Annotated in this window: 51 protein-coding genes, 1 tRNA gene and 1 pseudogene (1 of these 53 only partly in view); 30 read left to right on the top strand and 23 right to left on the bottom strand. The window is 69.0% G+C overall.

The annotated features are described in order from the left end of the window. Positions 1-60, bottom strand: partial view of an alanine racemase gene (locus ACI3KT_RS14230; RefSeq protein WP_404905003.1) — the start only. The gene continues 1,155 nt to the left of window position 1, outside the view; 60 of the gene's 1,215 nt are visible here — the first part of the coding sequence; the start codon lies at positions 58-60; the stop codon falls past the left edge of the window. A 108-nt stretch (positions 61-168) separates the two neighbouring features. Here ACI3KT_RS14230 and ACI3KT_RS14225 point away from each other — a divergent pair. Then, positions 169-241 (top strand) — tRNA-Leu (locus tag ACI3KT_RS14225). Positions 242-336: 95 nt separating this feature from the next. Here the strand turns inward: ACI3KT_RS14225 and ACI3KT_RS14220 are convergent. The 9 genes from ACI3KT_RS14220 to ACI3KT_RS14180 all read right to left on the bottom strand — a co-directional run bounded on the left by ACI3KT_RS14220 (position 337) and on the right by ACI3KT_RS14180 (position 8,656). Further along, positions 337-1,743 (bottom strand): NAD(P)/FAD-dependent oxidoreductase, encoded by a 1,407-nt coding sequence (locus ACI3KT_RS14220; protein ID WP_307295555.1) that lies wholly within the window; start codon positions 1,741-1,743, stop codon positions 337-339. A 38-nt stretch (positions 1,744-1,781) separates the two neighbouring features. After that, entirely contained in the window at positions 1,782-3,074 is a 1,293-nt protein-coding gene (locus tag ACI3KT_RS14215) for a S8 family serine peptidase (RefSeq protein ID WP_404905000.1), read from the bottom strand. Further along, on the bottom strand, positions 3,071-3,607 hold the full coding sequence (locus tag ACI3KT_RS14210) for a DUF501 domain-containing protein (RefSeq protein ID WP_292904327.1): 537 nt from the start codon (positions 3,605-3,607) through the stop codon (positions 3,071-3,073). The genes ACI3KT_RS14215 and ACI3KT_RS14210 overlap by 4 nt, the downstream gene beginning before the upstream one ends. Before the next feature lie 58 nt (positions 3,608-3,665). Further along, positions 3,666-4,190 (bottom strand): septum formation initiator family protein, encoded by a 525-nt coding sequence (locus ACI3KT_RS14205; RefSeq protein ID WP_404904997.1) that lies wholly within the window; start codon positions 4,188-4,190, stop codon positions 3,666-3,668. Positions 4,191-4,262: 72 nt separating this feature from the next. Further along, on the bottom strand, positions 4,263-5,543 hold the full coding sequence (eno, locus tag ACI3KT_RS14200) for a phosphopyruvate hydratase (protein ID WP_292904331.1): 1,281 nt from the start codon (positions 5,541-5,543) through the stop codon (positions 4,263-4,265). A 98-nt stretch (positions 5,544-5,641) separates the two neighbouring features. Continuing rightward, positions 5,642-6,301, bottom strand: a complete 660-nt coding sequence (locus tag ACI3KT_RS14195) for an O-methyltransferase (RefSeq protein WP_404904995.1) — start codon at positions 6,299-6,301, stop codon at positions 5,642-5,644. 32 nt (positions 6,302-6,333) lie between these two features. Continuing rightward, positions 6,334-7,272, bottom strand: coding sequence for a CPBP family intramembrane glutamic endopeptidase (locus ACI3KT_RS14190; RefSeq protein WP_404904992.1), 939 nt, complete (start codon positions 7,270-7,272; stop codon positions 6,334-6,336). Continuing rightward, positions 7,269-8,309 (bottom strand): DUF1648 domain-containing protein, encoded by a 1,041-nt coding sequence (locus tag ACI3KT_RS14185; RefSeq protein ID WP_404904990.1) that lies wholly within the window; start codon positions 8,307-8,309, stop codon positions 7,269-7,271. Before ACI3KT_RS14185 ends, ACI3KT_RS14190 begins: the two co-directional genes overlap by 4 nt. Then, positions 8,306-8,656, bottom strand: a complete 351-nt coding sequence (locus ACI3KT_RS14180) for a GntR family transcriptional regulator (protein ID WP_292904339.1) — start codon at positions 8,654-8,656, stop codon at positions 8,306-8,308. The genes ACI3KT_RS14185 and ACI3KT_RS14180 overlap by 4 nt, the downstream gene beginning before the upstream one ends. Before the next feature lie 91 nt (positions 8,657-8,747). Here ACI3KT_RS14180 and ACI3KT_RS14175 point away from each other — a divergent pair, with 91 nt between their 5' ends. Beyond that, positions 8,748-9,218: a PaaI family thioesterase gene (locus ACI3KT_RS14175; protein ID WP_404904987.1), complete on the top strand. Its 471-nt coding sequence runs from the start codon at positions 8,748-8,750 to the stop codon at positions 9,216-9,218. Between the two features lie 4 nt (positions 9,219-9,222). Here ACI3KT_RS14175 and ACI3KT_RS14170 read toward each other — a convergent pair whose 3' ends face one another. After that, positions 9,223-10,221, bottom strand: a complete 999-nt coding sequence (locus ACI3KT_RS14170) for a LacI family DNA-binding transcriptional regulator (RefSeq protein ID WP_404904986.1) — start codon at positions 10,219-10,221, stop codon at positions 9,223-9,225. A gap of 74 nt (positions 10,222-10,295) precedes the next feature. Between ACI3KT_RS14170 and ACI3KT_RS14165 the strand changes: the two genes are divergently transcribed. From ACI3KT_RS14165 to ACI3KT_RS14145, 5 genes are read left to right on the top strand one after another with little or no spacing between them, the layout of a single operon-like run. Then, entirely contained in the window at positions 10,296-11,303 is a 1,008-nt protein-coding gene (locus ACI3KT_RS14165; protein ID WP_404904983.1) for an alpha/beta hydrolase, read from the top strand. Further along, positions 11,300-12,295, top strand: a complete 996-nt coding sequence (locus tag ACI3KT_RS14160; protein WP_404904982.1) for an alpha/beta hydrolase fold domain-containing protein — start codon at positions 11,300-11,302, stop codon at positions 12,293-12,295. Before ACI3KT_RS14165 ends, ACI3KT_RS14160 begins: the two co-directional genes overlap by 4 nt. Then, a complete protein-coding gene (locus tag ACI3KT_RS14155; protein ID WP_404904980.1) occupies positions 12,292-13,593 on the top strand; it encodes an MFS transporter in 1,302 nt (433 codons plus the stop codon). The genes ACI3KT_RS14160 and ACI3KT_RS14155 overlap by 4 nt, the downstream gene beginning before the upstream one ends. Continuing rightward, complete coding sequence (locus tag ACI3KT_RS14150; RefSeq protein ID WP_404904977.1) at positions 13,590-15,218, top strand: CocE/NonD family hydrolase; 1,629 nt, start codon at positions 13,590-13,592, stop codon at positions 15,216-15,218. Before ACI3KT_RS14155 ends, ACI3KT_RS14150 begins: the two co-directional genes overlap by 4 nt. Before the next feature lie 39 nt (positions 15,219-15,257). After that, entirely contained in the window at positions 15,258-16,487 is a 1,230-nt protein-coding gene (locus ACI3KT_RS14145; protein ID WP_404904975.1) for an APC family permease, read from the top strand. A 91-nt stretch (positions 16,488-16,578) separates the two neighbouring features. Here the strand turns inward: ACI3KT_RS14145 and ACI3KT_RS14140 are convergent, their stop codons facing one another. Beyond that, positions 16,579-17,358, bottom strand: a complete 780-nt coding sequence (locus ACI3KT_RS14140; RefSeq protein WP_307295535.1) for a helix-turn-helix domain-containing protein — start codon at positions 17,356-17,358, stop codon at positions 16,579-16,581. Between the two features lie 93 nt (positions 17,359-17,451). On the opposite strand from ACI3KT_RS14140, the gene ACI3KT_RS14135 reads away from it, so the two are divergent. Further along, positions 17,452-17,961, top strand: coding sequence for a VOC family protein (locus ACI3KT_RS14135; RefSeq protein ID WP_404904973.1), 510 nt, complete (start codon positions 17,452-17,454; stop codon positions 17,959-17,961). Here the strand turns inward: ACI3KT_RS14135 and ACI3KT_RS14130 are convergent. The 4 genes from ACI3KT_RS14130 to nhaA form a co-directional block, all read right to left on the bottom strand. Then, on the bottom strand, positions 17,945-18,733 hold the full coding sequence (locus ACI3KT_RS14130; protein ID WP_404904972.1) for an SGNH/GDSL hydrolase family protein: 789 nt from the start codon (positions 18,731-18,733) through the stop codon (positions 17,945-17,947). The two genes, ACI3KT_RS14135 and ACI3KT_RS14130, sit on opposite strands and share 17 nt — an antisense overlap. Positions 18,734-18,865: 132 nt before the next feature. Further along, on the bottom strand, positions 18,866-20,137 hold the full coding sequence (hisS, locus tag ACI3KT_RS14125) for a histidine--tRNA ligase (RefSeq protein WP_404905172.1): 1,272 nt from the start codon (positions 20,135-20,137) through the stop codon (positions 18,866-18,868). A gap of 51 nt (positions 20,138-20,188) precedes the next feature. Next, entirely contained in the window at positions 20,189-20,851 is a 663-nt protein-coding gene (locus ACI3KT_RS14120; RefSeq protein WP_404904971.1) for a MazG family protein, read from the bottom strand. Further along, on the bottom strand, positions 20,848-22,026 hold the full coding sequence (gene nhaA / locus ACI3KT_RS14115; protein ID WP_404904969.1) for a Na+/H+ antiporter NhaA: 1,179 nt from the start codon (positions 22,024-22,026) through the stop codon (positions 20,848-20,850). The genes ACI3KT_RS14120 and nhaA overlap by 4 nt, the downstream gene beginning before the upstream one ends. 83 nt (positions 22,027-22,109) lie before the next feature. Between nhaA and ACI3KT_RS14110 the strand changes: the two genes are divergently transcribed. Both ACI3KT_RS14110 and gdhA read left to right on the top strand, forming a co-directional pair. After that, positions 22,110-24,797, top strand: coding sequence for a phosphoenolpyruvate carboxylase (locus ACI3KT_RS14110; RefSeq protein WP_404904967.1), 2,688 nt, complete (start codon positions 22,110-22,112; stop codon positions 24,795-24,797). A gap of 131 nt (positions 24,798-24,928) precedes the next feature. Next, the gene (gene gdhA / locus ACI3KT_RS14105) at positions 24,929-26,299 is read left to right on the top strand and encodes an NADP-specific glutamate dehydrogenase (RefSeq protein ID WP_404904965.1); all 1,371 of its coding nucleotides are present in this window, start codon (positions 24,929-24,931) and stop codon (positions 26,297-26,299) included. A gap of 78 nt (positions 26,300-26,377) precedes the next feature. Here gdhA and ACI3KT_RS14100 read toward each other — a convergent pair whose 3' ends face one another. Then, the gene (locus ACI3KT_RS14100; protein ID WP_404904963.1) at positions 26,378-26,980 is read right to left on the bottom strand and encodes a gamma carbonic anhydrase family protein; all 603 of its coding nucleotides are present in this window, start codon (positions 26,978-26,980) and stop codon (positions 26,378-26,380) included. Positions 26,981-27,215: 235 nt separating this feature from the next. On the opposite strand from ACI3KT_RS14100, the gene ACI3KT_RS14095 reads away from it, so the two are divergent. Then, positions 27,216-28,100, top strand: a complete 885-nt coding sequence (locus ACI3KT_RS14095; protein WP_404904961.1) for an SDR family oxidoreductase — start codon at positions 27,216-27,218, stop codon at positions 28,098-28,100. Further along, positions 28,097-28,927, top strand: coding sequence for an alpha/beta hydrolase (locus tag ACI3KT_RS14090; protein WP_404904958.1), 831 nt, complete (start codon positions 28,097-28,099; stop codon positions 28,925-28,927). The genes ACI3KT_RS14095 and ACI3KT_RS14090 overlap by 4 nt, the downstream gene beginning before the upstream one ends. Before the next feature lie 66 nt (positions 28,928-28,993). Here the strand turns inward: ACI3KT_RS14090 and ACI3KT_RS14085 are convergent, their stop codons facing one another. Together ACI3KT_RS14085 and mfd are read right to left on the bottom strand one after the other, a co-directional pair. Then, complete coding sequence (locus tag ACI3KT_RS14085) at positions 28,994-29,377, bottom strand: hypothetical protein (RefSeq protein ID WP_404904957.1); 384 nt, start codon at positions 29,375-29,377, stop codon at positions 28,994-28,996. Position 29,378: 1 nt separating this feature from the next. Further along, entirely contained in the window at positions 29,379-32,942 is a 3,564-nt protein-coding gene (gene mfd, locus ACI3KT_RS14080; RefSeq protein ID WP_404904955.1) for a transcription-repair coupling factor, read from the bottom strand. Positions 32,943-33,006: 64 nt separating this feature from the next. Here mfd and ACI3KT_RS14075 point away from each other — a divergent pair, with 64 nt between their 5' ends. From ACI3KT_RS14075 to ACI3KT_RS14040, 8 genes are all read left to right on the top strand, one after another. Further along, positions 33,007-33,570, top strand: coding sequence for a GNAT family N-acetyltransferase (locus tag ACI3KT_RS14075; protein ID WP_404904953.1), 564 nt, complete (start codon positions 33,007-33,009; stop codon positions 33,568-33,570). A 43-nt stretch (positions 33,571-33,613) separates the two neighbouring features. Further along, complete coding sequence (locus ACI3KT_RS14070) at positions 33,614-33,940, top strand: hypothetical protein (protein WP_404904951.1); 327 nt, start codon at positions 33,614-33,616, stop codon at positions 33,938-33,940. Positions 33,941-34,029: 89 nt separating this feature from the next. Further along, positions 34,030-34,893: an Fpg/Nei family DNA glycosylase gene (locus ACI3KT_RS14065; protein ID WP_404904949.1), complete on the top strand. Its 864-nt coding sequence runs from the start codon at positions 34,030-34,032 to the stop codon at positions 34,891-34,893. 344 nt (positions 34,894-35,237) lie between these two features. Then, on the top strand, positions 35,238-36,275 hold the full coding sequence (ribD, locus tag ACI3KT_RS14060; protein WP_404904947.1) for a bifunctional diaminohydroxyphosphoribosylaminopyrimidine deaminase/5-amino-6-(5-phosphoribosylamino)uracil reductase RibD: 1,038 nt from the start codon (positions 35,238-35,240) through the stop codon (positions 36,273-36,275). Next, on the top strand, positions 36,275-36,907 hold the full coding sequence (locus tag ACI3KT_RS14055; RefSeq protein ID WP_292906571.1) for a riboflavin synthase: 633 nt from the start codon (positions 36,275-36,277) through the stop codon (positions 36,905-36,907). Before ribD ends, ACI3KT_RS14055 begins: the two co-directional genes overlap by 1 nt. Then, positions 36,904-38,166, top strand: a complete 1,263-nt coding sequence (gene ribA, locus ACI3KT_RS14050; RefSeq protein ID WP_404904945.1) for a GTP cyclohydrolase II — start codon at positions 36,904-36,906, stop codon at positions 38,164-38,166. Before ACI3KT_RS14055 ends, ribA begins: the two co-directional genes overlap by 4 nt. After that, positions 38,163-38,636 carry a 6,7-dimethyl-8-ribityllumazine synthase gene (ribH, locus tag ACI3KT_RS14045; RefSeq protein ID WP_292906567.1) on the top strand — a complete coding sequence of 158 codons (474 nt, stop codon included), beginning with the start codon at positions 38,163-38,165 and terminating at the stop codon, positions 38,634-38,636. Before ribA ends, ribH begins: the two co-directional genes overlap by 4 nt. Positions 38,637-38,797: 161 nt before the next feature. After that, complete coding sequence (locus ACI3KT_RS14040) at positions 38,798-39,154, top strand: Fe-S protein (RefSeq protein ID WP_292906566.1); 357 nt, start codon at positions 38,798-38,800, stop codon at positions 39,152-39,154. Positions 39,155-39,251: 97 nt separating this feature from the next. Here the strand turns inward: ACI3KT_RS14040 and ACI3KT_RS14035 are convergent, their stop codons facing one another. Continuing rightward, complete coding sequence (locus ACI3KT_RS14035; protein ID WP_307299376.1) at positions 39,252-40,238, bottom strand: LacI family DNA-binding transcriptional regulator; 987 nt, start codon at positions 40,236-40,238, stop codon at positions 39,252-39,254. A 167-nt stretch (positions 40,239-40,405) separates the two neighbouring features. Between ACI3KT_RS14035 and ACI3KT_RS14030 the strand changes: the two genes are divergently transcribed. The 5 genes from ACI3KT_RS14030 (at position 40,406) to ACI3KT_RS14010 (ending at position 46,966) form a co-directional block, all read left to right on the top strand. After that, on the top strand, positions 40,406-41,320 hold the full coding sequence (locus ACI3KT_RS14030; protein WP_292906565.1) for a carbohydrate ABC transporter permease: 915 nt from the start codon (positions 40,406-40,408) through the stop codon (positions 41,318-41,320). Between the two features lies 1 nt (position 41,321). Next, entirely contained in the window at positions 41,322-42,212 is an 891-nt protein-coding gene (locus ACI3KT_RS14025; protein WP_292906564.1) for a carbohydrate ABC transporter permease, read from the top strand. 61 nt (positions 42,213-42,273) lie between these two features. Then, positions 42,274-43,635, top strand: a complete 1,362-nt coding sequence (locus ACI3KT_RS14020; RefSeq protein ID WP_404904943.1) for an ABC transporter substrate-binding protein — start codon at positions 42,274-42,276, stop codon at positions 43,633-43,635. Between the two features lie 60 nt (positions 43,636-43,695). Further along, positions 43,696-45,420 (top strand): glycoside hydrolase family 35 protein, encoded by a 1,725-nt coding sequence (locus ACI3KT_RS14015; RefSeq protein ID WP_404904941.1) that lies wholly within the window; start codon positions 43,696-43,698, stop codon positions 45,418-45,420. An 85-nt stretch (positions 45,421-45,505) separates the two neighbouring features. After that, complete coding sequence (locus ACI3KT_RS14010) at positions 45,506-46,966, top strand: MFS transporter (RefSeq protein WP_292906561.1); 1,461 nt, start codon at positions 45,506-45,508, stop codon at positions 46,964-46,966. Positions 46,967-47,015: 49 nt separating this feature from the next. On the opposite strand, the gene ACI3KT_RS14005 is transcribed toward ACI3KT_RS14010, so the two are convergent. Continuing rightward, on the bottom strand, positions 47,016-48,047 hold the full coding sequence (locus ACI3KT_RS14005; protein WP_404904940.1) for a S66 peptidase family protein: 1,032 nt from the start codon (positions 48,045-48,047) through the stop codon (positions 47,016-47,018). 111 nt (positions 48,048-48,158) lie between these two features. On the opposite strand from ACI3KT_RS14005, the gene ACI3KT_RS14000 reads away from it, so the two are divergent. The 4 genes from ACI3KT_RS14000 (at position 48,159) to ACI3KT_RS13985 (ending at position 52,462) form a co-directional block, all read left to right on the top strand. Further along, complete coding sequence (locus tag ACI3KT_RS14000) at positions 48,159-48,362, top strand: AsnC family protein (RefSeq protein WP_292906559.1); 204 nt, start codon at positions 48,159-48,161, stop codon at positions 48,360-48,362. Between the two features lie 158 nt (positions 48,363-48,520). Then, on the top strand, positions 48,521-50,128 hold the full coding sequence (locus tag ACI3KT_RS13995; protein ID WP_404904938.1) for an FAD-dependent oxidoreductase: 1,608 nt from the start codon (positions 48,521-48,523) through the stop codon (positions 50,126-50,128). 14 nt (positions 50,129-50,142) lie between these two features. Further along, a complete protein-coding gene (locus ACI3KT_RS13990) occupies positions 50,143-50,487 on the top strand; it encodes a UBP-type zinc finger domain-containing protein (RefSeq protein WP_292906557.1) in 345 nt (114 codons plus the stop codon). A 91-nt stretch (positions 50,488-50,578) separates the two neighbouring features. Further along, complete coding sequence (locus tag ACI3KT_RS13985; RefSeq protein ID WP_404904937.1) at positions 50,579-52,462, top strand: ABC transporter ATP-binding protein; 1,884 nt, start codon at positions 50,579-50,581, stop codon at positions 52,460-52,462. A gap of 124 nt (positions 52,463-52,586) precedes the next feature. On the opposite strand, the gene ACI3KT_RS13980 is transcribed toward ACI3KT_RS13985, so the two are convergent. Further along, on the bottom strand, positions 52,587-54,449 hold the full coding sequence (locus ACI3KT_RS13980; protein ID WP_404904935.1) for a phosphoenolpyruvate carboxykinase (GTP): 1,863 nt from the start codon (positions 54,447-54,449) through the stop codon (positions 52,587-52,589). Positions 54,450-54,561: 112 nt separating this feature from the next. On the opposite strand from ACI3KT_RS13980, the gene ACI3KT_RS13975 reads away from it, so the two are divergent. After that, the gene (locus ACI3KT_RS13975) at positions 54,562-56,004 is read left to right on the top strand and encodes an XRE family transcriptional regulator (RefSeq protein WP_292906554.1); all 1,443 of its coding nucleotides are present in this window, start codon (positions 54,562-54,564) and stop codon (positions 56,002-56,004) included. A gap of 18 nt (positions 56,005-56,022) precedes the next feature. Here ACI3KT_RS13975 and ACI3KT_RS13970 read toward each other — a convergent pair. Continuing rightward, positions 56,023-56,241 (bottom strand): annotated as a pseudogene (locus tag ACI3KT_RS13970) (winged helix DNA-binding domain-containing protein); the annotation flags it as partial.

The following is a 56,241-nucleotide window of genomic DNA, read 5'->3' as shown; positions in this document are numbered from 1 at the left end:
GAGACGCGGCCAGTAGCGGGCGGGATCCTCCCACTCGGGTGCGACTGGAGTGGGGCTCATTTCATCAGTGAGGTCGAGCACTCCCCCACCCTATGACCTTCGGGTATCCGGTGTCGCCTCGCCTGGAACCGCGTCGCATCCGGCATCCGCTTGTAGGCTTGCGAGCGCGCCCCCGTAGCCCAATGGCAGAGGCAGGCGACTTAAAATCGCTTCAGTGTCGGTTCGAGTCCGACCGGGGGTACAGCGTCGTTCCGTCACCGCGGATCGGTGAGCCGGCGGGCGGGACGACGAACGCCCCGCTTCCTCTCGGAAACGGGGCGTTCGAGCGACAGCGGACTACTTCGCGGCTGCGGGCTCGGGCTTCTTCTCCTCGGCCTTCGCCGGTGCGTCTGCCTTGGGCGCCGCGGGAGCGGCATCCGCCGCCGGGCGCGGACGTGCGGCGAACTCCTCGAAGACGTAGCGCGGGTTCTGCACCGTCTGCAGGTTCACAAGGTCGCGGCCGAGCCACAGGTTGTTCCACCAGCCCCAGATGACGCGGAACTTGCGCTCCCAGGTCGGCATCGCGAGGCCGTGGTAACCCCGGTGGGCCACCCAGGCGACGAAGCCCTTGAGAGCGATCTTGCCCGACTGGAAGACGCCGTTGTAGAGACCGAGACCGGCCACCGCGCCCATGTTCTTGTGGAAGTACTCCTTGGGCTCCTCACCGCGCAGCACGGCGACGAGGTTCTTCGCGAGGAGCTTCGCCTGGCGAACGGCATGCTGCGCGTTCGGCACGCACATTCCACCGACGCCGCCGCCCGACAGGTCGGGAACGGCCGAGACATCGCCTGCGGCCCAGGCGCCCTCGACGAACTCGTCGGCCGTGCCGACGCGGAGGTCGGCGCGGGTCTGGATGCGACCGCGCTCCTCGACGGGGAGGTCTCCGCCGCGGACGACGGTCGGGTTCGCCATGACGCCGGCCGTCCAGACGATGAGGTCGGTCGGGATGACCTCGCCCGTGGAGAGTTCGACGTTGCCGTCGATCGCACCGGTGAGCTGCGTGTCGAGATGCACGTTGGCGCCGCGCTTGGCGAGATCCTTGAGGACCCACTCGCTGGTCTTCAGCGACACCTCGGGCATGATGCGGCCCATGGCCTCGATGAGGTGGAAGTGCGTGTCCTCGAAGGTCAGCTGCGGGTACTTCGACAGGAGCGAGGAGGCGAGAGAGCGCAGCTCGGCGAAGACCTCGATGCCGGCGAAGCCGCCGCCGACGACGATGACGGTCAGAAGACGGTCGCGCTCGGGCCCGGCGGGCACGGAGGCCGCCTTGTCGAAGTTCGACATCAGGCGGTCGCGGATCGCGACGGCCTCTTCGATCGTCTTGAGCCCGATCGCGTTGTCGGCGATGCCGGGGATCGGGAAGGTGCGCGACACCGCGCCGGCCGTGACGACGATGTGGTCGTACGCGAACTCGTACGACTCGCCGATCGGAGGCGTGATCGTGGCGACCTTGTTCGCGTGATCGATGCCCGTCACCTTCGCGGTGAGAACGTTGGTGCGCTTGAGGTGGCGACGGTGCGCCACCACCGAATGACGCGCCTCGATCGAGCCTGCGGCGACCTCGGGGAGGAACGGCTGGTACGTCATGTACGGCAGCGGGTCGACCATGGTCACTTCGGCTTCACCCTTGCGAAGGTGCTTCTCCAGCTTCCACGCGGTGTAGAAGCCTGCGTAGCCTCCACCGACGATCAGAATCTTGGGCACAGTGCTGTTCTGAGGCACAGGGGGACAACTCCTCGGAGTCAGGAATGTGGCGTGCGAGCGCGCGCCGATCGGATGCGCCGGGCAGCTGCGGTGACGCCAAGCGCTACCAGGATACCAGGGACTGTGAGCGCGATGAGCGGAAGGGTACCGTAACGCAGTGAATCGGCGCTGGGAAGGAGGGGCGAGGTGGCCTCGGCGGGGGCATCAGCAGCCGGGAGCGGCGGTATCGCGATCGGGGTCGCCGTGGGCTCGGGAAGCGGTTCGGTCTGCGCACGGCGGAACAGCCGAACCCATTCGGCGAGGTCGCCCATCGGATTCTTGTCGACCGAGGGCACGTCGGCGGTCACGGCGGCCTGGGCGTTCAGCAGACCGTAGCCGTACAGCGCGTCGGGCACCGCGGTCATGCCCGCCGCGGGCGTGGCCGTCTTGATGATGCGGTTGATGACGTTGGCCGCGGTCATGTCCGGGTGCGCGGAGCGGACGAGCGCCGCGACGCCTGCCACGATGGGCGCGGCGCCGCTGGTCCCGTTCCACGACGCAAGGGTGCCGTCGGCCGACATTCCGATGAGTCCCTCGCTGGGTGCGGACACGCCGATCGTGATCCCCTGCGTGGAGGCTTCAAGGCTCGCGACGCCGGTCTGATCGACTCCGCCGACCGTGAGGACGCCGGGGATCGTGGCGGGTGCGCCGATGATGTTGGTGCCGCTCCCCCGGTTGCCTGCAGCCACGACGACCACCACGTCGTGCTCGAAGGCGTAGAGGAACGCGTCGTCCCAGCTCTGATCCCAGTCCAGCGTGTTCGTCGTGAACGAGAGATTGATCACATCGGCGCCGTGGTCGACCGCCCAGCGCATGCCCTTGGCGATCTGCTCGGAGAACGGAACGGATGCTGCCGCGCCGAAGCCGACCGAGATCGACAGCAGCTTCGCCTCCGGCGCGACGCCGATCATCCCGGTTCCTTCCGCGGATCCCCGCGCGGCGGCGAGCGACGCCACCCACGAGCCGTGATTGCCGTCGATCGCGCCCAGCGGTGTCCGTCCATCGGAAGTACCGCTGCCCGACACGTCGGTGCCGTCGGCGACGGCGCCGTCGAAGGCCCCCGGGACCTTGGCGATGCCCGTGTCGATGACCGCGATCGTCGCGCCCTCGCCGCGCGTCGTCTGCCAGGCCTCGCGGATGTGCGCCGCGTCGAGCCAGTACTCGCTGGCCCGCACGGGATCAGTGAGGTCGTCGGGGACCGGGCCGGGTGTCGCCGCAGCGCCGGTGATCAGGACGGATGCCGCCACCGCCGCCACAGCGACGGCGGCGCGCAGCATCCGCCGCACGGTCATGCGTCCGGTGCCTCACGCAGCGCCGCACCCGGCTCCTCGCAGCGGCAGACAGCCGGCGACCAGGCCGAGCGAGCGAGCGCCGCGTCGCCGATCGGGTTCACACCCGGCCCTGCCGCCAGCGCATGACCGGCGAGGGCGTGCAGGCACTTCACGCGCGAGGGCATGCCGCCGGCCGAGATGCCGTCGATCTCGGGAACCTCGCCGAACTCGGCGCGGTCGCCGAGATAGGCGTGATGCGCGGCGAGATAGGCCGCGGCGATGTCCTCGTCGTCGGCGAGGAGCGCCGCCAGCTCCGGCATCACCTGAGTCGCCTCGAGAGTCGACATCGCTGCGGTCGCAGCCGGGTGCGTGAGGTAGTAGAACGTCGGGAACGGCGTGCCGTCGGGCAGACGAGGGGTGGTCGCGACCACGGTGGGGTTGCCGCACGCACAGCGCGCCGCGATGCCGACGACGCCGCGCGCGGGGCGCCCGAGCTGCGCGGAGACGACGGCGAGCTCGGCGGGAGTGGGGGCGGCGAAGGGCGGCGTGGTCACGGCTCCAGCGTACGGGAGGCTGCCGAGAGGATGCCCAGAGCGTTCCCGCTCGGGCGCGTCACTGCGCGGGGACGGCCGTCTGGCTGAGACCCGCGGCGGTGAGCGTTCGCAGCAACTGCGGCATCCAGTCGGCCGGCTTCTCTTCGAGGGTGTCGCTCACCGGCTCCTGCTCGCGTGGCAGAGCGGCAGGATCGAGGTCGTTGTCGACGAGGTACACGACCTCGCCGGGCTTGACGTAGTACAGCCGCTCGCGCGCTTGGGTCGTGATGTACGCAGGATCGTCCCACCGCTCGCGCTCCTTCTCGAGCGCCGCGATCTCGTCGTGCGAGACCAGGATCGACGCTTCGAGGGCGGCGATCTTCTGCCTCTGGTCGATGAACGTCCCCATCGTGGGCACGAGCACCCAGGCGCCGAGCACGACCAGCGACAGCATGATCACCGAGAAGGCGGACAGACGGATGCCCGAGGCCCACTCGCGCACATCGACGCTGCGCGTGGCCTGCCGGTCCCTGCGAGCGGCGGGCTTCGACGCGGGGGCCGGTGCACGGGGAGACGGAGAAGGGGGAGCCGGACGTCTCGCCATGGCTCCCCCTTCTTTCGTGCCGCTGGGTCAGCGGCCCTCGACGTGTTCAGTCAGCGCGTGCGCGTCAGCCGATCAGGCGCTGAAACGCGGGAAGGCTGAACGACCGGCGAAGACTGCCGCGTCGCCGAGCTCCTCCTCGATGCGCAGAAGCTGATTGTACTTCGCGACGCGCTCGGAGCGAGCAGGCGCACCCGTCTTGATCTGGCCCGCGTTCGTGGCGACGGCGAGGTCGGCGATCGTGGTGTCCTCGGTCTCGCCCGAACGGTGCGACAGCATCGCCGTGTAGCCCGAGCGCTGCGCGAGGCTGACGGCGTCGAACGTCTCGGTCAGGGTGCCGATCTGGTTGACCTTGACCAGCAGCGAGTTGGCGACACCGCGCTTGATGCCATCGGCCAGGCGCTGCGGGTTGGTGACGAACAGGTCGTCGCCGACGAGCTGCACCTTCGAACCGAGAGCCTCGGTGAGGAGCTTCCAGTTGTCCCAGTCGTCCTCGGCCAGCGCGTCCTCGATCGTGACGATCGGGAAGTCGTTGACCAGACCCTGGTAATACTCGATCAGCTCGGGGCCGGTCCAGTCCTTGTCGTCGAGACGGTAGACGCCGTCGTTGAAGAACTCGGTGGCGGCGACGTCGAGGCCGAGCGCGATGTCCTTGCCAGGCGTGAAGCCCGCCTTCTCGATCGCCTTGATGAGGAACTCGAGGCCCTCGCGGTTGCTGGGCAGGTCGGGGGCGAAGCCGCCCTCGTCGCCGAGGCCCGTGGCGTAGCCGGCGGCCTTCAGTTCGCTGCGCAGAACGTGGTAGGTCTCGACGCCCCAGCGCAGCGACTCGGAGTAGGACTCTGCGCCGATCGGCGCGAGGAAGAACTCCTGCATGTCGATGCCGTTGTCGGCGTGCTCGCCGCCGTTGATGACGTTGAACAGCGGCACGGGCAGCAGGTGTGCGTTGGGGCCGCCCAGGTAGCGGAACAGCGGCAGATCGGCCGAGTCGGCGGCGGCCTTGGCGACCGCGAGGCTGACGCCGAGGATCGCGTTCGCGCCGGTGCGCTGCTTGTTCTCGGTGCCGTCGGTCTCGTTGAGGATCTCGTCGACGATGCGCTGCTCGCTCGCCTCGACGCCCTCGATGGCCGGGCCGAGCTCGTCGATCACCGCGGAGACGGCCTTGAGGACGCCCTTGCCGCCGTAGCGGCTCTTGTCGCCGTCACGCAGTTCGTACGCCTCGAACGCGCCGGTGGATGCTCCGGAGGGGACGGCTGCTCGCTGGACGACGCCGTCGTCGAGGAGCACCTCCACCTCGACGGTCGGGTTACCGCGCGAGTCGAGAATCTCGCGTGCGCCTACAGCCTCGATCAGTGCCACAGAAGTGCTCCTTGTTCGGAAAAGTGTTGTGGTGGAGCGACGTCGATCCGTGGTCAGTCTAGCCCGTCGCGTCGGCGCGATTTCAGACGTGAACCGGCTCAGACGACGAGTGCGATGGCGACGCCGTCCCAGCCTTTGACGCCGACCGTCTGCAGCGCGGTGGCATCGAAGCGCGGGTCCTCTCCCAGCATCCGCAATCCGTCCCTGGTGCCGATCACCTTCGGGTCCGTCGAGTCCTCGCGCACGATCTCTCCCTCGCGGCCGATGTTGTCGAGCACGATCACGGTGCCCTGTCGACCGAGCCTGGCGGCCCAGTCCAGGTAGATCGTGTTCGACTCCTTGTCTGCGTCGATGAACACCAGGTCGAACGGCCCGTCCAGCGTCGGCAGCACGTCTGCACCGCGTCCGACGCGGATGTCGACGCGGTCGCCGACTCCTGCCGCGTCGATGCTCGCGCGAGCCACGGCCGCGTTGCCAGCCTCGGCCTCGACCGTGACGACACTCCCCTCCGGCCCCACGGCACGAGCGAGCCAGATGGTCGAATACCCGCCGAGCGTCCCGATCTCGAGCACCCGCCGAGCACCGCTCATCCGGGCGAGCACGCTCAGCAGCTTGCCGCCGACGGGCGCGACCTCGATCTCCGGCAGACCGGCCGCGCGCTGCGCATCCAGTGCCGCCTCGAGTCCTGGGTCATGGCCGACCAGCGTGTCGGCGAGGAAGACGTCGGCTGCGGCCCAGGCCGCGGGGGTGGAATCCATGTCCTCAGCCAACCCCGCGTCGCGGGTCGCGGTCAAGGGGCGGCGGGAGCCGGATGCGTGGGAGGGACTGCCGAGCCGGCGAGGTCCGGCTGTCGCCGGAGCTGACCCGTGAGGACGAGCACGACGACGACCACCGCGACCACGATCCACCCTGCGACACCGAGCGGGCCCGCGAGGGCGAGATCGGGCTGCGCAGCCGCGAACAGCACGATGAGCCCGCCCGCGGCATTCAGCGCACCGTGCGCGAGCACGGCCGGCCAGATCGACGCGGATCGCAGGCGCAGCCAGCCGAGCAGGATGCCCCACGCGACGCACCCTCCGATCATGAGCAGGACCCCGGTGACGTCGGTCCGTCCGAAGTTGTATCCGAGCAGGATCACCGGGCTGTGCCACACGCCCCAGATCGCACCGCTCAGAACGAGTGCGGGCCACGTTCCCATCGGCCGCAGCGCCGGAACGAGCCAGCCTCGCCATCCCAGCTCCTCACCGAAAGCGAGGATGCCGTTGAACAGGGCGCCGAGCGGAATCGTCGCCACCTGCGCGGCGACGACGATGCCGACGGGAGGCAGCGGCGTGCCAGGAGGCAGAGCTTTCTCGAGCTCTCGGGCGAAGCCGGAGAACGCGAAGTCGAGCTGCACGAATCCCAGAGCCGCTGCGAGCAGGATGCTGAGCGCGACGAGCAGTGGCGGCACGAGCCAGCCGATGACAAGCATCCATATGACGCGCTTCGCAGGGCGCAGCGGCCAGATGCCGAGGAAGCGCAACCGCTCTCCCCGGGGCACGGGGCGCAGCACGGCCATCACCAGCACGACCGCGACCGCCGGGGTGAACATCATAGCGGGGAGCAGAACACCCGCCAGCGGATTCCCCAGACCGCCATCCAGCCAGAGAGGCAGGGCGACGAGCCAGGCCAGTCCGAGGGCGAGGACGACGAAGGAGATGGTGGCGATCGGACGGATGCGGATGTTCATGAATCACCTCGGGTAGGGCCGTCGACGGCTCGGATGCGGAGGGCATCGAGGACCGCCGCGGCATCGGATGCGCCGTCGACCGTCACCACGAATACCCGCCCGTTGGTCTGCGTCACCTGCAGCGCTTCACCGGCGCGCAGCACGATCCCCCGGCGCCCATCGACGGCGAGCCGCCAGCCCCACCCTCCGAACTCGCGGAACGGGTCGAGCTGGACCACGTCGACCTGGGCGATGCGGTCCAGCGGTACGTGGTTGCTCGGCCATCCGAACAGCGAACGCGCCCGGAGTCCTTCGGAGTTCACTCGCACCCTGAAGACGATCATCGTGCCGGTCACGAGCGTCATGACCACAGTCAGGGCCGCGAGCATCCCCCACTCTCCCCTGCCGCTCGCCGCGACGAACACCGTGGTGATCACCAGCACGGCGAGCGCCACGACGAGCACGATCACGCCCGAACGGGCCATCGTCGCCGTGCCGAACCAGACGACGCGCTCACTCGATCCGAGCGGGATGCTCGGATCGAGAGGCTCCGGCTCCGCGGACACCAGAGGACTCTGCGGCTGCAGGAACCAGCCGAGCACCGCGGCCGCGATGAGCAGACCGAAGCCGAGCGCGACCCAGCCGCCGATATCCGGTGCATCCGCAGCATCGGCGAGTCCGCGCTGGATACCCGCTCCTGCCAGCGCGATGACGGCGATCATCACCGCGACGCCGAAGTTCACCGCACCGAGGAATCGCGCCGTCGACGACCAGGGGCCGATCGTCGAGCTGCTGTTCTGCGGGAAGCGGTGTGCGGTCAACGCCAGAGCCGCATCCAGCACGACCACGGCCGCGCCGATGCCGACCGTGACGACGACGTACACCCATTTCGGCGAGAAGCCGTCGACGCCGTCGGTCCCCCAATGCGTGGCGATGGGATCAGGAAGAACCGGCATCCACGCGATGATGGTCGCCGCGGCGAGGATCAGGATTCCGAGTGGAGCGATCACACCCACCCAGAGAAAGGCAGTACGCGAGCGGCGGGCGTCGTCGTTCATGGTGCAGTCTCCTTCACGAGAGCAGCGAGGGTGGTTGCGGAGACTCCCAGCTGGGCGGCGCGGGCCACGAGTGCGTGGATCTCCTGTGCGAGGTCGGTCAATGCCGCGGCCGATGCCGAGACGACGGCGCCTCTGCCGCGCCGCAGATCGACGAGCCCTTCGTCCCGCAGCTGCTGATATGCGCGCAGGACCGTGTGCACGTTGATATCGAGAGCGGAAGCGACTTCGCGGGCGGTCGGAAGTCGATCGCCCTGGACCACACGCCCGCTCACGATGTCCGCGCGGATGGAAGCGGCGACCTGGTCGAAGATCGCCGTGGGGCTGTCAGCGTCGATCCGAATGAGCATGTCACCTCCACTAGTTATAGATCAACTATAACAATTGTGGGATCCCTGCAGTGATTTTGCCGAGAATCGTCGCCACCCTCACACTGACCCCATGCGCATCACTCCTCGCCGCCTCGCCATGGGCATGAGCCTGTGGATCCCCAACCTCTTCAGCGGAATCCGCATCCGACGTTTCAGCGAGGACTGGACCCACGCCACCGTCGAGCTGCACGTGAACGTGTTCACCCGCAACTACGTCAAGACCGCATTCGGCGGCTCGATGTCCGCCATGACCGACCCCTACTTCTTCATGCTCGTCATGCATCAGCTCGGTCGCGACTACGTGGTGTGGGACACCCGCGGCGAGATCGAGTTCGTGAAGCCGGGCCGAGGTGTGCTGACGGCCGACTTCGAGGTGTCGCGAGAGCGAGCCGAGGAGATCCGCGAACGGGCGAAAGGCGGAGCGAAAGTGCTCGAGTGGTTCGACACCGTGATCACCGACCGCGACGGCGACATCGTGGCGAAGGTGCGACGCGAGGTGTACATCCGCGAGAAGAAGCGGGTCACCGCGACCCGTTCCTGATCGGTCAGAAGGCGCCGGATACCTTCGGCCGCGTGGATCCCCTCGGGATCAGCGTCGGTGCGAGCGCCACGGTCTCGTGCGAGGTCGCGGCTCCGGAGACGAGTCCGAGCACGAGTTCGAGGGCGGCCCGGCCGCTCTCCTCGAACGGCTGCCGCACGGTCGTCAGATCGAGAGCTGCGGCGACCTCGCCGTCGTCGTAGCCGACGACGGCGAGATGCTCGCGCTCGGGCCTCCCCCGCTGCCCTGCCAGGATCGCGGCGGCGAACTGGTCGTGGTTCGCGGCTATCGCCGTCGCTCCGGCTTCCGCCGCTGCACGGAACACCCGCTCGTCGATCGCCTCCGGGCTGCTCACGGCGATGCCGGTGACCGCGACGTGCTGCTCGATGCCGCGGATGCGGAGCATGCCGGCGGACACATAGGCCGGGGAGCGCTGCGGCTCGTGCACGAACAGCACTCGGCGGTGACCGAGCCCTGCCAGATGACGGCCGATCTGCGAGCCTCCGTCGAGGTCGTCCACGAGTACCACCGGTCCCCCGACGTCGGCTCGTGCGGGCACGACATCGACGTACACGACGGGGATGCGCGCCGCACGGCTCGCGCGCCGGGCTGCGCCGCCCAGCGGCACGCCCATGACCACGAGGCCCGCGACATCGGTGCGTGTCGGCAGCACATCGAGCAGTGGCTCGTCGGCCGCTGCAGCGGAGTCCAGGTCGTAGGGGATGATGTCGACCGCGGCATCCCGCGCCCGCCGCAGCATCCCGGAGAGCCGACGAAGATACGAGGGGTAGCTCGTGAAGGGCGCGGCGACCGCGATCCGCGCGGCGCCCACGCGCCGCCCAGCGGTCATCCGGTATCCGAGTGCCGTGGCCGCCTCGACGATGCGCTCTCTGGTCTCAGGGCGCACCCGATGCGGGGCGCTCACGGCCAGCGACACGGTCGAGATGCTCACGCCGGCGCGCGCCGCGACGTCGTAGATGGTGACCCGCCCAGGGCGTGCTCGCATACGCCGACCTCCGCGCTTCATCGAAGTTCTTCGATTGCTCAGACTAGTGCGCAGTCCATCGAAGGAGATGCCCGATGCCGAGAACGTCCCGGTTCCGCCGCCCGATGCTCGACAGCACTGTCGCCGCGCACGAGAAGCGGATGGCTCCTCTGCTCGCGCCCGAACCGGCCGATCCCGCCGGCCGTCGACGGGTCGCTCAGGAGAACGACGCCGCCGTGTCGGCCGCGCTGGGAATCGAATCACCGGCGACTGCGTCGGAGGTCCGCACCGTCGCCGTCGACGGACACCCCGACGTGCGCGTCCGCATCTACTGGCCTGGTGACGAGCCGGCGTCATCGGATGCCGGGCTTCCGATCCTCGTGTATTTCTACGGGGGCGGTTTCACGATCGCGGGGATCGACTGGGTCTCGTGGGACGCTCGGTTTCGCGAGCGCGCGCGGGATGCCGGCGTCATCATCGTGGCCGCCGACTACGCGCACGCTCCGGAGAATCGATACCCCGTGCAGCCCGAGCAGTGCTGGAGCGCATTCGAGTGGACCGTCGAGCACGCCGAGGAGATCGGCGGACGACGCGACCGGGTCGCGGTGGGCGGCGCCTCATCCGGTGGCGACCTGGCTGCCGCCGTCACGCTCATGAACCGCGATCGGGCGCGGCATCCGATCGCCCTGCAGCTCTTGGAGAACCCTGCTCTCGACCTCACCATCGGGCATGCCGATATGCGCGGAATCAGTGCAGGCATGCCGGGGGTGATCGTGCGAAAAGCAGGACGGTCGCTGGTGCGGCAGTACCTCGGTGACGACATGTCCAAGGCGCGGCATCCCTACGCCTCGCCGCTGCTCGCCCCCTCGCACGAGGGTCTGCCGCCTGCGCTGATCATCACCTCCGAGCTGGATCCGCTGCGCGGAGACGGAGAGGCCTATGCGCGCGCTCTCTCGGCGTCGGGGGTGCCGGTCACGGCCCTGCGATTCATCGGGCAGACGCACGGCTCCCTCGGGTCCACCGGCTTCGTACCGGCGGCCGACGTCGCGCATCGCCTCATCGTCAGCGAACTCCGTGCGCTCCATCAGGCGGGTGCGGAATGAGCGATCTCCCTCCCCTCAGCTCCCCTGTGCTCGACTGGATCCGCCGCGCCGAGGAGCTCTCCGAGTCCCTCCCCGGCACCGGATCCGCCGACGTCGTCGCACGACGTCGGGCTGCACGCGAGCTGAGCGATCGGCTCGCCCTGGAGTTCACCGACCCCGCACCGGCCGGGGTGGATGTCGACGAACTCCATCTGGCCGGCGGAGACGACCCTCGCCGCGCGCGCCGATTCCGCTCGTCCGGTGCAGTCGGCCCGCAGCCCACCATGCTCTGGCTGCACGGCGGCGGCTGGATCGGCGGGACGATCGACGAGATCGTCAACGAGCGCATCTGCGCCGACCGCGCCCTCCGCTCGGGCGTGCAGATCATCTCCCTGGAGTACCGACTCGCGCCGGAGCATCCGTTCCCCGCGGCCGTCGACGACGCCGTCGCCGCACTGGCCGACCTGCGGGCCCGTGCCGACGAGATCGGCGTCGACATCGCCGCTCTGGGGATCGGGGGAAACTCCGCCGGCGCCACCATCGCGGCGTCCGCCGCCCTGCGCGAGCGCGATGCGGATCGCCCGCTGATCCACCAGGCTCTGGAAGTGCTGCCGGCCGCGCTGCGACCGGCAGGCGAATCCTTCGACCGATACCGGCGCGCCTCGGGGATGATCGGCGCCGAGCATCTCGCCGACGTCTACCGCGCCGGCGCGTCCCTGTCCGCGGCGTCGCCGCTCGACGCTCCCGACCATCGCGGCCTGGCGCCCGCCCTCATCTTCGCCGCGGAATTCGACCCGCTCCGTGACGGCGCCGTGGCCTACGCACGGGCGCTCGAAGCGGCGGGCGTCCCCGTAGTCCTGCACATCGGTGAGGGGCACGTGCACGGTTCCCCCGGCATCACCACCTGGCAGGGCGCGCGCGACTGGCACGACCTCTTCGCAGCCGAACTCACCGCCGCCTACGCGGTCGCGGCGGCAGACCCGATCACCACCCGAACCGTCTGGAGACGATGATGTCCACCCATGCTGTCGATCCCGTGTTCCCCTCCCCTCCTGTGCCCCCGCTCGCCGAGGACGCGATCCCCGGCGAGCGCCAGAGCTGGTGGTTCTGGGTCGCCTTCGCGCTCACGTGGTTCGCGACCGGCATCGCGCAGGGCGTCGCCGGCGTCGCCGTGCCGCAGTTGCTGAAGGAGTGGGATCCCGAGCAGGCGACCGGCAACCTCAGCATCGTGCTGACCGTCGGCGGGGCGGCGATACTCATCACCACGCCGATCTTCGGGCGGCTCAGCGACCGCTCGATGTCGCGACTCGGCATCCGTCGGCCGTGGATCCTCTACGGCGTGCTCGTCGCCGCGGCCGGCTACGTCGTTCAGGCTTTCGCCCGCGATCTGCTCATGCTGGGCGCCGGCGTGATCCTCGTGCTGATCGGCTGGGGAGCCGTATCGATGACCGTGCACACGCTCTTCGCCGACCAGATCCGCCGGCGCATCCGCGCGATCATGTCCGCCGTCACAGGGGCCGCGACGACGCTCGGGATCCTCGGCGGTGTCGCGCTCGCCGGAAACGTCGCAGGCACAGGTCAGGCAGGCATGTTCCTGATCCCCGGCGGGCTGTCGGTGCTCCTCGCGATCACGCTGTTCTTCTCCTTGCGCGACCTTCATCGCACGCAGCCCGCACCGCCCCTCGACTGGCGCGCCGTGCGGGAGACCTTCTGGCTGAGCCCGCGGCGGTACCCCGACTTCGCGTGGGCCTGGACGTGCCGATTCTTCATGACGGCCTCGATCGTCTCGGTGACGAGCTACCTGTACCTCACGATCTCCAGCCGCTTCGGCATCGACGATCCGGTAGAGATCGCCGGCATCCAGACGCAGGCGACCGCCGCGTTCACGGTGATGAATCTCGTGATGGCGTTCGTGTTCGGAGTGGTCTCCGACCGCACGGGCCGCCGCAAGCCGACCGTCGTGATCGGCGCGCTGACGAGCGCCGCCGGGCTCGTCTTCGCCGTCGCTTTCGGCGACATCGCGTTCTTCCTCATCGGCATCGCCATCGTCGGCGCCGGCCAGGGTGCGTACATCGCCGCCGACGTCGCCCTGATGACCGAGTGCCTGCCATCGACCGAAGACGCGGGCAAGGATCTCGGCATCGTCGCGCTCGCCTACCTGCTCCCCGGTATCCTCGTGCCCGTGTTCGGCTTCTTCGTGACCCGCATCGACTCGCCCACGGGCGAGAACTTCGTCGCCCTCTACGTCGGCGCGGTCGTGATGGCCCTCCTCGCCGCCTTCGCCGTCACCCGGGTCAAGGCGGTGCGATGAGCGACCGCATCCGGATGCCGCGGGCAGCACGCGCGGAGTACCGACGTCTTCAGGCCGCCCCCGACATGCCGCCTGCCACTCACCACGGAGTGCACAGGGAGCAAGGGATCCCGGTGATCGCCGACGACGGCGCCGAGCTCCTCACCGATCATTGGTGGGCGGACGGCGCCGGTGACAGCACCCTGCTCGTGCGCACACCGTACGGGAGGGACGGCGCCGCCGGCGTCGCGCGCTTCATCGCCGAGCGCGGACACCACGTCGTCGTCCAGAGCTGCCGTGGCACCTTCGGGTCTGGTGGCCGGTTCCGTCCGCTGCACGACGAAGCCGCCGACGGCCAGACGACGCTGCGCTGGCTGCGGGTCCAGCCCTGGGCGACTGGCCGCGTGCACTCCTGGGGCGGCAGCTACTTCGGGGTGACGCAGTGGGCGTACTGCGACGGCGAGCTGCGCCCGGATGCCATGGGCATCGCCATCTCCGCCCGCCGCTTCGACGACGCGATCCTCTACCCCGGCGGCGGATTCTCGATCGACACACCGCTCACCTGGGCCTATGCGCTGGGCATCCAGGAACGCCCGCTCCCGGCACGGCTGTGGGCCCTGCTGAGAGCGAGGCGTGCGCTGATCCGTGGATCGCTCGCGATCCCGCCTTCGGAGGCTGTTCCGACGGCCCTCGGCGAGGACCCCGACTTCTTCCGGGACTGGGTCGAGCACAGCGATTCCGGAGATCCCTGGTGGCAGCCGATGCACTTCGCGTCCGATCCGAGAACGGTGCCTCCGGTGACGTTGATGGCCGGGTGGCAGGATCTGTTCCTCGTGGGCCAGCTGCACGACCATGCAGCGCTGCGCGACGCCGGAGTGCCGGTGCGGCTGGTGGTGGGCGACTGGATCCACGGCGCCCCGGAGACGACGGTGATCGGCGTGCGGGAGGCGCTGCACGAGTTCGCGGGCACTCTGGTCACGGCGGATGTGCGCGTCGAGGTCAGCGGTGGCGGCGGTTGGCGGGACCTGCCCGCCTGGCCGCCGGAGAGCCGGCGGCAGGAGCAAGAGCTCACGCTCGCGGGCGGCCTCGTGCCGCGCGACGCGACGCAGACCTCGGGGACGCTCGGCTATCGCTATGACCCGGCCGACCCCACGCCGGACGCCGGTGGACGCACCTTGAACCCGTTCGGCGCCGGGCGCCGCGACCAGCGCCGCCGTGAGAACCGCGACGACGTGCTCGTCTTCACGGGCGAGCCCCTGGCTTATCCACTGCTGGTGATGGGCGACCCCTCGATCGAGCTGACGATGTCTTCGACGAACCCGCGCGCCGACGTCTTCGTCCGCGTGTGCGAGGTCGATCCGAAAGGGCGATCGACCGCGATCACCGACGGCTATCTCCGGCTCGCTCCCGACGCGGCCGCCGGGGAGCTGCGCCGCATCAAGCTTCCGCTCGCCCCTCTCGCGCACCGGTTCGCCGCCGGCAGCCGCCTGCGGGTGCAGGTGTCGTCGGGGGCTCATCCCCTGCATCTGCGCAACCCCGGGACCGCTGACCCCGTGCGCGATCTCTCGCGTCTCGTACCCAGCGACCAGATCCTTGCGCTCGGCGGCGACACACCGGCGGTGCTCTCGCTTCCGGCGGCGCCGTGACGACACTCGCCGTTCACCGAGGCGTGGCACGATGACAGGATGCCGCTCGCTCGCCGTCTGACGCTTCGGGATGCCGTGGCCATCGGCCTCGGTTCCATGATCGGCGCCGGCGTCTTCTCGGTGTGGGGACCCGCGATCTCGGTCACCGGAGACGGCCTGCTCGTCGCCCTCCTGATCGCGGGTGTCGTCGCCTTCTGCAATGCGACGGCGTCCGCTCAGCTCGCCGCCGCGCATCCCGTGGCGGGGGGCACCTACGCCTACGCCCGCGCCGAGATCGGCCCGTGGTGGGGGTTCGTTGCCGGCTGGTGCTTCGTGATCGGCAAGATCGCGAGCTGCGCGGCCATGGCGATGACCTTCGCCGCCTATGCGGCGCCGGCCGGATGGCAGGTGCCCGTGGCCGTCACGGCCGTCGCGGCCCTGTGCGCGGTGAACTGCTTCGGCGTCACTCGCACAGCGCAGGTCACGCGCATCCTCGTGGTCGTGTCGCTGATCGGGCTCGCGATCGTCGTGGCCGCCGGTTTCTCGGCGGCCCCGGCGGCGACGCCCGCCCCTCTGCCCGACGCGACGGCGTACGGGGTTCTGCAGGGCGCAGGGCTCCTGTTCTTCGCGTTCGCCGGGTACGCCCGCATCGCGACGATGGGCGAAGAGGTCGCCGATCCCGCTCGCACGATCCCGCGGGCGATCGTGCTGGCCCTCGGCGGCGCTGTGTCGGTCTATGTGCTCGTCGCAGTCGTGACGCTGCTTGTGCTCGGGGCCGATGCCGCGTCGAGCACGGCGCCGCTCGCCGATGTCGTCCACCGGGCAGGCTGGTCGTGGCTCTCACCCGCGGTGCGGATCGCTGCCGCCACCGCTTCGCTCGGCGCCTTGCTCGCACTGCTCACCGGCATCGGTCGCACGACACTCGCCATGGCGAGGGAAGCCGATCTGCCGCGGTTCCTGGCGAAGGTCGATGACCGCTGGCAGGTGCCGCGGCGGGCGGAACTCGTCATCGCGACGATCGTGATCGGAATCGTGCTCGTCGCCGACCTGCGCGGGGCGATCGGTTTCTCGTCCTTCGGCGTGCTGCTGTACTACCTGATCGCGAATGCCTCCGCGTTCCGCCAGAGAGCGGACGTCCGACGTTATCCGCGATGGCTGCAGGTCGCCGGCGCGCTCGGCTGCCTGCTGCTGGTGAGCACCCTGCCCGTCGTCGCGTCGCTGGTCGGCACGGGCGTCGTGCTGGTCGGCGTCGGATATCGGATGCTGCGCCTTCGCCTCGCACGTCGCTGACGCGATCGCTTCGTAGGGACGATTCTCTTCTGTCGGGAGGATGCCGGCCCAAAAGCGGCGCGTCGCGGACCCGCTCCCGACGAGCTGAACGTCAGCGGCGCGCGTCAGCCCGATACGCGCTCGGGGCGATCCCGAGCACGGCGCGGAAATCCCTCGTGAGGTGTGCGTGATCGGCGTATCCGAACTCGGCCGCGAGGGTCGCGAGATCGACTCCCGGGTCCGCACGCAGCTGCTGGGCGGCATCCTGCAACCGACGCCTGCGGATCATCGCCGCGGGCGAGAGCCCCACGTGACGGTGCGCGAGGCGCTGCAGCGTGCGCACCGACACCGCCAGTCGCAGCGCCGCCTCCTCGACGCTCGACGCAGCGTCATCGCCGAGGAGCACGTCGACGAGCGCGTTCGCCTGGCGGGCCGCGGCATCCAGCGGCCCGACGCGCTCGGCGATCCAGCGTGAGAAAGCCGCCACCGCGCGTTCCCGATGTCCCTCCCCCGATCTCATCGCCGACGTCACCGACGTGAGCAGCTCGGGCTCGTCGAGCATCCGCTCCTCGTCGACCACCGCGACGGGATCGTCGATCAGCGCTGCGACCGCGGCTGGGCGCAGCAGAGCGCCCACCGCCCAGCCCGTGCCGCGGAGATCACGATGAGTCGCACGCGTCGTCGCGCCCGACAGGGTCACGGCGTCGGGCTCGACGACGAGGTTGAGCGCCGGATAGCCCACGATCTCCTGACGCGACGAGCGACCCGGCTCGATGTCCCACTCGGGGATCCAGAACCACACGACGACTTCGCCCGCGGCTCCGGTCGCAGGCAGCCGATGGAACTCGGGCAGCCTCGCAGGGTAGAGCACTCCGCGCGTGGGATTCACCATCGCACCAGCGTACGATCCCTCGCCGACCGCGCCCGAGTGAAGCTGTCGCAGATGTTCAAGCCCGCGGCAACCGCTTCTTCCTAGCCTGGATCCATGACGAACCACACCACGGCCGGCGTGACCGGCGAGCACACCACTGACGGCCGTCCGCACCGCGCGACCTCGCTCACCCCCTTCCTCGCGATCCCCGGAGCCAAGGAGGCGATCGAGTTCTACCGCGACGTCTTCGGCGCTCGGGTGGTCGACGTGACCGAGTTCGGCGGCGTCGTCGCGCATGCCGACCTCGACTTCGGCACGGGGCTGCTGCAGCTCGGCGAGCCGAACCCGGAGTACCACCTCGTGCCCGCGCCCGGTGGGGAGGACGACTGCTACTCGATGGGACTGTACGTGTCCGATGTCGATGCCGTCGTCGAGCGCGCGGTCGCTGCGGGAGCCACGGTGCGCGAGGCCCCGTCCGACTTCGTCTCGGGCGACCGGTTCGCGAGCATCCGCGACCCGTTCGGGGTGCGGTGGTCGATCATGACGCGCGTCGAGGACCTCTCCGAAGAGGAGAGCGCCCGACGCGTCGCCGAGTGGGCCGCATCGTTCAGCGCACCGGAGTGACCTTGCCCGCAGCGCGGCAGACCGCGGGGAGCAGCGCCTCGGCGGTGCGACGGTAGCCGAGCGCGCTCGGGTGGAACAGGTCGAGGCTGAACATCTCCTCCGGAGCGTCGAAGAACATCGGGCCGACAGCGCGACGCAGGTCGACCGGTTCGGCGCCCGCCCGCACCGCGGTCTCCGCCTGAACCTCGGCGAGCCGACGCGACATGCTCGCGGCGAGCCGCCGCAGCGGCTGCGGGACGGCACGGAGGGCGCCGAGATCCGGGCACGTGCCGACGACGACCTCGGCGCCCACCGCGAGCAGCCGTCCGATCGTCTTCTCCAGGTGCTGTGCCGACGCCGCGACCGGGATCCGGTGCGTCACGTCGTTGCCGCCGACCACGATCACGGCGACGTGCGGCCGGTAGCCGGCGGGGAGCGCATCGATCTGCGAGCCGAGATCGGGCGACTCCGCGCCGACGACCGCGCCTGTGGTGAGCCGCACAGGACGCTGGAGCCGTACGGCGAGAGCCTTGGACAGCCGCCCGCCGAGCGTCTGCTTGCGCGTCTGGGCGCCCAGACCGGCCGCGAGGGAGTCGCCGAGCAGCAGCAGCTCGATCGGCTCCCCGTCGAGCTTGCGCCTCCACAGGCGGTCTGCGTCGACGGACTCCTCTCCGAGCGGTTTGCCGATGCGGCGACGGGCGATCGCCGCCTGACGGGAGAGGAGAAGGCGGATGCCGACGACGGATGCCGCGAGGAGGAGACCGACGGCGAGGAGAGGGCGGAGGCGTCGCACTCTCCGATTCGACCCCGACGCCGTGAACGTCCGGTGAACGGCCCCGGCTCCGTCGATGAGCGGCCCGTCCTGGTCGTTGAAGCGGCCCGGACCCGGTCGTTGAGCGAGGGAGCGCAGCGACCGAGCGGCGGCTCAGCTCAAGGGCTTGAGCTCCAGGTCAGTCGATCCGGCACCGACGGTCGCGAAGGCCGTGTATCCGTCGGCGGCGGAACGCTCGAGCAGCGCCTTCAGGTTCTTGGTACGGCGCTCGAGGCGTACCCGCGCTCCGTCGGCGATCAGGCGGGCCTTGTGCGCGACGAGTTCGGCGACCGGCACATCGGCGTCGTGGATCAGCACGACAGCCCGGGGCGCAGCATCCGTGTCCGACGTCACGAGATCGACCAGTCGCTCGAAGCCGAGCGAGAACCCGACGGCGGGGACCTGCTGTCCCAGGAACCGTCCGATCATGCCGTCGTATCGCCCGCCACCGCCGAGCGAGTAGTCGACCGAGGGGTGCGCGAGCTCCATGATCGTCCCGGTGTAGTACCCCATGCCTCGAACGAGGAACGGGTCGAAGACGAGCGGGATGTCTGCACGGCCGGTGCCCGCAGCGACGGCCTCGCCGATGCCGACCAGGTGCGCCACGACCTCGTCGGGCGCGTTCTCGGGCAGCGCCTTGCGGATCTGCCGCTCGCCGAACGGGTTGAACTCCATGGTCTGCGGGCGACGGAGGAACGCCTCGAACGCGTCGACGGCAGCGTTCGAACTGGGTCCCTGAGCCTGCCGAAGGGCGCGTTCGCGGAGCTCAGCGGCGACCCCGTCCGGACCGATCTTGTCGAGTTTGTCGATCGTGATGAGCACGCCCGGCCGCTCGTCCAACGTGAAGCCGAAGCTCTCCAACATCCAATCCAGAGCCCTGCGATCGTTGATGCGGACGGTCGATCCCTCCAGACCGAGCGCGTCCAGCGCGTCGAGTGAGGCGACCATGAGTTCGGCCTCGGCGCGCGACGAATCGTCGCCGATGACGTCGATATCGCACTGCACGAACTGGCGGTAGCGGCCCTTCTGCGGGCGCTCTGCGCGCCACACCGGGCCGATCTGGATGGAGCGGAAGACGCCCGGCAGCTGACCGCGGTTGCTCGCGTAGAAACGGGCGAGCGGCACGGTCAGGTCGTAGCGGAGTCCGAGGTCGGCGAGCGCTGCGGGGTCTGCGGCGGCTTCGCGGATCGCCTCGGCGTCGAGTCCGCGGCGCAGCACGTTGTAGGCGAGCTTCTCGTTGTCGCCCCCGATCCCGGCGTGCAGGCGCGAGTACTCCTCGAGAGCCGGCGTCTCGATCTCGTCGAATCCGTGCGAGCGGTAGCGCTCGCGGATCACGGAGAGGACGCGCTCACGGCGCGTCTTGTCGGCGGGGAGGATGTCACGCATGCCACGGGGCGGGTTCACGGTAGCCACGCGACCATCTTTCCAGGTCGGAGCTCAACTCTCCGCCGCGCGCACCTGATCTTCCATCTCACGAAGCCGCTCGCGCAGAGCCCGCTCCGCGTCCCAGCCGTTCTCCCTCGCACTCGCCACGAGGGCCAGGAGCGCATCTCCGAGCTCGGATTCCGAGGCCGGCGCCTCTGTGGTCGGAGCGACAGACACGTCCACCCCTGCAGCGCGACCGAGCATCTTCTGGGCGAGGGCGAGGGCGGGCATCCCGCGCGGGATGCCATCGAGAGCGCTGCGGCGCGTGCGCTTCTCGGCGGCCTTGGCGGCGTTCCAGTGCACGAGCACCTCATCGGGGGTGCGAGCGACCGCGTCGGCGAAGACATGGGGATGCCGTCGCACCATCTTCTCGTTCAGCCCCCGCGCGACATCGTCGATGTCGAAGGGATGATCGGGATCCTGCGCGGCGATCGCGGAGTGGAAGAGCACCTGCCAGAGCAGGTCCCCGAGCTCCTCCTGCAGGTCGGCGCGCGAGCCGTTCTCGACCGCGTCGATCACCTCGTGCGATTCCTCGATCAGATACGGGACGAGGTCGCGATGCGTGATCTGCTGGGACCACACGCACGTCTCACGCACCGCTCGCATCGTCTCCGCGACCTGACGCAGCGGATCCTCCGGCGCTTCGGTCGCGGCGTCTCCCTCCGACGTGCTCATGATGTCGCAGCCGCTGCACGCCGGTACCACGCGGCTCGCAGCGAGACGAAGAAGCCGGCGAGCACGAGAGCGATGAGCGAGCCGATCAGCACCCCGAGGATCGCCTGATCGCGTACCCCGGCATCTCCGGCGAACGCGAGGTTCGCGAGCAGCAGCGACACCGTGAAGCCGATGCCTCCGAGAGTGCCTGCAGCGACGATGTCGGCGAACGGCAGGGCGGGCGGGGCACCGCGCGGACGGATGCGCATCGCGACCCAGCCGAACAGCGAGATGCCGATCACCTTGCCGACGGGAAGCGCGACGACGATGCCCCAGAACGCCGGCGACAGTTCGCTCGGCGCGACCGCCGGGATCACGACGAACGCGGCGACGAAGGCGAACAACGGCAGGATCAGGCCGTTCACCGTGGGCTCGAGAGCGTGCCGCACGCGCGCCGCGGGCACGGGAGCCATCACCAGCCCCAGCAGCACCCCGGCGATGGTCGCGTGGATGCCGGAGGCCGCGACGAGTCCCCAGGCGAGCAACCCGACGACGACCATGAGCACGGCCACGGCCGGGTGTCCGTGGCGGTGCAGCATCCGACTGAGCACCCAGAACACGGCGACAGCGACGACGGCGATACCGAGCAGGAGCCACTGCACGTCGTGCGCGAACAGCACGGCGATGAAGACGATGCCGATGATGTCGTCGAGGATCGCGAGAGCGAGCAGGAACACTCGAACCGTGGACGGCAGCCCGCGTCCGAACATCGCGAGCACGCCGAGGGCGAAGGCGATGTCGGTCGCAGTGGGGATCGGCCAGCCCGACGCCGTGCCGCTGTCGGCCCCCGCGAACAGCAGGTAGACGGCGATCGGCACGAGCACGCCTCCGGCGGCCGCGATCGCCGGCTGGATGGCCTTGCTCGCCGAGTCGAGCTCGCCGTGCGTGAGTTCGTGCCGCAGCTCGATGGCGACGACGAGGAAGAACACCGCCAGCAGTCCGTCCGACACCCAGTGCGCGACCGACAGATCGAGCGCGGTGCCGGGTACGGCGATGTGGAAGTCGAGGATCGCAGCAATCGCGTCATGCGTCGCCAGGTTCGCGAGCAGAAGCCCGAGCCCCGCTGCCAGCAGCAGGAGGACGGCGGGGAACTGCTGGCCACGGAGGTGTTTCGCCGAGATTCGCATCGTGTCCATCGTACGCAGCCGGGTTCGTGAAGAGTTCGTTACGTGCCGTCATCCGTTCAGAGCACCCTTCCCGGCCGGGATACGCTCGAAGGGTGACCCCCGCACAGTCTTTTCCCGAGCCCACGAACACCGAGGCGATCCGCGTCATCGGACGCTTCGAAGCAGGCCGCGGCATTCCCGATGCCATGCGCTCCGACGTCAGGATGCTCGGAGCCCTGCTCGGCCAGGTGCTCCGCGAGGCCGGCGGCGACGATCTCTTCGAAGATGTCGAGCGTCTGCGCCTCGCCACGATCCAGGCGTACGACGAGGAGACCCCCGATGCGTTCGACCGCGCGGCGGCCATCGCCGAGTCGTTCACCGTCGAACGGGCGGACGAGGTCGCACGTGCGTTCACGTGCTACTTCCACCTCGTCAACCTCGCCGAGGAGCATCAGCGTGTGCGCGTGCTCCGCGAGCGTGCCGGCCAGCCCGGGCGCGAAGACGCAGCGGACACGGTAGCCACCGCCTACGCCCGATTGAAGACGGAGGTGGGCGACGACGAGGCGCGCCGCAGGCTCGAGGGCCTGCGCTTCCACCCTGTCTTCACGGCGCACCCCACCGAGGCGCGGCGTCGTGCGGTGTCCAGCAGCATCCGCCGCCTCTCCGAACTGCTCACGCAGCACGATGCGGCCAGCGAGGGGGGCGCCGAGCAGCACCGCGCACACCGCCGGATGCTCGAGGAGATCGACACGCTGTGGCGCACGGCGCCGCTGCGCGCCCAGAAGCCCACGCCCACCGACGAGGTGCGCACCGTCATGAGCGTCTTCGACGAGACGCTGTTCACGACCGTGCCGCACGTGTACCGCCGCATCGACGACGCGCTGCGCGGAGACGCTTCAGGCTCCAGCGCGCCCATCGTCCCCGCATTCGTGCGCGTCGGATCATGGGTCGGCGGCGACCGCGACGGAAACCCGTTCGTCACGGCATCCGTCACCCGCGAAGCCTCGCAGATCGCCGCTGACCATGTGCTCCGCGGCCTCGAGCGCGCGGTCGAGCGGATCGGCCGCACCCTCACCCTCGACGCGCAGGGCACGCCCCCGAGCGCCGAGGTGACCGCGATCTGGGAGCGCTTCGCCGCCTCTCACACCGAGACCGCGAATGACCTCGCCACCCGCTCTCCCGACGAGCCGCACCGCCGCGTGCTGCTGGTGCTGGCGCATCGCATCGCCGCCACGCGGCGTGGCGAGGACGACCGCTACGCCGCTCCCGAGGAGCTTCTGGCGGATCTGCGTTCGCTGCAGTCTTCGCTCGCGGATGCCGGCGCCCGCCGCCACGCTTTCGGCGGCGTGCAGCACCTGATCTGGCAGGTCGAGACCTACGGATTCCACCTGACGGAGCTCGAAGTCCGTCAGCACTCGCAGGTGCACGCCACCGCCCTCGCTGAGATCGAGGGCGGTGGAGCGCTGAGCGCGCAGACCGAGGAGGTGCTGGAGGTCTTCCGCGCCATCGCCGAGATCCAGCGCGACCGCGGCCTCCGCGCAGCCGGCCGCTACGTCGTGTCGTTCACGCAGGCGGCATCCGACCTCGCGGCAGTGCATCGTCTCGCGAAGCACGCGCTGGGCGATGACGCCCCTGTCCTCGACGTCGTGCCGCTGTTCGAGACCTTCGCCGACCTCCAGGCGGCTCCCGAGATCCTCGCCGAAGCCGTGACCTTCCCCGAGTTCCAGGAGCGCATGGCCGCCACCGGCGGCCGCCTCGAGGTGATGCTCGGCTACTCCGATTCGTCGAAAGACGTCGGTCCCGTCGCCGCCAACCTCGCGCTCTACGAGGCGCAGGAGAAGATCGCGCAGTGGGCGAAAGACGAAGGTCTCGAACTGACCCTGTTCCACGGCCGCGGCGGCGCGCTCGGGCGTGGAGGCGGCCCGGCGAACTCGGCGATCCTCGCCCAGCCGCCGCATTCGGTCGACGGCCGCTTCAAGCTCACCGAGCAGGGCGAGGTCATCTTCGCCCGCTACGGCGAGCCCGCCATCGCGATGCGGCACATCGACCAGGTGGCCGCCGCCACGCTGCTGGCCTCCTCGCCCACGGTCGAGGAGCGCACGAGCGAGGCTGCCACCCGCTTCGCGGACATCGCCTCGGTGCTCGACACCGCCTCTCGCGAGCGGTTCTTCTCGTTGGTCAAGGCCGAGGGCTTCGCTCCGTGGTTCGCGACCGTGACGCCTCTCGAGGAGATCGGCCTGCTCGCGCTCGGCTCACGGCCGGCGCGCCGAGGCCTGTCGGTGGAGTCGCTGGAGGACCTGCGCGCGATCCCTTGGGTGTTCGCGTGGACGCAGGCGCGCATCAACCTGGCCGGCTGGTTCGGCCTGGGTACGGCTCTGGCCGCGGTCGGCGACGAGCAGCGTCTCGCCGAGGCCTACCGCGACTGGCCGCTGCTTCGCACGTTGATCGACAACGTGGCGATGAGCCTCGCGAAGACCGACGAGCGCATCGCCCGCCAGTACCTCGAGCTCGGCGACCGCGACGACCTCGCGTCGCTCGTGCTCGACGAGCTGCGGCTGACCCGCGAGTGGGTGATCCGCCTCACCGGCGGCGAGCGCCTTCTCGAGAACAAGCCGATCCTGCAGCGCGCCGTGCAGCTGCGCACGCCCTACGTCGACGCGCTGTCCCTGCTGCAGCTGCGCGCGCTCCGGACATTGCGCACCGCTCCCGCGACAACCGGCTCCGGTGCCGACGACGAGCAGAAGCGCCTGCTGCTGCTCTCGGTCAGCGGGGTCGCGGCCGGTCTGCAGAACACCGGGTGACCCGGCATCGGCTCGTCACGTGAAGAAGATCACAGCGAGCCTGCCGGTAAAGTGAAAAGCTCCGCCTGATCCGGCGACGAATCGCGCGACACGATCGCTTGCGAGTCCCCCACCGATTCAGAAAGCTCTTCGTGACCCTTTCCACAACCGCAGACTTCCACCCGCTCGCCGAGTCCGTGCAACCCGTGTTCGACACGGTGCTCTCGCGCAGCCCGCACGAGCCGGAGTTCCACCAGGCCGTCCACGAGGTGCTGCACTCGATCGCCCCCGTGCTCGAGCGGCATCCCGAGTACATCGACGGCGGCATCGTCGAGCGGCTCGTCGAGCCGGAGCGTCAGATCATGTTCCGCGTTCCCTGGGTCGACGACGCCGGACGTCTGCAGGTCAACCGCGGCTACCGCATCCAGTTCTCCTCGGTGCTCGGCCCCTACAAGGGCGGTCTGCGCTTCCACCCCTCGGTGAACCTGTCGATCATCAAGTTCCTGGGCTTCGAGCAGATCTTCAAGAACGCGCTCACCGGTCAGGGCATCGGCGGCGGCAAGGGCGGCTCGGACTTCGACCCGCACGGCAGGTCGGATGCCGAGGTCATGCGCTTCTGCCAGTCGTTCATGAACGAGCTGTACCGTCACCTCGGCGAGCACACCGACGTCCCCGCCGGCGACATCGGCGTCGGCGGTCGTGAGATCGGCTACCTCTTCGGGCAGTACCGCAAGATCACCAACCGCCACGAGTCGGGGATGTTCACGGGCAAGGGCACGGCCTGGGGCGGCGCCGAAGTGCGCACCGAGGCCACCGGCTACGGCGCCGTGTTCTTCGCGCAGGAGATGCTCGCGGTGCACGGCGAGTCGCTCGAAGGCAAGCGCGTCGGCATCTCCGGTTCCGGCAACGTCGCCATCTACGCGATCCAGAAGGCGACCCAACTCGGCGCGACCGCGGTCACGGCATCCGACTCATCCGGTTACGTCGTCGACGACGCCGGCATCGACCTCGACCTGCTGCGTCAGCTCAAGGAGGTCGAGCGCGCTCGCATCGTGGAGTATGCGAAGCGCCGTCCGAGCGCGCAATTCGTCGAGGGCGGCAGCGTCTGGGAGGTCCCCGTGGACATCGCGGTGCCCTCGGCCACGCAGAACGAGGTCAGCCTCGCGGATGCCGAGGCGCTCATCGCGAACGGCGTGCGAGCGGTGTCGGAGGGCGCGAACATGCCCTGTGTGCCCGATGCGGTCGACGCGTTCCAGAAGGCCGGTGTGCTGTTCGCACCGGGCAAGGCCGCGAACGCGGGCGGTGTCGCCACATCTGCGCTCGAGATGAGCCAGAACGCCTCGCGTCAGCGCTGGAGCTTCGGCGACAGCGAGAACAAGCTGCGCGAGATCATGGCGGACATCCATCAGGCCGCCTTCGACGCGGCCGAGCGGTACGACGTCGCCGGCGACTACGTTGCGGGCGCCAACATCGCCGGCTTCGAGCGCGTCGCAGGCGCGATGCGCGCACAGGGCGTCATCTGACGCACCACGTCGATGCGGGGTGGACGGATGCTGCGGCGTCCGTCCACCCCGCACTCGCGTGTGGCTTCGCGGATGCCGCTATCCGCCGATCTCGCCATCGTCGCGGTGCCGCGCGAGCGAGGTGCCGTAGCGCTCGGTGAGCTGCACCATGAGGTCAGGGGTGTCGCGATCCACGCCGAACACATGGCCGGGGAAGTCGAGCTCGGGCTGCGCGGCCGCGATCTCCGCGTCGCGATCCGGCGAGAAGAGCTGCACGGGGTCGCCCGCTGCCACCCAGCCGATCGGAACGACCGTCTCCGGCAGCAGCACCGCTCGCCGCATCACGACCGCGTTCACGCGCACTTCGCAGCGATCGCCGACGAGCGCGCCGTTGAAGACGCGCGCGCCGGAGGCGAAGAACACCTCCTCCCCCACCGTCGCGCCCGCGATGCTGGCGAGCGTGCCGATGAGGGTGTGGGCGCCGATGTGCACCGAGTTCGCGGCGGTCGCACGGATCAGCGCGTTCTCCATGACGATCACATGCTCCGCGAGTGTGATGGGGCCGCCTTCGGCGGTGATCACCGCCCCGTGCAGGACCTGGCAGTGCGGCCCGATCTCCACGTCGCCGGAGATCACGGCGGTGGGAGCGACGACGGCGGTGTCATGGATCCGGGGCCGAGCCCCGAGGTGCTCGTACAACATGCGGCCCAGACTAGTCCTGCCTGGGCGCCGATGCCGCAGGCTTCGCTCGGAGAAATGCGCTTCTCTCGGACGGACCGAGGTATTCCGCAGAGGAATGCGCACAGCACCGAGGGAGGTGCAAGGCGGATGCCCGCTGCACTACGCTGGCAGGCATGCAATGCAGGTGAGCCGCTCCGATCCGCGCCGTGAGGCCGCCGACAGGCGTGCCCGGCATCACCCTCACCGAAAGCAACGCATGTCCTTCGACGACCTTCCTCTGCTCGGCAAGACCGCTCTCGTCACCGGCGTCTCCCGGCGCCGCGGCATCGGCTTCGCCACCGCGACCGAGCTCGCGCTCCTGGGCGCGAACGTCTTCATCCACCATTTCCGCCCGCACGACCTCGACCATCCCTGGGGCGGTGACGACCTCGACGCGGTTCGCCAGGGCGTGGCCGACGCCCTGGCTGCCGGCGCGGTGATGGGCGACCACCACGCCGACCTCCGCGACGCGGGAGCCATCGAGGAGCTCTTGGATGCCGCAACCGCCCTCACCGGCGCGATCGACATCCTCGTCTGCAATCAGGCCATGAGCGGATCCGACGGCACCATCTTCGACATGACCGCCGACCGGCTCGACGCGCACTGGGCCGCGAACGCGCGCGCATCGCTGCTGCTCACTGCCGGGCTGGCCCGTCGGCTGCGCGACCTGCTCGGCGGCGAGGACGCCGGGCAGGCGCGCCCCGGCGACCGCCTCGGCACTCTCGGGCCATTCGTCCGCCCCACCGGACACGTGATCTGGATGACGTCGGGTCAGGGCCACGGCCCGATGCGCGGCGAGATCGCCTACGCCACGAGCAAGGCGGCGCTGGCCGGAATCACCCGTTCGGTCGCCGCCGAGCTGCTGGAGGTCGGGTTGGTGCTGAACACGATCAACCCAGGTCCGGTCAACACGGGATACCTCGACGCCGACAGCACCGACCGCGACCTGAGCGAGTTCGAGAAGTGGCTGCCGACGACGCCGTTCGGGCGGGTCGGACGTCCCGACGATCCGGCGCGGCTGATCGGCTGGCTGTCCACAGATGCCGGCTCCTGGGTGGTCGGCCAGGTTCTCACCACCGACGGAGGGCTCTCGCTGGGATGACGCAGGAATTCGCATACCGAGCCATGCCGATCGCCGATGATCCCGTCGTGTACGCCTACGGTCCGGACTCGTCGCAGCGCTCCGAGGTGCTGCCCGGCAGCATCCGCTCGTTCGTGATCGACGACAGTATCGTCTACCCGGGGACTACCCGCACGGTCTGGGTGCACACGCCGCACAGTCACGATCCGTCGGTACCTGCCGCCGTGATGATCTTCAACGACGGTTGGTGGTATCTCGATCCGGACGGCGACGTGCGCGCGGGGATCGTGCTCGATAATATCGCCCCTGAGCTCCCGCCGATGGTGGGAATCTTCGTCGACCCTGGGATGTTTCCAGATGCCGCGGAGCCGAAGAATCGCAACAACGAGTACGACGCCGGCGATGGCCGCTACGCGGGGTTCCTACTCAATGAGGTGCTCCCGCGCGTCGCCGAGACCACGGCGCTGACAGATGATCCCCGCCTGCGCGGCATCTGCGGCGGAAGCTCGGGAGGGAACGGGGCGTTCACCGTGGCGTGGCAGCGCCCCGATAGCATCCGACGCGTCATCGCTTTCAACGCCAGCTTCGCGCAGATCCCCGGCGGCAATCCTTACCCCGCATTGATGGCTGCAGGTGCGCGCCAGCCACTGCGAGTCCTGCTGCACGCGGCGCATCGCGACATCGGCTGGAACGATCAGGAGGGGAACTGGTTCGCCGAGAACCTCGAGACAGCGGCAGCTTTGGCGCGGGCCGGGTTCGACTTGCGCTTCGTCGTCGGCGACGGCGGGCACAGTCCGAACCACGGCGGGACGCTGCTGCCCGATGCCTTGCGGTGGCTCTGGGCCTGAATCGGAAGACCGATGTCTCGGTGCACACGGGTCGCTCTCGCGGCAGCGTGCGGAGAGGCGACCGTATCAGGCGTCGCTCGAGCCCATCCGCGGCCTCAGCATCGCGGCGACGACGGCCGCCAGCGCGGCGGGCAGGAAAGCCATGCCGATGCTCATCGCGCCGAGGAACGCGAATCCGAGCAGAAGGCCGGCGGAGGCGACGCTCACGAGCGGCCACCACCGGCCGCGCGTCACGACCGGGATCAGAGCGATGACGACAGGAATCGCGACGACGAGCGCGAACAGGGGGCCGTTGTACTCCCAGATGCTCAGAGTGCTGGTCGACTCGTTGCCGCGGGAGTCGCTCGTCACCACCGTGTAGCTGGGCATGAACAGCACGAGCCCTGCGGTCACAGCCGCGAGCACGAGAGCGAGCACCTGCAGCATCCGCTTGGGAGAAGGTCGTGTCATGTCACTCGGCCTTGACGGGCTCGGGGAAGAGTGCGGTGAACAGCTGCGCGACCCATTCCAACAGCGCCGCGTCGGCGAGCGGCTCGAGCCCGACGCCGACTGCGGCCGGCACCGTGGGCATCGGCACGACCAGCGCCTCGCCCCCGCCGACCAGCTTCGCCTTCGGGTAGAGCCGCTGCATCCGCACCTTGATCGAGTCCTCGAAGCGCGCCGGCGCGATCCGCAGGTTCGACCCCATCGTGACCACATCGGTCAGACCCGCCCGAGCAGCCCGACGGCGCAGACGCGCGATCGCGATCAGCCCCTCGGCTTCGGGCGGCAGCGCACCGTAGCGGTCGGTGAGCTCCTCGATCACGAGATCGATCGCCTCGTCCTTGGCCGTGGCCGCCGAGGCCGCCGAGAGCTTCTGGTACGCCTCGAGACGCAGTCGCTCGCTGTCGATGTAGTCCTCGGGGATGCGCGCGTCCAGGGGCAGTTCGAGACGCAGCTCCTGGCCGGACTCGACGTCCTCGCCGCGGAAGGTCGAGACGGCCTCGCCGATCATGCGCAGGTACAGGTCGAAGCCGACGCCGGCGATGTGCCCCGCCTGCTCGGCCCCCAGCATGTTGCCCGCGCCGCGGAGCTCGAGATCCTTGAGCGCGACCTGCATGCCCGAGCCGAGGTCGTTGTTCACGGCGATCGTCTGCAGGCGGTCGGCGGCCGTCTCGCTCAGCGGCTTCGCCTCGTCGTAGAGGAAGTACGCGTAGGCGCGCTCGCGCCCTCGGCCGACGCGACCGCGCAGCTGATGCAGCTGGCTGAGTCCGTATTTGTCGGCGCGGTCGATGATGATCGTGTTCGCGTTGGAGATGTCGAGCCCGGTCTCGACGATCGTGGTGCACACGAGCACGTCGAACTTGCGCTCCCAGAAGTCGTCGACCACCTGCTCGAGCTGGTGCTCGCCCAGCTGCCCGTGTGCGACGGCGATGCGCGCTTCGGGCACGAGCTCGGCGATCTCGGCGGCCACGCGCTGGATCGACTGCACCCGGTTGTGCACGAAGAACACCTGGCCCTCGCGCAGGATCTCGCGCCGGATCGCGGCGGCGATCTGTTTGTCGCTGCGGGGACCGACGAAGGAGAGGATCGGATGCCTGTCCTCCGGCGGCGTCTGCAGGGTCGACATCTCGCGGATGCCGGTGACCGCCATCTCGAGCGTTCGAGGGATGGGCGTCGCGCTCATGGCGAGGATGTCGACGTTCGTCTTCATCTTCTTCAGCGCGTCCTTGTGCTCGACGCCGAAACGCTGCTCCTCGTCGATGATCATCAACCCGAGGTCCTTGAACATGACCTGATCGGTGAGGATGCGATGCGTGCCGATGACCATGTCGACCGTGCCGTCGAGGAGGCCGGCGAGGGTGAGCCGGGCCTCTTTGTCGGTCTGGAAGCGCGAGAGCGGGCGCACCTTCACCGGGAACCCGGCGAAACGCTCGGTGAACGTCTCGAGGTGCTGCTTGACGAGCAGGGTCGTCGGCACGAGCATCGCGACCTGCTTGCCGTCCTGGATCGCCTTGAAGGCGGCGCGCACGGCCACCTCGGTCTTGCCGAAGCCGACGTCGCCCGAGAGCAGGCGATCCATCGGGATCGGCCGCTCCATGTCGGCCTTGATCTCCTCGATCGTCTGCAGCTGGTCGTGTGTCTCGGCGAACGGGAACGCCTCTTCCAACTCGCGCTGCCACGGGGTGTCGGGCCCGAAGGCGTACCCCTTGGCGCTCATGCGCGCCGAGTACAGCTTCACCAGCTCGACCGCGATGTCGCGCACGGCCCTGCGGGCCTTGCCCTTCGCCGCCGCCCAGTCGCTGCCGCCCATCTTCGAGAGGGTCGGCGCCTCGCCGCCCACGTACTTCGAGAGCAGATCGAGCTGGTCGGTGGGCACGAAGAGCTTGTCGCCCGGGTAACCGCGCTTGGAGGGCGCGTACTCGAGCACGAGGTAGTCGCGCACCGACTTGGTCGCGTTGCGGCCGCCGGTCGACACCTCGCGCTGCGTCATCTCGACGAAGCGTCCGATGCCGTGCGTGGCGTGCACGACGAAGTCGCCCTGCTTGAGCTGCAGCGGGTCGACGACGTTCTTGCGCTTCGAGGCGAGCTTCTTGACGACACGCTGGTCTCCGCCGATCGTGCGGCCGTAGAACTCGTTGTCGGTGAGGACGGCGAGCTTCGCCTCGGCGATCTGGAATCCCGCCTCCACGCTGCCCGCTGTGAGGGTGGCGACGCCGGCATCCGGCGCGGCCACGAGATCCTCGACGATTCGGGCAGCGATCCCGCGGTCGGAGAGCACGTCGCGCGCGCGGTCGACCAGGCCGGTGCCGGTCGCGATGACGACGACGCGCCAGCCGTCCTGGATCTTCGCGTCGACGAACGAGATCGCCCCATCTACGTTGCCGTGGAACGACGGGATGACGGCGGCGTCGACCGTCTCGGCATCCTCTCCCCCCATCGCGAACGGGCTGAGTCGCCACCACACACCGCCTCGGTCGCGCACGACCTCGCGCAGCTGCGCGATCGTGAGGAAGTCGCCTGCTCCCAGATCGATGGGAGCGGACGCCCCTGAGGTCGCCGCACTCCACGCCGCATCGAGGAACTCGCGGTTCGTGTCGCCGAGGATGATCGCGCGGGCGCTCGCGCGCTCGGGGTCGACCACGGCGGTCGCCGCCCCTTCGGGCATGTACTCGACGAGCGACTTGAGCGGGCCGGCGACGGCGGGAAGCAGCGACTCCATGCCCTCGACGGGTATGCCCTCGGCCATCTTCTCGAGCATCCCCGCGATGGCAGGGAACGCGTCCTTCAGCGCGCGGGCGTTGTCGCGCACATCCTGCGTGAGCAGCAGCTCGCGGCTGGGCGCCAGATCGACGAGATCCACGTCGCCGGGAAGGGATCGCTGGTCGGCGACCGAGAACGCACGGATCTGGTCGACCTCGTCGCCGAAGAACTCGACGCGGTACGGATGTTCGGAGATCGGCGGGAAGACGTCGAGGATGCCGCCGCGCACCGCGAACTCTCCACGGCGCGAGACCATGTCGACGCGCGAGTAGGCGCGTTCGACGAGCTGCTCGGCGACGCCGTCGAGATCGTAGCCGCGGCCTCCGGTCTTCAGGACGACAGGCGCGATCTCGCCGAGGTTCCCGGCGATCGGCTGCAGAGCCGCACGCACCGAGGCCACGACCACGATCGGGTGATCACCCGTCCACCCGGCGACGCGACGCAGCGTCTGCAGACGCTGGCCGACCGTGTCGGGGCTCGGGCTGAGCCGCTCGTGCGGCAGGGTCTCCCAGGCCGGGAAGGTCAGCACCTCCGCATCGGGGATGTACGCGGCGAGAGCCTGCGCAAGGCTTTCGGCCCGGCGCCCAGTGGGGACGACGGCGAGGAGGGCGGCGGGATGCCCTGCGGTGGCGCGCTTGTCGAGGAGCCCCGCGAGCGCAGGCGCATCGAGCCCGTCGACCAGTCCGAGGTCGGCATCGGTGTGCGCCCAGCTGAGGGCGTCACGGTACAGAGACGCCTCTTCCAAGGCGCGCAGAATCCCCGGAACAGTCACCGGACAAGCTTAGACCGGGGGGTCGGACATCGGCTCCGGCCGAGGTGGGACATAGGATGCCGGGATGGAACCGGTCATCCTCACCACCGACCGCCTCGTCCTGAGCGCACCGACTCTGACGGATGTCGAGGCGATCGAGCACGCGTGCCAGGATCCCGAGATCCCGAAGTGGACGACGGTGCCGAGCCCGTACACGCGGAAGGACGCCGAGGACTTCGTCGATCTCGTCGGCCGATCCTGGGCCACGAAGACGGAGACAGTGTGGGGCATCCGCCATGCCGACGTGCTCGTCGGCATGATCGGACTGCACGACATCGCCGAGCATCACGCCGGCGGCCACGCCGAGCTGGGGTTCTGGGTCGCAGAGCAGGCACGCGGCAAGGGGTACATCGTCGAGGCTGCCGCAGCGGTCGTCGACTGGGGCTTCGCAGAGCTCGGGCTCGCCCGGATCCGCTGGCAGGCTGTCGCCGGGAACATCCCGTCAGCCCGCACCGCCCGCGCACTCGGATTCCGATACGAAGGCCTGCAGCGCCAAGCGCTGACCAGCCAGCGCGGTCGCGACGACGGCTGGCTCGCCGGGCTGCTGGCGACAGACGACCGCGCCCCGGTCGCCTGGCCGGTGCTGTGATTCGAGATACTGCCGATCCCGACCATCCCTCTAGGCTGATCGGATGTCGAACCATGACGACGTGCCGTCGCCCGCCGCGCCTCAGCCGCTCGGCACCATCGCACTGGGCCTCGGCATCGCCGCACTCTTCTGCGGAGCGATCGCGGGTCTCAGTTGGGTGGTACCCGCTCTCAACGCATCGACTTGGCTCGCCGTGCTCGTGGGAATTGCCGCGGTCGTCGTCGGAATCATCGCGATCGTGAAGCGTCGAGCGCGCACACACGCGATCATCGGACTTATCCTCGCCGTGGCAGCCGGGCCGGTGGCGTTCCTCATGGCATTCCTGACCACGATGATCCTGTTGGTCGGCCACAACGGGTTCTCCGGCTGAGGCGGAGCATGTGGTCTGGCGGTTTGCTGCCGGTGACGGATGCCGGTGCGACGGATGACAGCGTCGGATGCCGGTGACAGGATTGGTCCATGCCGGAGATGCCGGAAGTACAGGGCCTGACCGCGTTCCTCGCCGAACGCGCCGTCGGACGCACGATCACGCGCGCGACCGTCGCCGCGATCGCGGCGTTGAAGACCTACGATCCTCCGATACACGCGCTGCAGGGGGCCGAGGTGACGGCATCCGCTCGACAAGGCAAGTTCGTCGTGCTGTCCTGCGGACCTGATCTGCATCTTGTGTTCCATCTCGCCAAAGCCGGATGGCTGCGCTGGTTCGATCAGCTCCCGACGACGCTGATCAAACCGGGCAAGTCCCCGATCGCCCTGCGCATCGCCTTCGACGACGGCAGCGGATTCGACCTTACCGAGGCGGGCACCAAGAAGTCGCTCGCGGTGTACGTGGTGCGCGATCCGCACGACGTCCCGGGCATCGCACGGCTCGGACCGGATCCCCTCGACCCCTCGTTCACCCGCGAGGTCTTCGCGGGGCTCCTCGAGGGGCGCCGCACGCAGATCAAGGGTCTGCTGCGCGATCAGGGTGTGATCGCGGGCATCGGCAACGCCTACTCCGACGAGATCCTGCATGCGGCGCGCGTGTCGCCGTACGCGATCGCGGCGAAGCTCGACGACGACGAGATCGATCGCCTGTTCGCGTCGATGCACGCGACGCTGACGGATGCCGTGACCGCCGCCGCCGGCAAGCCCCCGGCCGACCTCAAAGACGCCAAGCGCCGCGGCATGCAGGTGCACGCGCGCCGTGGTGAGGCGTGCCCCGTGTGCGGAGACACAGTGCGCAGCGTGTTCTTCGCCGACCGGTCGATGGAGTACTGCCCCACTTGCCAGACCGGCGGCAAGCCGCTGGCCGACCGTCGCCTGTCGCGTCTGCTGAAGTAGCACGCAGCCACCGAGGCCGTACCGTCACGCCTTCCCTCACGCATGCGGCTCGGTGGAGTGGGGGCCACGTCGCAGTCGCGTTCCGTTCCATGTCGTGGAATGAATCGCTCTCAGGCGCGTTGAGTACACTCAGAGCATCAACGTGCTCCGGGGTCGGTGAGAATCCGAACCGGCGGTGACAGTCCGCGAGAGCCTCGATTCGTCGAGATTCCGATCCGGTGGAATTCCGGTACCGACGGTGATGCGAGAGAGATCTCGCTAGTCCGGAAGGGAGGCAGCACGATGCGCACGCGTGCGCTCGTCGTACCCTTCGTGAACCCCGGAGCCTCAGAGGAGGACGACGGATGGCAGTGAACGAGGCGGAGCGCCACGCGATGACACGCGCTCTCGAACTCGCAGCGCAGGGACCGCGCGGAGCTAACCCGCAGGTCGGCGCCGTCATCCTCTCCCCCGACGGCGAGGTCCTGGCTGAGGGCTGGCACCACGGCGCCGGCACTCCGCACGCCGAGGTCGACGCACTGTCGAAGCTCGCGCCGGGCGCAGCGCACGGCGCGACCGCCGTCGTCACTCTCGAACCCTGCAACCACACCGGACGCACAGGGCCCTGCGCCGTCGCCCTCATCGAGGCCGGCATCGCCCGTGTCGTGTACGCGCTCGACGACCCCGGCGCCGTCTCGGGCGGCGGAGCCGATCGGCTCCGCTCCGCGGGAGTCAGCGTCGAGCCCGGTGAGCAAGCGGATGCCGCGCACGCACTCATCGAGGGGTGGCTCACGGCGCAGCGACTCGGCCGGCCCGAGATCACCGTCAAATGGGCGCAGAGCCTCGACGGCCGCGCCGCAGCATCCGACGGCACAAGCCAGTGGATCACCGGACCCGCCGCCCGCGCCGACGTGCACCGACGTCGCTCCGCGGCGGATGCGATCGTCGTCGGCACCGGAACAGTCCTGGCCGACGACCCCGCGCTCACCGCCCGTGACGGCGACGCCCTCTACGACCATCAGCCGATCCCCGTGGTGATCGGCTCACGCGGAACGCCGGCGGACGCCGCGGTGCACCGGCATCCGCTCTCCCCTCTGTTCTACGACACCCGCGACCTGCGCGCCGTCGTCGCCGACCTGCACGCCCGCGGGGTGCAGAGCGTCTTCATCGAAGGCGGGCCGACGCTCGCCAGCGCGTTCATCGCCGAGGGGCTCGCCGACCGCGTGCTCGCCTACATCGCCCCCGTGCTGCTCGGCGGCGACCGCCTCGCGCTCACCGACATCGGCGTGCCGTCGATCGACGTCGCTCGCCGGCTGACGGTCGATGAATGGGTGCCACTCGGACCCGACCTGCTCGCGGTCGCCCGCCTCACGGAAGATCTCTTGGAAGAAGGAAAAGCCTGATGTTCACCGGAATCATCGAGGAGATCGGCGAGATCACCGCCATCGCGCCCGCCGGCGACGGCTGGCGCCTGACGGTGCGCGCGCCGAAGGCGGCAGTGGATGCCGTGCACGGCGAGTCGATAGCAGTGTCGGGCGTCTGCCTGACCGTCGTCGGCTCGACCGCCGACACCTTCGACACCGACGTCATGAAGCAGACCCTGGATGTGGCTGCGATCGGCGGCGCCGTCGTCGGCACCCGCGTGAACATCGAGAAGGCGATGCCGGTGGGCGCTCGTCTCGGCGGGCACATCGTGCAGGGCCACGTCGACGGCGTCGGCGCAGTGCTCGAGGTGCGCCCCGGAGCGCAGTGGAGCGTGCTGCGCGTCTCGCTGCCCGCCGACCTCGCCCCTCTCGTCGTCGACAAGGGGTCCATCTCCGTCGACGGCACGTCTCTCACGGTGAGCGCGGTCAGCACGCCGGCCGAGGAGCAGGCCTGGTTCGAGGTCTCGCTGATCCCCGAGACACTCGCCGCGACGACCCTCGGAGCGCGTGTCGCCGGCGATCGGGTGAACCTCGAGACCGACATCCTCGCCCGACACGTCGAGCGTCTGCTCGCATTCCGCGAGATCGCAACGGAAGGAGGCTCGCGATGAGCCTGTCCACCATCCCCGAGGCCATCGAGGCGCTGCGCGCCGGCCGCCCTGTGCTCGTCGCGGATGACGAGAACCGCGAGAACGAGGGCGATGTCATCCTTTCCGCTGAGCTCGCGACGCCCGAGTGGGTGGCGTGGACGGTCCGGTGGTCGTCTGGCTTCATCTGCGCCCCGATGCCGACCGATCTCGCCGACGCCCTGAACCTGCAGCCCATGGTCGCAGTCAGCGAAGACGCCCGCTCGACCGCGTACACGATCAGCGTCGACGCCGCGTCAGGGGTCACCACCGGCATCAGCGCGCACGACCGCGCGCACACGCTGAACGTGCTGGCGAACCCGCAGTCCGGCGCGGGCGATCTGATCCGGCCAGGACACGTGCTGCCGCTGCGGGCTGTGGACGGCGGGGTCCGCGAACGCAGCGGGCACACCGAAGCCGCGGTCGATCTCATGAAGCTCGCCGGACTCCGTCCGGTCGGAGCGATCGCCGAGGTCGTCGCGGAAGACGGCAGCATGATGCGGATGCCGGGGCTCATCGAGCTGGGCGCCCGCGACGGCGTGCCTGTCATCACGATCGAGCAGCTGATCGCGCACCTGAACGAGATCGACCCCGAGGGCGCGTCGACGACCACCACGCGCCGCGTGAGTCTGCGGGCGGACGCCACCGTCCCCACCTCGCACGGCACCTTCCGCTTCCTCGCCTACAAGGACCGCGTGAGCGGAACCGATCACATCGCGGTCGTCAAGGGCGAGCCCGGCGAGACAGCGCTCGTTCGCGTGCACTCCGAGTGCCTGACCGGAGAGGCCTTCGGATCGCTCAAGTGCGAGTGCGGCCCGCAGCTGGACGCGGCGCTCGATGCGATCGAGCAGGAGGGCGGTGTCGTCATCTACATGCGCGGTCACGAGGGCCGCGGCATCGGCCTCATCAACAAGCTGCGCGCCTACAGCCTGCAGGAGGAGGGCCTCGACACGGTCGACGCCAATCTCGCCCTCGGGCTGCCTGCCGACGCCCGCGAGTACGCGGCGGCGGCCGGCGTCCTCGCGGATCTCGGAATCTCGAAGGTGCGTCTGCTGACGAACAACACCGACAAGGTGAATCAGCTGCGCAGTCTCGGACTCGACGTGGTCGAGCAGGTGCCGCTGATCGTCGGAGTCGGCCCGAACAACCACCAGTACCTCGAGACCAAGCGTGACCGCATGGGTCACATCATCGATCAGGCGGAGCTCGCAGAGGCTCTCGCTCAAGGAAAGGACCACGCATGAGCGGCGCAGGAGCTCCACAGGCCGGGAACATCGACGGACGCGGGCTGAACGTCGTCATCATCGCCGGCACCTGGCACGAGGTCATCACGGACGGCCTGATCGCCGGAGCCGAACGCGTTCTGAACGCCGCGCAGGCGACGCATCGCCTGGTGCGGGTACCGGGTTCGTTCGAACTCGCGGTGGCGGCGCAGGCGGCCTTCGCCGGCGGAGCGGATGCGGTGGTCGCTCTCGGTGTGATCATCCGCGGCGGCACACCCCACTTCGAGTACGTCTCGTCGGCCACGACCGACGGGCTCACCCGGGTCTCGCTCGACGCGGGCAAGCCGGTCGGCTTCGGTGTGCTCACCCTCGACGACGAACAGCAGGGTCTCGATCGCGCGGGCATCGAAGGCTCCAAGGAGGACAAGGGAGCGGAGGCGGCGGATGCTGCGCTCCGCACCGCTCTGGTCATCCGCGACCTTCGCGGCTGAGGCTCGCCGCGGCATCCGAGAAAAGGTCAACCGCACGAGACGACGACGGAATGACCGCGTCCGTCCTTCCTTCGCGCGGTTGACCTCTTCTCATGAGGGCGAAAGCCTGCTGAGGCTCGCCTACCTGGCGGCGGAATACCGCTCGGGCGTACGGTGAGGGCATGGAGACTCTGCGCCACATCGTGCTGTTCGTCCACCTGATCGGCTTCGCCGTGCTGTTCGGCGCCTGGGCCGTGCAGGCCTTCGGCGGAAAGCGGGAGTTCACCCGTCTGATGAGCATCGGCATGAGCATCGCCGCAGTCGCGGGCCTCGTGCTCGCCGCTCCCTGGGGGCTGCCGGATGGCGCCGAGATGAACTACGCGAAGATCGGCACGAAGCTCGTGATCCTGCTCGTGATCGGCGCCCTGCTCGGCATCGGCACGGCACGGCAGAAGCGCGGCGAGAAGATCGCTCCCGCAGTGTTCTGGCTGGTCGGCATCCTCACCGCAGCGAACGCAGGCATCGCCGCCATCTGGTGATCGACCCCCGTTCGTTGAGCGAGGGAGCGCAGCGATGAGGTCCTCCGCTCGTCACCGGACGTTGAGCGAGAGAGCGCAGCGACCGAGACGAAACGCGTCAGGAAGAGCGCGGCGCCGCGGTGCTCGCGCGGACGACGAGCTCGGTGCCGACCAGCGGCGTCTGCACCCGCTCCTCGCCTTCGAGCTCGGCGAGCAGCGCATCGACAGCCAGAGCGCCGACACGCTCGGGATGCTGCTGCACAGTGGTCAGCGGCGGCCACAGCTGAGCCGCATCGGGCAGGCCGTCGAAACCGACCACGCTGACGTCGCCCGGCACATCGAGGCCCGCTTCGCGGAACGCCCGGAGCACGCCGATCGCCATCTGGTCGTTCGCCGCGAACACCGCCGTCACGCCTTCGATCGAGGCCAGGCGGCGTCCTGCTTCGTATCCCGAGGCAGCGCTCCAGTCACCCTCGATCGCCTCGGGGATCTCGAGCCCTCGTGACTCCAGTGTCGCCTGCCAGGCCTCACGGCGCCGCTCAGCCGAGTACGACTTCGCCGGTCCCGCGACGTGCCACGCGGTCGCATGTCCGAGATCGAGAAGATGCTCGGTCGCGAGACGCGCGCCCTGCGCCTGGTCGGTGTCGACGAACGGATGCTCGGTCGAGCGGTTGGAGTCGACGAACACGACCGGCAGCGCATCGGGGATCTCGATGTCGGCCTCGTCGAGCTGGTGCGCCTCGATCACGATGATGATGCCGTCGACCGCGTGCTCTTCGAGCCGCCGGAACGCCCCGGCCACCGTCTCACGGGCACTGGACGCGACCGGAATGAGCGTCAACGCGTAGCCGAGCTCGGCGGCGCGGACCGCGATCGCATCGAGCGTGCGCTGGTTGCCGTAGGAGCTGAACGAGAACATGACCACGCCGATGGTGCGGAAGCGCCCTGACCGCAAGGCACGAGCGGCGCTGTTCGGCCGGTAGCCGAGCCGCTGCATCGCCGTCTCGACGCGCTCTCTCGTGGCAGCACCGACATAGCCGCGTGCATTGACCACCCGCGACACCGTCTGCCCCGACACGCCGGCCTCTCGGGCGACGTCTTCCATCGACGGCTCGCGTCGACGCTGCGGCGACTCTGCCGTTCCCTGTTCGGACACGATCACATCCGTTCTGTGTTGACGTTGACACATTACCAGTCGATCGCTTATGTTGACGTTGACACATGGTGGATGCGCAACGAAGCAGCGCACCGCCCGAACTGGAGAACTCGTCGATGACGACTGATATCACTGCGGCGGCCGGAGCCCTCGGCATCCGCCGCGAGAAGCGCGACTGGAAGGGCTGGGCATTCGTCGGCCCCTTCATGGTCGTGTTCGCCCTGGTGTTCCTCACCCCCCTCGCCTATGCGCTCTACCTGAGCTTCTTCCAGGAGAAGCTCATCGGCGGCAACGCGTTCGTCGGATTCGACAACTACGTGCGCGCCCTGACCGACCCGCAATTCTGGGAGGCGTTCGGACGAGTGCTGCTGTTCCTCGTCGTGCAGGTGCCGATCATGCTCGCACTCGCACTCGGAGCCGCTCTCGCCCTCGACAGCGCCCGGCTGCGCGGAGCATCGTTCTTCCGCATCCTGATCTTCCTGCCGTACGCCGTGCCGGCCGTCGTCGCCGTCCTCATGTGGGGTTACATCTACGGCGACCAGTTCGGCCTCGCCGGCAACGTCAACGACCTCCTCGGATTCGACGGGATCACCCCGTTCGCCAAGGAATGGATGCTGGTCTCGATCGGCAACATCGTCACCTGGGAGTTCGTCGGCTACAACATGCTGATCTTCTACTCCTCGCTGAAGACCATTCCGACCGACATGTACGAGGCCGCGTCGCTCGACGGCGCAGGCGCATGGCGCACGATCTTCTCGATCAAGATCCCCTCGGTGCGCGGCGCCCTCGTGATCGCGACCATCTTCTCGATCATCGGCAGCTTCCAGCTGTTCAACGAGCCGAACATCCTGCGTCCGCTCGCCCCCAACGTCATCACGACCTACTTCACCCCGAACATGTACGCCTACAACCTGTCCTTCGCGGGCCAGCAGTTCAACTACGCGGCCACGATCGCCATCATCATGGGCGTCATCACCGCCGTCATCGCCTACGTCGTGCAGCTGCGCGGCTCGAAGTCGGAGGTGCGCTGACATGGCACTCCCCCTCGCCCGTCCCAGCCGCAAGCGTCACGACCCGCTCAACCCGCGCAAGTCGAACATCCTGTTGATCGTCATGATCGCGTACGGCGTGTACACGCTGGTTCCCCTGGTCTGGCTGCTCTTCAGCGCGACCAAGACCCAGGGCGGCCTGTTCAGCTCCTTCGGGCTGTGGTTCGCCGACGACTTCGCACTCTTCGACAACCTCGCCGCGACCTTCTCGTACCGCGACGGCATCTTCCTGCGCTGGCTCGGCAACACGCTGCTCTACGTCGTCGTCGGCGCCGGCGGTGCGACGCTGCTGGCCACCATGGCCGGATACGGCCTCGCGAAGTTCCGCTTCCCCGGTCGCCGTGCGGTCTTCGCCGTTGTGCTCGGAGCCGTCGCGGTGCCGGGTACCGCCCTCGCCGTGCCGACCTTCCTGCTGTTCAGCGAACTCGGCCTCACGAACACGCCGTGGGCCGTGATCATCCCGTCTCTGATCAGCCCGTTCGGGCTGTACCTGATCTGGGTGTTCGCCACGGAATCAGTGCCCACCGAGCTGCTCGAGGCCGCCCGCATCGACGGCGCCGGCGAGTTCCGCACGTTCTTCACGGTCTCGCTGCGCCTGCTGGCTCCCGGCATCGTGACGGTCGCGCTCTTCACCGTGGTCGCGACGTGGAACAACTACTTCCTGCCGCTCATCATGCTCTCCGATCCCGACTGGTACCCGCTCACGGTCGGCCTCAACCAGTGGAGCTCGCAGGCGATCGGCGCCGGATCCCAGCCGATCTACAACCTCGTGATCACCGGCTCGCTCCTCACGATCATCCCGATCGTGATCGCCTTCCTGCTGCTGCAGCGTTTCTGGCAGTCAGGTCTCACCGCGGGAAGCGTCAAGCAGTAGCTCGCCCGCACTCCCTGCAACACGGTCCAAAGCCGGACCACCCTCCCGAAAGGACACAGCAATGAAGCACCTTCCCTCCTCCGCTGCACGGCGCGCCCTCGCCGTGCTCGCGGCCGGAACCGTGGCGGCCATCGCCCTGGCCGGCTGCTCGACCGGCGGTTCCTCCGACGGCGGCGGCTCTGCCGCGGGCGACGGCACCTTCGACTCGGTCAAGGCCGCACTCGAGAAGGGTGGCGAGATCACGTACTGGTCGTGGACGCCGTCTGCCGAGGCTCAGGTCGAGGCCTTCGAGAAGGCCTACCCGAACGTCAAGGTCAACCTCGTCAACGCGGGCACCAACAACGACGAGTACACGAAGCTCCAGAACGCCATCAAGGCCGGCTCGGGCGCTCCCGACGTCGTGCAGGTCGAGTACCAGGCGTTCCCCCAGTTCTCGCTGACCGACTCCTTCGTCGATCTCGCGCAGTACGGCTTCGCCGATTTCGAAGACGACTACACCGCGTCCACGTGGGGCTCCGTCACCAACGGCGACGCCATCTACGGTCTGCCGCAGGACTCGGGCCCCATGGCGCTGTTCTACAACAAGGCCGTCTTCGACGCCGCAGGCATCGCCGTGCCCACCACGTGGGACGAGTACTACGAGGCGGCCAAGGCGATCCACGCGGCCAACCCCGACGCGTACATCACCAACGACACCGGCGACGCGGGCTTCGCGACCTCGATGATCTGGCAGGCCGGCGGCCAGCCGTTCCAGACCGATGGCACGGACGTCACGATCGACCTGCAGGATGCCGGTTCGAAGAAGTGGACCGAGAACTGGAACCGCCTGGTCACCGAGGGCCTCGTCGCCCCGACCTCCAGCTGGAGCGACGAGTGGTTCCGCGGCCTCGGCGACGGCAGCATCGCGACGCTCATCATCGGCGCCTGGATGCCCGGCAACCTGATCTCCGGCTCCCCCGACGGATCCGGCAACTGGCGAGTCGCCCCGATGCCGACCTACGACGGCGCCCCGGCGAGCGCCGAGAACGGCGGCGGCGGCCAGGCCGTCACGACGCAGAGCAAGAACCCGGCTCTCGCAGCCGGCTTCCTGTGGTGGCTCAACAACTCCGAGGACAGCATCAAGATCTTCCTCGAGTCCGGCGGCTTCCCGTCGACCAACGCCGAGCTCTCGAGCGACGAGTTCCTCAGCGAGGCGCCGGAGTACTTCGGCGGCCAGAAGATCAACGAGGTGCTCGCGGATGCCGCGAAGAACGTCGTCAAGGGCTGGAACTACCTGCCCTACCAGGTCTACGCGAACAGCATCTTCGGCGACACTGTCGGCCAGTCCTACCAGAACGGCACGGACCTCGACGAGGGCCTGACCGCATGGCAGGACGCGCTGGCCGAGTACGGCAACTCGCAGGGCTTCTCCGTCAACAAGTAACACCCTCAGGGCGGGCGCGCCGTCGGCGCGCCCGCCCTTCTTCACCGAAAGCGCTTCATCGTGACCAGCTTCTCCATCGGCGACACCGACTTCCTCCGCGAGGGTCGGCCGCACCGCGTGATCGCGGGCGCCATCCACTACTTCCGCGTGCACCCGGATCAGTGGCAGGATCGCATCCGCAAGGCCCGCCTGATGGGGCTGAACACCATCGAGACCTATGTCGCGTGGAACGCTCACGAGCCACGGCGCGGCGAGTGGGATGCCAGCGGCTGGAACGACCTCGGTCGCTTCCTCGACCTCGTGGCCGCTGAGGGCATGGACGCGATCGTCCGTCCCGGCCCCTACATCTGCGCCGAGTGGCACAACGGCGGTCTCCCCGTCTGGCTCACCGGTGATGGACGCGAGCTCCGCTCCTCCGAGCCGTCGTATCTCGCCGACGTCAGCGCCTACCTGCGCCGCGTGTACGAGATCGTCGCACCGCGGCAGATCGACCGCGGCGGTCCCGTCATCCTCGTCCAGGTCGAGAACGAGTACGGCGCCTACGGCGCCGACAAGGACTATCTGCGCGCGCTCGTCGAGGTGACTCGCGCCGCCGGCATCACCGTGCCGCTCACGACGGTCGACCAGCCCACCGACCAGATGCTCGCCGACGGCAGCCTGCCCGAACTCCACAAGACCGGCTCCTTCGGCTCGCGCAGCACGGAGCGCCTCGCGACGCTGCGCCGTCACCAGTCCACCGGCCCTCTCATGTGCTCGGAGTTCTGGGACGGCTGGTTCGACTGGTGGGGCGGGGTCCACCACACCACCGACACGGATGCCGCGGCATCCGACCTCGACGACCTGCTCGCCGCCGGCGCCTCGGTCAACATCTACATGTTCCACGGCGGCACGAACTTCGGCCTGACGAACGGCGCGAACGACAAGGGCCGGTATCTGCCGCTCGTCACGTCCTACGACTACGACGCCCCGCTCGACGAAGCAGGCAATCCGACGGCGAAGTTCTTCGCGTTCCGCGACGTCATCGCGAAGTACGCACCGGTTCCCGACGAGCTTCCGGCAGCAGCAACCGAGGCGCCTGAGTTCTCCGTGCCGCTGACCCGCGCGGGAGCGTGGACGCATGCTCCGGCACCCACCGATCGGGCAGAGCATCCGCTCTCGTTCGATGCGCTCGGCCATCTCAGCGCTCTCGTCCGCTACGACCTCGAACTGCCGGAAGCACGAGGCGGCCAGCTGGTCATCGGCGACGTTCGCGACCTCGCGTGGGTCAGCGTCGACGGAGTGTCGGTGGGCACGCTCGCCCGCACCCGGCACGACCGCGCGATCACGATTCCGCCCGGCGCGGCGCTCAGCATCCTCGTCGAAGACCAGGGGCGCGTGAACTACGACCACCGGCTCGGCGAGGAGAAGGGCCTGATCGGCAGTGTCACGCTGAACGGCGAGCCCCTCACCGGCTGGACGTCGACGCCGCTCGACGTGTCTGCCATCGCGGAATCCGCCTCGTTCTCCCCCGCCGAGACCGGCCCATCGGCATGGACGGCGTCGTTCGATCTCGGCGCTCCGGCCGACCTCTTCCTCGACACGTCGGAGTGGAGCAAGGGCTACGCCTTCGTGAACGGCTTCTTCCTCGGACGCTACTGGCGCAATGGACCGACCCGAACGATGTACGTGCCTGAGCCCGCCACCGTCCCGGGTGAGAACCGCCTCATCGTGCTGGAGCTCGAGCAGCTGCTGTCCCCCGTGGCCGCCTTCCTCCCCGCATTGTCACTCGGCGTCACAGAGGAGTGACGCGCAGGGCGCTTCGCCCAGCAAACACTCAGGAAGGCGTAAACTCCCCAGGTGCTCCGCATGGAGCAATGATCGGAGGAGCACTTTGAGTACGACAACGGCGCCCGCGAACCCCCGCTCGCGCGTCATCACCGCGAGCCTCGTCGGCACGACGATCGAGTTCTACGACTTCTACGCCTATGCGACAGCGGCCGTGCTCGTCTTTCCCGTGCTGTTCTTCCCGACGGGAGACGACACGACGTCCCTGCTCTCGTCATTCGCCGTCTTCGGCGCCGCCATGGTCGCTCGTCCCATCGGGGCCGTCGTGTTCGGCCACTTCGGCGACAAGTTCGGGCGCAAGGCCACCCTCGTCGCCTCGCTTCTCACGATGGGCATCGCGACGTTCCTGATCGGGCTGCTGCCCACCTACCAGGTGATCGGATGGTGGGCCGCGCTGCTGCTGCTGATCCTGCGACTCGCTCAGGGCTTCGCGCTCGGCGGCGAGTGGTCAGGGGCCGCACTGGTCGCCACCGAGAACGCCCCGAAGGGCAAGCGCGCCTGGTACGGCACCTTCCCGCAGCTCGGGGCGCCGCTCGGCTTCATCATCGCGAACTTCCTGTTCCTCGGCATCAACTGGGCTCTGCCGCACTCCGAGAACCCGGCTCTGAAGTCCGAAGCGTTCCTGTCGTGGGGCTGGCGCATCCCGTTCCTGTTCTCCGCCGTCATGGTCATCATCGGCCTGTGGGTGCGGTTGAAGCTCGTCGAATCCGACACGTTCAAGAAGGCCGAGCAGAAGGGCGCGATCCGCAAGCTGCCGCTCGCCACCGTGTTCCGTCACCACTGGAAGCAGCTGATCCTCGGCACGTTCATCATGCTGGCGACCTACGTGCTGTTCTACCTGATGACGAACTTCACGCTCGCTTACGGCACCAAGGCCGCATCGCTCGAGACGGCCTCCGCTGCCGCTCGGGCCGCAGCGGAAGCCACCGGCAAGGATTTCGACGCCACCGCGTTCGCGGCGCAGTTCTATCCAGGCCTCGGCTTCGGATACACCGACTTCGTGCTCATGCAGATCATCGGCGTGGTGTTCTTCGGCATCTTCACCCTGCTCTCGGGACCCATCGCCGACGCGATCGGCCGCCGCAAACTGCTGCTGTGGGTCACCGGGCTCATCATCGTGTTCGGCCTCTCGTTCAACGCCTTCCTCATGCCGGCGGTCGACCCGAAGTTCACCGGAGCGCTGACGCAGGCGTTCCTCGTGTTCGGCTTCATGCTGATGGGCGCGACGTTCGGCCCGATGGGCGCCCTGCTGCCCGAGTTGTTCCCGACGAACGTGCGGTACACCGGCTCGGCGATCTCGTACAACGTCTCGTCGATCCTCGGCGCGGCGGTGGCTCCGCTGATCGCGCTGAAGCTGTGGGAATGGGCCGGCGGCGCACCCTGGCTCGTCGGCCTGTACCTGTCGGTGATGGGCGTGCTCACGTTCGTGGCCCTCCTGCTGTCGACAGAGACGAAGGACCACGACTACGAAGAGGACCTGGGCCTCGCCGCTGCTGTGGAACTCTGACCCTCTCTGAGAGAAATGGCCGTGCCCGTCTCCGGGGCGCGGCCATTTCTCAGTAGTGGGCGGTGATCCTCCTGGCGCCGCCGTCGAGCACCATGGTGCCGCCGTAGGGCAGGATCCACTGTGGGCGGGTATGACCGAACGGCACGCCGACACACACCACGGCATCCGGGTTGTACCGCGCGACGACGTCGAGCACCACGTCGCGTTGAGCATCACGCAGAGCCTTCGCCTCGGCCGGCGAAGGACGGAACTCGAAGTCGCTCACGGGCGGGCGGGCCACCATCACGCCCGCTGCCGCCTCGAGGATGCCGAGTTCTCCGAGCCCGCGCAGCCAGCGGGCCACCCAGCCGGCTGATGGGCGCTCCTCGCTCGTCTCCAGCAGAAGGATCGCTCCGTCGAGTTCCTGCGCGTGCGGCAACCGGCCCAAGAACGCCAGTCCGTCGATCGATTCGAGGCAACCTCCCCAGGTGCGCCCCGCCACGCGTCTCGGCGGCCCCGCCCACGTCCATGGTTCGGTGGGCACCCGATCGCCGTACTCGGTGAGGGCGCGCGGGTCGGCCCAGCGCCTGCCGACGTCCTCCGACTCCCCCGGCTCGGTGATCTCGAGCGCGGCACCATCCATGAGCAGGGCGCGCAACGAGCGAGCGTGGATGTCGTCGACGGCGGGCCCCGGGCCGAGATGCACGGCGGTCGAGCCGCCGTAGTAGCCGCGGATGCCGTTGCTCCACAGCCAGTTGAGGATGTTCGTGTTGTCGCTGTAGCCCACGAACGGCTTCGGGTCGGCGATCGCGAGCGCGGCATCGAGGTGCGGCACGACCATGAGCTGGTCGTCTCCGCCGATGGTGGCGAGGATCGCGCGGATGCCGGAATCGGCGAACGCCGCGTTGACGTCAGCCGCTCGCGCCTCCGGGCTCGCGCCGAGCTCACGCGTGGTCGGGTACTCGACGGGGATGAGGCCGGTCAGCTCGGTCAGTCGTTCTAGGGCCTGTTCGTGCAGCTCCGGGGCGACGGCCGGGGCAGCGAAGGCCGGAGAGAGGACGGCGATTCTGTCACCGGGCACGAGCTTGGGTGTGGACAGCATCCGTTCAGTGTGCCATCCGGATGGATGCGTTCGGGAGATCGTGCGACTCGTCAAGGCATGTTGACAGATCGCCCGGGCTCGTCAACAATGGTTGACGAAAGGAGAGTCGAGATGACGACACCCGCAATCGCACAGCACGAAGGCGGCGAGCCGCTGTCAGAGCTGCACCGCCTCGCCGCCATACGCCAGGACATCGCTCGCGCCGAAGAGACCCAGGTGCGTCGAGCACGCAACCTCGGCTACTCGTGGCAGGCGATCGCGAGTGCACTCGGCGTCAGCAAGCAGGCGGCTCACCGGCGGTTCGGCCAGCGCTGACGGACACATCTCGGCCGCGCTCGGATGTGCAGAACGAAAAACCCGCGCGCGGTGGAATCCGCGCCCAGTCAACGGATACCGTTGACTGCCACGAGCATCGGAGGCGCCGATTGGACGGAATCGAAGAGCACAACGGACCGGACGAGGCGGATCCGGTCATGTCGCCTGTGCTCACCGATGAGCAGTGGGGACGGCTGGTCGCGGCCGGCACCGCGGAGGACGTCGCCGCCGGCGACCATGTGTTCCGCGCCGGCGACGCGGACTACGACCTCATCGTCATCGAATCCGGTGAGATTCAGATCTTCCGCGACGCCGCACGCTGGATCGAAGAGGCCGTCATCACCACGATGGGTCCGCGCTCCTTCGCCGGCGAACTGGGGCTGTTGAACGGGCAGAGCGCATTTCTGACGGCGCGCGTCATGCAACCGGGACGGGTCCACCGCGTGAGCCGGGCGGCACTGCGTGCCCTCATGAACGAGGACGACGAACTGTGCGATCTGATCCTGCACGCTCTGTGGGCGCGCCGTGAATCGCTCCGCACGGGGCCCGCCGCCATGACCCTGAAGTTCGTGGGAACCGCGTCGTCGAACGACCTCCTGGCGTTGCGTCGTTTCGCCGAGCGCCTCGACCTGGTGCACAAGGCCGTGGCTCTCCCACCCGGCGAGCTGGGCTCGCTCGACTCGCATGACATCACGGTCGGTGACCTTCCGGTCGCCTTCATCCAGGGCGAACCGCTCAAGCGCGCGACTCCCGGCCTCGTCGCCGAGCGCCTCGGCCTCAGCTATCAGGCACAGGCGGATGAGGTCGTCGATCTCGTCGTGGTCGGCGGCGGCCCTGCCGGACTCGCGGCCGCCATCTACGGAGCCTCCGAGGGCCTGAGCACTGTTCTGCTGGATGCCGTCGCACCGGGCGGACAGGCCGCAGCCACGTCACGCATCGAGAACTTCCTGGGGTTTCCTTTCGGCGTCAGCGGCGGCGATCTGATCGGCCAGGCGATACTCCAGGCGCTGAAGTTCGGCGTGCGGGTCTATGCGCCGTGCGAAGCGGTCGGGCTGACTCGGGCCGGACCCGACCTGCTCGACATCGCCCTGTCGGACGGTCGCCTGATCCGCGCGCGCAGCGCGATCGTCACCTCGGGAGCGGCGTATCGTCGACTCGACCTCGATCGTTGGGCGGACTTCGAGCGTTCCGGGGTGTACTACGCCGCCACTCCGCTCGAGCTGCGCCAGGTGCAGGGCAAGCCCGTGGTGGTGGTCGGCGGCGCGAACTCCGCTGGACAAGCCGCGCTCTACCTCGCAGCCCACGGCTCGCCCGTGCACCTCGTCGTGCGGGGCCACGACCTGGGCACGCGAATGTCGAGCTACCTGGCCGACCGTCTCGCCGACGACCCGCGTGTGCATGTCCACACATCCTCGAACGTCACCGGACTCGACGGGGACGGCACGCTGGAGTCGGTGCGCATCGACACCGTCGGCGAGGTCGACGCTCGGGGGCTGTTCTGCTTCATCGGAGCGACGCCCGCGACGTCCTGGCTGCCGACGCTCGACCGCGACGCCGAGGGGTTCATCCGCACCGGCACCGATGTGGGGATCCAGACCCTCGCGCAGTGGCAGGGGCTCGGTCGTGAGCCGTTGCCGTTCGAGACGTCGGCACCACGGGTGTTCGCGGCAGGAGACGTGCGGCGCGGATCGATGAAGCGGGTCGCGGCCGCTGTCGGCGAAGGATCGAGCGCGGTGGCGTCCGTCCACCGCGCGCTGGCATTCTGAGAGAGGAAGAGATGATGATTTCCGACATCGACACGAACGCGGCGCCGTCCGGGACCGGATGCGTCGAGTGCGACGCGGACGGCGGGTTCTGGGTGCACCTGCGCCGCTGCGCCGCCTGCGGACACATCGGCTGCTGCGACACGTCACCCGGTCAGCACGCCAGCGCCCACTTCCGCGAAACGGGCCACCGGCTCATGCAGAGCTTCGAGCCGGGCGAGGAATGGTACTGGGATTATGCGGACGAGACCACGCTCGAGGGGCCGAGGCTCGCGGCGCCGAGGAGCCATCCCGCAGATCAGCCCGTACCGGGACCGGCAGGCCGCGTGCCGGAGAACTGGCAGGAGCTCATCCACCGCTGATGCGCCCCTCCGTCGACCACACAGCCCATCCACAGACTCGGATTCGGCACGAAGTACGGTCGAAGTACACATCTCCAGAACGAGGTTCCGCATGTCCAGCACGGCGACATCCCGCCGCCTGAGACGCGGCGCGCAGCAGGACGGTCCGCGCGCCACGTTCCGTCAGCTCCTCCCGTTCCTCTTCGAGCACAAGCGCACGTTGATCGTCGTCGCGATCCTCAGCGTCGCGGGAGCCGCGACGTCGCTCGTGCAGCCGCTGCTCGTCGGCCAGGTCATCGACGCCGTGCAGCGCAACCGCGGCCTCGGCCTGCTGATCTGGCTGCTCGTCGGCTTCGTGGTGGTCTCGTCGATCCTCTCGGGATATCAGCACTACCTGTTGCAGCGCACCGGCACCGCCGTCGTGCATTCGAGCCGGCGCAAGCTCATCGCCCGCATCCTGCATCTGCCGATCAGCGAGTTCGACGCACGGCGCACCGGCGACCTCGTGTCGCGCGTCGGCACCGACACGACGCTGCTCTACGCGGTGCTCACACAGGGGCTGGCTGATGCCGTCGGCAGCGCGATCCTGTTCCTCGGGGCCTTGATCGCGATGCTCGTGATCGACCCCCTGCTGCTCCTGCTCATCGTGGTGGTGATCGGAGCATCCGTGACCGTGGTCGTCGCCCTCAGCGGGCGCATCCGCACCGCCTCGACCGCTCAGCAGGTCAAGGTCGGAGAACTCGCCTCCGGCGTCGAACGCGCCGTCGGATCGATCCGCACCGTCCGCGCCTCCGGCGCCACCGAGCGTGAGACGGCCGCAGTGTCGGATCTCGCCGCCGACGCATACGGCATCGGCGTGCAGATCGCGAAGATCTCCTCGCTGGTCGTCCCGATCGCAGGCATCGCGCTGCAGTTGTCGCTGCTCGTCGTTCTCGGGGTCGGCGGATTCCGCGTCGCGGCGGGAACCATCACGATCGCCTCTCTGATCACGTTCATCATGTTCCTGTTCATGCTCGTGATGCCGCTGGCCACGACCTTCGGCGCGATCACCTCGGTGAACCAGGCCCTCGGCGCCCTGGGACGCATCCAGGAGGTCCTCGACCTCCCCACGGAGGATCAGGCGGATGCCGAGATCACGGCGTCGCTCCCCCGCGACCCGGCGGACCCCGATGCTCCGGCCCTGGAGTTCCGCGACGTGCGCTTCCGATATCCGGAGAACGTGGTGGCCGCGCGGGAGAAGGCGGCGAGAGAAGCGCGCACCCTGCTCGCAGACGCGCACCTCGACCCGTCGAACGACCCGAACCCCGCCTCCGAGCGGGACGTGCTCCGAGGCGTCTCCTTCACGGTACCCCGGGGGTCTCGGGTGGCGCTCGTCGGTCCCAGCGGCGCGGGCAAGAGCACGATCCTCTCTTTGGTCGAGCGTTTCTACGACCCCACAGGCGGGTCCATCCGCCTGCACGGTCACGATGCGCGCACCTTCCCGCGCGAAGAGCTGCGAGCACACTTCGGTTACGTGGAGCAGGATGCTCCCACGCTCGCCGGAACGCTCGCCGACAATCTGCGGCTCGCCTCACCCGCCGCATCCGATGCCGACTGCGAGCGCGTGCTCCGCGCCGTGAATCTCGGCGAGGTGCTCGAACGCAACCCTCTCGGACTCGACGCCCCCGTGGGCGAAGACGGCGTGATGCTGTCGGGCGGCGAGCGTCAGCGTCTCGCGATCGCCCGCGCACTGCTCACCGACGCTCCGATCCTGCTGCTCGACGAGTCGACCTCATCGCTCGACGGCGTGAACGAGCAGCGCATGCGCGAGGCGATCGACGCCGTGTCGGCCGACCGCACGCTCGTCGTGATCGCGCATCGGCTGTCGACCGTCGTCGACAGCGACCTCATCGTCGTGCTGCAGGACGGCGTCGTCGTCGGCAGCGGCACGCACGCCGAGCTCATCGAGTCGACTCCGCTCTACCGAGACCTCGCCCGCCACCAGCTCCTGGCCTGACCCGGCCTCCCGAAGAACGCGAAGGCGGGATGCTCGAGACCACTCAGCCATGGGTTCGTCTCGAGCATCCCGCCTCGCGGGGTGGAAGGGCGCCGTATCCCCCGATGCCGGCGCCCCGTCTGTGTCAGGCGTTCGCCAGGCGGTACCGCAGCGATGCCAGCTCGGCGCGCAGCGCGGCCGGGAGCCTGTCACCGAAGGTGTCGTAGAACGCCTCGGTGAGATCGGCCTCGGTCTTCCACGCTTCGGCGTCGACCGAGAACAGCTCGTCGAGGTCTTCGGCGGGGATGTCGAGACCGTCGAGGTTGAGGTCGGAGGTGATCGGCAGACGGCCGATCGGGCTGTCGACCGCGCCCACCTCACCCGAGACCCGGCGGATGATCCAGTCGACGACGCGCGAGTTGTCGCCGAAGCCGGGCCACAGGAAGCGACCGTCGTCGCCGCGACGGAACCAGTTCACCTGGAAGATCCGCGGAGCACGGTCGAAGCGCAGGGTACGGCCGACCTTCAGCCAGTGCGCGAAGTAGTCGGCCATGTTGTACCCGCAGAACGGCAGCATCGCGAACGGATCGCGGCGCAGTTCACCGACCGTGCCCTCGGCCGCGGCCGTGCGCTCGGAGGAGATGTTGGAGCCGAGGAAGACGCCGTGGGTCCAGTCGGTCGCCTCGACGACGAGCGGAACGTTGCTCGCGCGGCGCCCGCCGAACAGGATGACATCGAGCGGAACCGCCGACTCCCAGTCCTCGGAGATCTGCGGGCACTGCGCCGCCGACACCGTGAAGCGCGAGTTCGGGTGCGCCGCGGGCCGTCCGGACTCCGGCGTCCACGGGTTGCCCTCCCAGTCGATGAGGTTCGCAGGCGCCTGGTCGGTCAGACCCTCCCACCAGACGTCACCGTCGGGCCGGAGTGCGACGTTCGTGAAGATCGTGTTGCCCCAGAGCGTCTCGACCGCCGTGACGTTCGTCGACTCGCCGGTTCCCGGCGCGACTCCGAAGAACCCGGCTTCCGGGTTGATGGCCCACATGCGGCCGTCTTCGCCCGGACGGATCCAGGCGATGTCGTCGCCGAGGGTCTCGACCTTCCACCCGGGGATCGTCGGGCGCAGCATCGCGAGGTTCGTCTTGCCGCAGGCCGAGGGGAACGCGGCGGCCACATGGTAGGCCTTGCCCTCCGGGGAGATCACGCGGATGAGCAGCATGTGCTCTGCGAGCCAGCCTTCGTCGCGGGCGATCACCGAGGCGATCCGCAGCGCGAAGCACTTCTTCGCGAGGATCGCGTTGCCGCCGTATCCCGAGCCGAAGGAGTAGACCTCGAGCGTCTCGGGGAAGTGCACGATGTACTTGTCGTCGTTGCACGGCCACTCGACGTCGGGCTCTCCCTCGGCGAGCGGTGCGCCGACCGAGTGCACGGTCTTGACCCACGGGGCGCCGTCGGCGATCTGCCGGGTGACCGCGTCGCCGACACGGGTCATGATGCCGATCGAGGTGACGGCGTAGGCGCTGTCGGTGACCTGGACGCCGATGTGCGACAGCGGACCGCCGACGGGCCCCATCGAGAACGGCACGACGTACATCGTCCGCCCGCGCATCGAGCCTTCGAAGATCTCGGTCATCTTCTGACGCATCTCGGCCGGCGGCGCCCAGTTGTTCGTGGGACCCGCATCTTCTTCGCGCTCGGAGGAGATGAACGTGCGACCCTCGGTGCGGGCGACGTCGCTCGGGTGTGAGCGTGCGAGGTAGGAACCGGGGCGCCATTCGGGGTTGAGCTTGATGAGCTTGCCCTCGTCGACCAAGCCGCGCAGCAGCCAGTCGTTCTCGGCGCGCGAACCGTCGACCCAGTGGATGCGGGCGGGCTGCGTGAGCGCGGCGATCCCGTCGACCCATTCGGCCAGCTCGGTCATCGCGGGGGTGTCATAGGTCGGTGCCGTCCCGAACGTGCGCACGGGGGCGACGGATGCTGCGCGAGGGGTGAAGACTTCGGCGATCGCCATGACTGCTGCTCCTTTGAAGTGGGGGCCGTTGCATCCATCTTCTTCTGACTCTTCGATGACTTTCGGCGATTCGAGCCGATAAGAATCGTGATTCTTTCGCTAAGATCAAGGAATGTCTCCTACCGGCATCCATCTCACGACGCTCGGCCACCGCATCCGCCATCACCGGCTCGAGAACGGCTTCACGCTCGACGAACTCGGCGCACTGGTCGGCGTGGCCGGCTCGCAGCTCAGCCTGATCGAGAACGGCAAGCGCGAACCCAAGCTGTCGCTGCTCCAGGCGATCGCGCACGCGACGCACACCGAAGTCACCGATCTCATCTCGGGCGAGCCGCCGAACCGGCGAGCCGCTCTCGAGATCGAGCTCGAGCGAGCGCAGGAGAGCCCGGTGTTCCGTCAGCTCGGCATCGCGCCCGTCCGCGTCACGAAGGGCATGAGCGACGAGACGATCGAATCGCTGCTGGGCCTGCACCGCGAACTGCAGCGCCGGGAGCGCGAAGCCATCGCCACCCCCGAAGAAGCGCGACGGGCGAACACCGAGCTGCGGTTGCGCATGCGCTCGCAGCACAACTACCTCCCCGACATCGAGAAGCTGGCGGAGAAGCAGCTCCGCCAGGCCGGGCACGTGCAGGGGGCGCTCACCCACCGCACCGTGAACATCATGGCCGAGAAGCTCGGATTCGAGCTCATCTACGTCAGCGACCTGCCGCATTCCACGCGCTCGGTGACCGACCTCGAGAGCGGGCGCATCTATCTGCCGCCCGCGTCGATCCCCGGCGGCCACGGACTGCGATCGATGGCTTTGCAGGCGATGGCGCACCGTCTGCTCGGCCACCGTCCGCCCACCTCCTACGCCGACTTCCTGCAGCAGCGGCTCGAGATCAACTACTTCGCCGCCTCGTGCCTTATGCCCGAGACCGCATCCGTCACCTTCCTGCAGCAGGCGAAGAAGGACCGCAACCTCGCGGTGGAGGATTTCCGCGACGCGTTCGGCGTGACGCACGAGGCCGCTGGCATGCGCATGACGAACCTGCTCACGCAGCACCTGGGGATGCCGCTGCACTTCCTCCGCGTGGATGAGACCGGCGCCATCACGCGCGTCTACGAGAACGACGATCTGCCCCTGCCCATGGACGTCACGGGAGCCGTCGAAGGGCAGCGCGTGTGCCGCAAGTTCCAGGCGCGAGGAGCTTTCACCCAGCAGAACCGCACGACCGAGCACCATCAGTACACCGACACCCCGTCTGGCACCTTCTGGTGCTCGACCCAGACCGGTTCGTCGAGCGACGGCGAGTTCTCGGTGACGGTCGGTGTGCCCTTCGACGACGCGCGCTGGTGGCGAGGACGGGAGACCGCTGATCGAGCCGTGTCGACGTGCCCCGACGAGGCGTGCTGCCGGCGTCCTCCGGCGGATCTCGCCGAACGCTGGCAGGGAAAGGCATGGCCGAGCGCGCGCGTGCACACGCACATGTTCTCACCGCTCCCCCGCGGCGCCTTCCCCGGCGTCGACGACAACGAGGTGTACAACTTCCTCCTGCGGCACGCCGACGAGTGAGGCGGGACCGCTCGACGCTCAGCCGCTGACGAAATCGCTGTAGCGCTGGAGCGCCGCGACGACCGCACCCAGGTCGAGCGAGGAGTCGAAGGGCTCGGCGACGGGTGCGTCGCGGTGCTTGCCGACTGCCGCCGAATGCGTCCACGCACCCGCGATGCGTCCGTCGGCGAGCAGGCTCGCGCGGACCATGCCGTTCTTCCCGGGACCGATGCGCCTCATCGCCTCCACGTCGGCGAC

The organism is Microbacterium sp. ZW T6_19 (assembly GCF_044987465.1).
In the GTDB taxonomy this organism is placed as follows: Bacteria; Actinomycetota; Actinomycetes; order Actinomycetales; family Microbacteriaceae; genus Microbacterium; species Microbacterium natoriense_A.
Note: the sequence above shows the minus strand (reverse complement) of the source record. Positions and strands in the feature narration are given on the sequence as shown.

What these genes read in the sequence shown, in the direction of transcription:
- ACI3KT_RS14040 (WP_292906566.1), top strand. Translation starts at nt 38,798, where the DNA reads ATGGAGACTCTGCGCCACATCGTGCTGTTCGTCCACCTGATCGGCTTC.
- ACI3KT_RS14190 (WP_404904992.1), bottom strand. Translation starts at nt 7,272, where the DNA reads ATGAACATCCGCATCCGTCCGATCGCCACCATCTCCTTCGTCGTCCTC.
- ribH (WP_292906567.1), top strand. Translation starts at nt 38,163, where the DNA reads ATGAGCGGCGCAGGAGCTCCACAGGCCGGGAACATCGACGGACGCGGG.
- ACI3KT_RS14165 (WP_404904983.1), top strand. Translation starts at nt 10,296, where the DNA reads ATGCCGAGAACGTCCCGGTTCCGCCGCCCGATGCTCGACAGCACTGTC.
- nhaA (WP_404904969.1), bottom strand. Translation starts at nt 22,026, where the DNA reads ATGGACACGATGCGAATCTCGGCGAAACACCTCCGTGGCCAGCAGTTC.
- ACI3KT_RS14100 (WP_404904963.1), bottom strand. Translation starts at nt 26,980, where the DNA reads ATGTTGTACGAGCACCTCGGGGCTCGGCCCCGGATCCATGACACCGCC.
- ACI3KT_RS14025 (WP_292906564.1), top strand. Translation starts at nt 41,322, where the DNA reads ATGGCACTCCCCCTCGCCCGTCCCAGCCGCAAGCGTCACGACCCGCTC.
- ACI3KT_RS14055 (WP_292906571.1), top strand. Translation starts at nt 36,275, where the DNA reads ATGTTCACCGGAATCATCGAGGAGATCGGCGAGATCACCGCCATCGCG.
- ACI3KT_RS14095 (WP_404904961.1), top strand. Translation starts at nt 27,216, where the DNA reads ATGTCCTTCGACGACCTTCCTCTGCTCGGCAAGACCGCTCTCGTCACC.
- ACI3KT_RS14175 (WP_404904987.1), top strand. Translation starts at nt 8,748, where the DNA reads ATGCGCATCACTCCTCGCCGCCTCGCCATGGGCATGAGCCTGTGGATC.
- ACI3KT_RS14005 (WP_404904940.1), bottom strand. Translation starts at nt 48,047, where the DNA reads ATGCTGTCCACACCCAAGCTCGTGCCCGGTGACAGAATCGCCGTCCTC.
- ACI3KT_RS14140 (WP_307295535.1), bottom strand. Translation starts at nt 17,358, where the DNA reads ATGGTGAATCCCACGCGCGGAGTGCTCTACCCTGCGAGGCTGCCCGAG.
- ACI3KT_RS14160 (WP_404904982.1), top strand. Translation starts at nt 11,300, where the DNA reads ATGAGCGATCTCCCTCCCCTCAGCTCCCCTGTGCTCGACTGGATCCGC.
- ribA (WP_404904945.1), top strand. Translation starts at nt 36,904, where the DNA reads ATGAGCCTGTCCACCATCCCCGAGGCCATCGAGGCGCTGCGCGCCGGC.
- ACI3KT_RS14070 (WP_404904951.1), top strand. Translation starts at nt 33,614, where the DNA reads ATGTCGAACCATGACGACGTGCCGTCGCCCGCCGCGCCTCAGCCGCTC.
- ACI3KT_RS13975 (WP_292906554.1), top strand. Translation starts at nt 54,562, where the DNA reads ATGTCTCCTACCGGCATCCATCTCACGACGCTCGGCCACCGCATCCGC.
- ACI3KT_RS13980 (WP_404904935.1), bottom strand. Translation starts at nt 54,449, where the DNA reads ATGGCGATCGCCGAAGTCTTCACCCCTCGCGCAGCATCCGTCGCCCCC.
- ACI3KT_RS14170 (WP_404904986.1), bottom strand. Translation starts at nt 10,221, where the DNA reads ATGCGAGCACGCCCTGGGCGGGTCACCATCTACGACGTCGCGGCGCGC.
- ACI3KT_RS14205 (WP_404904997.1), bottom strand. Translation starts at nt 4,190, where the DNA reads ATGGCGAGACGTCCGGCTCCCCCTTCTCCGTCTCCCCGTGCACCGGCC.
- ACI3KT_RS14215 (WP_404905000.1), bottom strand. Translation starts at nt 3,074, where the DNA reads ATGACCGTGCGGCGGATGCTGCGCGCCGCCGTCGCTGTGGCGGCGGTG.
- ACI3KT_RS14090 (WP_404904958.1), top strand. Translation starts at nt 28,097, where the DNA reads ATGACGCAGGAATTCGCATACCGAGCCATGCCGATCGCCGATGATCCC.
- ribD (WP_404904947.1), top strand. Translation starts at nt 35,238, where the DNA reads ATGGCAGTGAACGAGGCGGAGCGCCACGCGATGACACGCGCTCTCGAA.
- ACI3KT_RS14145 (WP_404904975.1), top strand. Translation starts at nt 15,258, where the DNA reads ATGCCGCTCGCTCGCCGTCTGACGCTTCGGGATGCCGTGGCCATCGGC.
- ACI3KT_RS14150 (WP_404904977.1), top strand. Translation starts at nt 13,590, where the DNA reads ATGAGCGACCGCATCCGGATGCCGCGGGCAGCACGCGCGGAGTACCGA.
- ACI3KT_RS13985 (WP_404904937.1), top strand. Translation starts at nt 50,579, where the DNA reads ATGTCCAGCACGGCGACATCCCGCCGCCTGAGACGCGGCGCGCAGCAG.
- ACI3KT_RS13990 (WP_292906557.1), top strand. Translation starts at nt 50,143, where the DNA reads ATGATTTCCGACATCGACACGAACGCGGCGCCGTCCGGGACCGGATGC.
- ACI3KT_RS14020 (WP_404904943.1), top strand. Translation starts at nt 42,274, where the DNA reads ATGAAGCACCTTCCCTCCTCCGCTGCACGGCGCGCCCTCGCCGTGCTC.
- ACI3KT_RS14085 (WP_404904957.1), bottom strand. Translation starts at nt 29,377, where the DNA reads ATGACACGACCTTCTCCCAAGCGGATGCTGCAGGTGCTCGCTCTCGTG.
- ACI3KT_RS14075 (WP_404904953.1), top strand. Translation starts at nt 33,007, where the DNA reads ATGGAACCGGTCATCCTCACCACCGACCGCCTCGTCCTGAGCGCACCG.
- ACI3KT_RS14120 (WP_404904971.1), bottom strand. Translation starts at nt 20,851, where the DNA reads ATGAGCACGTCGGAGGGAGACGCCGCGACCGAAGCGCCGGAGGATCCG.
- hisS (WP_404905172.1), bottom strand. Translation starts at nt 20,137, where the DNA reads ATGCGTGACATCCTCCCCGCCGACAAGACGCGCCGTGAGCGCGTCCTC.
- ACI3KT_RS14180 (WP_292904339.1), bottom strand. Translation starts at nt 8,656, where the DNA reads ATGCTCATTCGGATCGACGCTGACAGCCCCACGGCGATCTTCGACCAG.
- ACI3KT_RS14000 (WP_292906559.1), top strand. Translation starts at nt 48,159, where the DNA reads ATGACGACACCCGCAATCGCACAGCACGAAGGCGGCGAGCCGCTGTCA.
- ACI3KT_RS13995 (WP_404904938.1), top strand. Translation starts at nt 48,521, where the DNA reads ATGTCGCCTGTGCTCACCGATGAGCAGTGGGGACGGCTGGTCGCGGCC.
- ACI3KT_RS14135 (WP_404904973.1), top strand. Translation starts at nt 17,452, where the DNA reads ATGACGAACCACACCACGGCCGGCGTGACCGGCGAGCACACCACTGAC.
- ACI3KT_RS14155 (WP_404904980.1), top strand. Translation starts at nt 12,292, where the DNA reads ATGATGTCCACCCATGCTGTCGATCCCGTGTTCCCCTCCCCTCCTGTG.
- ACI3KT_RS14195 (WP_404904995.1), bottom strand. Translation starts at nt 6,301, where the DNA reads ATGGATTCCACCCCCGCGGCCTGGGCCGCAGCCGACGTCTTCCTCGCC.
- ACI3KT_RS14030 (WP_292906565.1), top strand. Translation starts at nt 40,406, where the DNA reads ATGACGACTGATATCACTGCGGCGGCCGGAGCCCTCGGCATCCGCCGC.
- ACI3KT_RS14035 (WP_307299376.1), bottom strand. Translation starts at nt 40,238, where the DNA reads ATGGAAGACGTCGCCCGAGAGGCCGGCGTGTCGGGGCAGACGGTGTCG.
- ACI3KT_RS14185 (WP_404904990.1), bottom strand. Translation starts at nt 8,309, where the DNA reads ATGAACGACGACGCCCGCCGCTCGCGTACTGCCTTTCTCTGGGTGGGT.
- ACI3KT_RS14065 (WP_404904949.1), top strand. Translation starts at nt 34,030, where the DNA reads ATGCCGGAGATGCCGGAAGTACAGGGCCTGACCGCGTTCCTCGCCGAA.